Genomic DNA, 42,129 nt, shown 5'->3' on the forward strand with positions numbered 1-42,129 from the left:
CCCCCCGGGGCGGGCCGACCAACCCCTGGGGGGGGTTTGGCCCGCCCCGCGCGGGGGGGGCGCCGTCCCCAAACCATCATTCCCCCGGGGGGCGGGCCTACGCCGGGGGGGCGCGGAAGCGTCAATCCTGCTTGCCGAGGAATGACGGCCCTTCGCCGATGATCTTCTTGTCTTCCTTGCCGATGATTTCGAGATCGCGCCCCTCATAGGGCAGAGACGACAGGATGCGCCGCATGATCGCCAGCCGCGCGCGCCGCTTGTCATTGGCCCGTACGATGATCCACGGCGCGAATTCCTTGTGGGTGCGCTCGAACATTGTGTCGCGCACCTTGGTGTAGTCGTCCCACTTGGTGATGCCTGCAACGTCAATGGGCGAAAACTTCCAGCTCTTCAGCGGGCTGTAGCGGCGATCGTGGAAGCGCTCGAGTTGCGTTTCCCGGCCGATGTTCAGCCAGAATTTGAAGAAGTGGATCCCCTCGTTGGAGATCATCCGCTCGAAATGCGGCGTCTCGTCGAGAAACTGCTCGTGCTGCTGCGGTGTGCAGAAACCCATCACCGGCTCGACACCGGCGCGGTTATACCAGGAGCGGTCGAGGGTGACGAATTCGCCCGCTGTCGGGAAGTGGTCGACATAGCGCTGGTAGTACCATTGCCCCAGTTCGGTCGGGGTCGGCTTGGTCAGCGCCACGTTGCGTGCCGTGCGCGGATTGAGGTACTGGCGCACCACGAAGATCGTGCCGCCCTTGCCGGCAGCGTCGCGGCCCTCGAACAGCGCCATCACCCGTTTGCCGGTCGACTGCAGCCAGGCCTGCGCCTTGACCAGCTCGATCTGCAACTTCTCGAGCGTCTCGTCATACTCGTCGCTTTTCATCTTCTTGTCGTAGGGATAGCCGCCGGCGGTCAGCTTGTTGTCCTCGACCCAGTCGGGAAGCACGGGATTTTCGATGTCGAACTCCCTCTCCTTGCCGCCGATCCTGATCTTCAGCGGCCCCGAAGTTGGCGCGGCGGGACTTTCCTTGGCTTTTTTCATCGAGACGAACCCTTTCCAGCTTCCGGACTCATGCTATGGGGAGCCACTACAGCGCCGCGCGTCCGTTTGGATGCGCAAAGGACGCTGTAGCACTTTTAATTTGCGCATGATCCTTTCCGAAAATCGATTCCCGATTTTCGGGGTCATGCGGCAAGCGATCTGGTGGAAGTTTTCCGCCACCGTGCGACCGGGTGCGAAGACATTGGGGGGCAGGTCACGAGCGAATGGCTGACCTGGACACAGAGCAGAGAGGCGTCACGCAAACCATGGCCGCACGGCTGTGGAATAGCCGCTGGCTGCTTGCGGCCGGTATTGTTGCGGTTCTCGCTGTTTATGCCTTGGCCGGGATTTCAGACTATGTCGTCCCCGCGGCGCTGCTGTTGCTGCTTGCAGCGGCAATACTGCCGACCGCCGGCGCGCGCCAATCCACCGGCAGCGGCGCTGCCATCGAGGCCATCGGCCTGCAGCGGCTCTCGGGTGAATATCTTGCCGCCGCCGTCGCCGATCCGCTGATCATCTTCGACCGGGCTGCCACCATCGTGCATGCCAACGCCGCCGCCTTCGCCGCTTTCGGTGGCATCGCGCCAGGCATGTCGCTGTCGCTGAAATTCCGGGCACCGGAGATGCAGACCCTGCTGGATGGCGTACTATCTGGTGATATCGCCTCCGATGTCGTCGACTACATGGAGAAGCTGCCGGTCGAACGTGCCTACCGGGTGAGTGTGTCCTCGGTCGGTCACGCCACCGATCTCTATGTGCTGGTGTTCAAGGACCAGAGCGAAACGCGCAGGATCGACCGCATGCGCGCCGATTTCATTGCCAATGCCAGCCATGAACTGCGCACGCCGCTCGCCTCAATCGCCGGCTTTATCGAAACGCTGCGCGGGCCAGCCCGCAACGACGCGGCGGCGCGCGACCAGTTTCTGCAGATCATGCAGAGCCAGACCGGTCGCATGGCGCGTCTGATCGACGATTTGTTGTCGCTGTCGCGGCTCGAGATGAAACCCTATCTGAAGCCGGGAACCGAGGTGGACCTGCGGCAGACAGTCGACAGCGTCATCGATTCGCTCGGACCGCTGGCCAGCGAAAACGCCGTTGCCATCGAGCGGCACTACGCCGATGGGCCGCTTCATGTGCCTGGCGACCGAGATGAGCTTTTCCAGGTTTTCGAGAACCTCCTGGAAAACGCCTGCAAATACGGGCAGTCGGGTGGGCGCGTGGTTGTATCCATAGCGCATGGCGATGCCGGATCAGAGCCGGGCATCGACGTGACGATCAGAGACTTTGGCCCTGGTATTCCCGAGGAGCACATTCCGCGCATTACCGAGCGCTTCTACCGCGTCGACGTCGAGACCAGCCGGACCCAGAAGGGGACCGGCCTCGGCCTGTCGATCGTCAAGCATATCCTGACGCGCCACAACGCCCGGCTTTCGATCAAGTCCGAAGTCGGCAACGGCGCGGCATTCTCGGTTCATTTGCCGACGCACTGATATCGCCCTAATTCAAGGGGACTGTTTCTTTTTTCTGTCATCCGGCTAGCGTATCAGCGGGGATTCGAGGAAACGACTCAAAATCAAAACACCCCGTGGGAAGGCATTTTGCCATGCAGTCCGTGCACATCGTCAGCGCCTATGACGAGGAGTTGAAATATCTGTCGAAGCGCATCGCCGCGATGGGCGGCCATGCCGAGCGCATGGTCGAACAGGCGGTCGCCGCTCTCGTCAATGCCGACCCAGGCCTTGCCCAGAAGGTCATCCGCGACGATACCGTACTGGACGAGGGCCAGCGCGAAATCGACGACAAGGCCATCATCATCATTGCCAAGCGTCAGCCGATGGCGGGGGATTTGCGCGAGATCGTCGGGACCATTCGCATCTCCGCCGACCTCGAACGGGTTGGCGATCTCGCCAAGAACGTTGCCAAGCGGGTGGTCGCCGTCACCGACGGACGCCAGCCGACCAGCCTGTTCCGCGGCCTCGAGGCTCTGTCCAACCTGGCGTTGACCCAGCTCAAGGAAGTGCTCGACGTCTACGCGTCTCGCTCGGTGGAGAAAATCGGCTTCGTGCGCGATCGTGACGACCAGATCGACGCCATGTACACATCGCTGTTTCGCGAATTGCTGACCTACATGATGGAAGATCCGCGCAACATCACGCCCTGCACGCATCTGCTGTTTTGCGCCAAGAACATCGAGCGTATCGGTGATCACGCCACCAACATAGCCGAGACCATCTACTACATCGTCACCGGTGATCAGTTGCCGGCTGAGCGGCCCAAGGGCGACAAGACCGACAAAATCAGCCTTTCCGGGACGCAGCCGGTGAAGTGAACGCGCCTCTCGAACCGTAATCCGATTTACGCTAAGCTTTCCGGGCCTTGCTCTATCCTCGTCCGTGGATTTGCTCCGGGAGGTCGTGATGGAAAATGTTCGGAACCTGACCCCGGCGACTGGACCGATATCCGGCATTATCGCTTGCGGCGTCTACACGGCCGGGCGCCGCATCGCCGACATTCCCATCGAGGAAGCCGGCGAATGGGCAAAGAAATCCGGTCATGTCGTCTGGATCGGCCTGTTGGAGCCCGACCGTAACCTGTTGCTGCGCGTCCAGGCGCAGTTTCACCTGCATGAGCTGGCGATCGAGGATGCCGAGCACCCGCACCAGCGGCCGAAGATCGAGCAATATGGCGACGCCTTGTTCATCGTCGCTCGCACCGCGCAGCTGATCGACGGCCGGGTCACCTTCGGCGAGACCCATTTGTTTGTTGGCTCAGGCTACATCGTCAGCGTCAGGCACGGTCCTTCGACGTCCTATGCCGCCGTTCGTCAGCACTGGGAAAGCTGCCCGCATTCGCTGGCCAAGGGCGAGGATTTCGTCCTTTATGCCATTCTCGATTTCATCGTCGACAATTACATGCCGGTGCTCGAGCAGATCGAGGACGAGGTCGAGGCGATCGAGGACAAGGTTCTGCTGAAGCCGATGACCGCTCCCGACATCGAACGGCTCTACATGCTGCGCCGCGATCTCCTGCGCTTGCGCAATGCCGCGCTTCCGCTGGTCGAAGTCTGCCGACGGCTGACCAGCGCCGAGCTGCCGCAGATACACACCGCCATGCATCCGCTGTTCCGCGACGTCACCGATCACATCCGCACCGTCCAGGAGAAGATCGACAGCCTGCGCGAGGTGCTGGCGTTCGCTTTCGAGGCGAGCTTGCTGGTCGGCCAGAGTCAGGAAACCGCGAACACCAAGAAGCTCGCCTCTTGGGCCGCAATCCTGGCGGTGCCGACGGCGCTCGCCGGCATCTACGGCATGAATTTCAGCGACATGCCGGAACTGAAGATGGAATACGGCTATCCGGTTGTTCTGGGCGCCATCGTGCTGATCTGCACGTTTCTTTACTGGCGGTTCAGGAAGAACGGGTGGCTGTGAGGGTAGGCAGTAGGCAGTAGGCAGTAGGCAGTAGGGCAAGAAATTCAGAGCATATTGCCCCTACTGCCTAGTCCCTACTGCCCAATCCCTAACTATCGGCTCCGCCGCCGCTCCGATGCCGGCTGGAACGCCACGCGGGCGTGGTATTTGCAGTAGGGTCCGGTTTCGGCGGCATCGTTGCCGCAGAAATGGAAGTCCTCTGAAAGCGGGTCGCCGTTCGGCCATTTGCAGGTTCGCTCGGTCAGCTCGACCAGCTGCAGATGCCGCGAGATCGGCAGCACGACATTCTCAACCGGACGGATATAATGGCGCGCCACCGGTTCGGCGTCGAACTGTGTCTGCAAGGCCGTCGCGCCGATCGATGTCGTGACATGGCGTGCCGTGGTTGCAGCGCGTGATACCGATTTCTGGACGGTCGATCCTTGTGCCGCCTTCTTCTGGCGTGCCGGCGTGGCGGTCGAGCGACCGCGGCCCGACAGTTTCAGCCGATGCACCTTCCCGATGACCGCATTGCGGCTGACGCCTCCAAGCTGCGCAGCAATCTGGCTTGCGCTCAGACCCTCCGACCACAGTTTTCTCAAGAGTTCTACCCGCTCGTCAGTCCAGTTCATGAGACCGCGCTCCTCTAAGCGTGCGGCAATCGGAATCCTTCTCCCGACCCGGCAACATTTGCCGGGCAGACACCACATATATCTGGTGATTAGGTCCGCCGCACGAAATCTAGTTATTTCTCGACTACAACTACTCTATGCGCTGACTCGGTGACAAGAGTCCCAAGTGCAACACGAATCGGTTTTTTCGGTTTTCCCCAACTTGCCCGGTCGCTTATGAGCCGGCTTCCCGTCAGGGGGCTTGCCGCGCGCCACTACGCGACGTTTTCGTTGACTTCATGGCCGAAAAACAGGATAAGCCGCACAGGCCGCCGCTTTGGCGGCTTTTTTGATTTTCCGGTACCGGAGACGCATATAATGAGCGGTTCGGCGCTTTACGAGACCTTTGCTCGCGCACCCCTGGCCTTCGACCACGGGGAAGGCACTTGGCTGATTACCGACAAGGGCGAGCGATATCTCGACTTTGCCGGCGGCATCGCCGTCAATTCGCTGGGCCACAGTCATCCGCATCTGGTCGCCGCACTCACCGAGCAGGCCGCCAAGCTGTGGCATGTCTCCAACCTCTACGAGATCCCCGGGCAGAACCGGCTCGGCGAGCGGCTGGCCGACGCCACCTTCGCCGACAAGGTGTTCTTCACCAATTCCGGCGCCGAGGCGCTGGAATGCGCGATCAAGACGGCGCGCCGCTGCCAGTTCGTCAACGGACACCCCGAGCGCTTCCGCGTCATCACGTTCGAAGGCGCCTTCCATGGCCGCACGCTGGCGACCATCGCGGCCGGCGGCCAGTACAAATATCTCGAGGGCTTCGGCCCCAAGGTCGAAGGTTTCGATCAGGTCGGTTTCGACGACATCGACGCCGCCGAAAAGGCGATCACGCCGGAGACGGCCGCCATCCTGATCGAGCCGGTGCAGGGCGAGGGCGGTATCCGTCCGGTGCCGACGCAATCGCTGAAGCGGCTCAGGCAATTGTGCGAACAGCACGGCCTGCTGTTGATCTTCGACGAGGTCCAGTGCGGCATAGGCCGCACCGGCAAGCTGTTTGCGCATGAATGGTCAGGTGTAACGCCAGACATCATGGCGATCGCCAAGGGCATTGGCGGCGGCTTCCCGATGGGTGCCTGCCTTGCCACGGATGAAGCGGCCGTCGGCATGACCGCTGGTGTGCATGGCACCACGTTCGGCGGCAACCCGCTGGCCATGGCAGTCGGCAACGCCGTGCTCGACATCGTGCTGGAAGACGGCTTCCTCGAAGATGTCCAACGCAAGGCGCTGCTCATGAAGCAGGGGCTGGCGTCGGTCGCCGACGAGTTTCCCGAAATCATCGAGGACATCAGGGGTGCCGGGCTGATGCTCGGGCTCAAATGCGCCATGCCCAACACCAAGGTGAACATGGCCTTGCGCGACCAGCACCTGCTGGCGGTTCCGGCCGGCGACAACGTCATTCGCCTGTTGCCGCCGCTCACCGTCACCGACGCCGAGATCCATGACGCGCTCAACCGCATCCGCGCCGGCGCCAAGGGCCTGTCGGAGGCGATCGCCTCCGCCGCCGCGAAGTAATCCGGAAACATTCCTGATGTCAGTTCGCCATTTCACCGATCTTTCCGCCGTTTCAGAAGGCGATCTGCGCTTGATGCTGGACGATGCGGTGGTGCGAAAGGCGCGCCTCAAGGCCGGCGAGCGCACCAAACCGCTCGAAGGCAAGGTGCTGGCAATGATCTTCGACAAGCCGTCGACGCGCACGCGCGTCTCCTTCGACGTCGGCATGCGGCAGCTCGGCGGCGAGACCATCATGCTGACCGGCACCGAGATGCAGCTCGGCCGTTCCGAGACCATCGCCGACACCGCCAAGGTGCTGTCGCGCTATGTCGATGCGATCATGATCCGCACCACCTCGCATGAGCGGCTGCTGGAATTGACCGAGAACGCCACCGTGCCGGTGATCAACGGACTGACCGACGACACCCATCCCTGCCAGCTGATGGCTGATATCATGACCTTCGAGGAACACCGCGGTCCGGTCGCGGGCAAGACCATCGCCTGGACCGGCGACGGCAACAATGTGCTGCATTCCTTGCTCGAGGCCTCGGCCCGGTTCCGCTTCAACCTCAACGTCGCCGTTCCCGAAGGCAGCGAGCCGGCGCGGAAGCATATCGACTGGTCGCAGGCGCATGGCGGCAAGCTGCACTTCACCCGCTCGCCCGAGGAAGCCGTCGACCAGGCCGACTGCATCGTCACCGATTGCTGGGTGTCGATGGGCCAGGAGCATCGCGCCCGCGGCCACAATGTGTTCTCGCCCTACCAGGTCAATGCCAAGCTGATGGCCAGGGCCAAGCCGGACGCGCTGTTCATGCACTGCCTGCCGGCGCATCGCGGCGAGGAAGTGACAGACGAGGTCATCGACGGACCGCATTCGGTGGTCTTCGACGAGGCCGAGAACCGGCTCCATGCCCAGAAGGCCGTGCTCGCCTGGTGCCTCGGCGCTTGATCTCCGGAGGTGTGATGCCTATCTGCGGGCCATCACGCAAAAACAGCGCGTTTCGACGCATGCGCCCCGGAGGGCGGCATGGCCGCGCCCCGGAGCTTTGTCATGTTGGAAACCTATCAAGTGACTGAACATCACCCCAAACTCGGCGAATTCGGCTATGCCGGCGACGATCACGTCGTGCCGTTCGAGGTCGGCCCTCTCGATGTGCGGGGCCGCACGGTCCAACTCGGGCCGATGCTGGACGCCATCCTCAGCCGCCACGATTATCCCGAGCCGGTCGCCCGCCTGCTGGCGGAGGCCTGTGTGCTGACCGTGCTGCTCGGCACTTCGCTGAAGTTCGAGGGCAAGTTCATCCTGCAAACCCGCACCGACGGGCCTGTCGACATGCTGGTCGCGGATTTTTCCACGCCCTCGGCATTGCGCGCCTATGCGCGTTTCGATGCCGACCGGCTGGAAGCGCTGGTCGCGGCCGGCGAAACCTCGCAGCAGACGCTGCTCGGCAGCGGCGTGCTGGCGCTTACCATCGACCAGGGCGCTCATACGCAACGCTATCAGGGCATCGTCCAGCTCGATGGCGAGACGCTGGAAGACGCAGCGCGCACTTATTTTCGCCAGTCGGAGCAGATCCCGACGGATCTCAGGCTGTCGGTGGCCAAGCTTTTGACGCCCGGTCCCGGCGGCGCCCGCGAGCAGTGGCGCGCCGGTGGTATCCTGGCGCAGTTCCTGCCGCAGTCGCCCGAGCGCATGCGCGTCCCGGACCTGCCGGGCGGCGATGGCGATCCGCGCGAGGAGATCCACGACCCGGTCGACAATTCCTGGCAGGAGTTGCTGGCGCTGCTCGGCACGATCGAGCCGACCGAACTGATCGACCCCACGATCGGCGCCGAGCGGCTGCTCTACAGGCTGTTCCACGAGCATGGCGTGCGCGTCTTCGGCGGCGTCCCGGTCGCCGACCAGTGCTCGTGCTCCAGGGACAAGATCCGCGGCATCCTCGAGGGTTTTTCCGCCCAGGAGATCAAGGACAGCACCGAGGATGGCGGCATCCACGTCGCCTGCGAATTCTGCTCGAAGCAATATGACTTCGATCCGGCGGAATTTGCGGCCCAGTAGAGAGGTCCTTCCTTCTCCCCGTTCACGGGGAGGTGAGGAGTGGTCCGCGCAGCGGACGAAAAGCCAATTGCTTGGCTTTCGAACGACGAACGCCCGAAGGGCGGATGAGGGGCAGCGCAGACGGCGGCGAATGGCTGCGGGTGTCCACTCAGACGTTGCACGGAACATAATCTTCTGGGCCCGGCTCCGCCCCTCATTGCCCTGCCGGGCATTTCTCCCCGTATAGTGACGGGGAGAAAGACGCTAATTCACCGTCCGCCGCGTCCCCGGCAGGTCCAGCGAAAACGCCGGAATGGCGATGTCGAACGTCTCGCCCCGCTTGTTGCGCATCGTGTAGTGCCCGACCATGATGCCGGACGGTGTCGAGAGCGGGCAACCGGACGTGTACTGGTAGCTGTCGCCGGGATTGAGTTCGGGCTGGTCACCGACCACGCCGGGGCCGCGCACTTCCTCGACGCGGCCGGTGCCGTCGGTGATATGCCAATAGCGCGACAGAAGCTGCACGAAGTCGTCCGACTGATTGTCGATCGTTATCTGATAGCCCCAGACATAGCGGTTCTCCGAGGGATCCGAACGGTCCTCCAGATAGAACGGCCTGACCTGCACTTCGATGTTGCGCGTGACGGCGCTATACATAAGCGGCTCCAAAACAATCTAGAGCATGATCCTGAAAAGTGGGAACCGGTTTTCAGAAAAGATCATGCTCAAAGAAACAGAGATAGAGCCCCATCCCGGTTCAATCGGGATGGAACAGGCTCTAGGTCGAACTTTCGGCGCTCCACGCGGGCTGGTCAACGGTGCGCGTCCTGTCATTGCGGACCGAACCGCAGGTGGCGGCAAAGAATGTCATTTAAGTGACACATGACAATGATGGTGTGCGCCGACCAGTGCCGCGCGACTCGGGCGCTCTGTCGAACTGTTGAATCGGTCGTCATGCCAGCCAGATTGTTCTGGCGGACCGGTTTCCTGGAGTGACCGGATCTCGATGGAACTCACTCTCATAGCCGCCACGCTTTCAACTGCCCTCATTCTCTCAAATCTCGCCAGCATCGTGCTCGCCGCTTCGCGTCTGAAACGGCGCCGCACCATTGCGCCGCCGGCCGGCAAGCCGCGGCCGGTGTCGATCGTCGTGCCGTCGCGCGGCGTCGAGCCGTTCACGCAGGAGACGCTGGAGCGCGCCTTCTCGCTCGACTGGCCGCGCTACGAGTTGATTTTCTGCGTCGCCCATGCCGACGATCCGGTGGTCAAATTGATAAACAGGACGATCGTCCGGTTTTCGAAAGTGCCGGCCCGGCTGCTTGTCGGCGACGACCGCATCAGCGCCAATCCGAAACTCAACAATTGCGTCAAGGGCTGGGAGGCGGCGCGGCACGACTGGGTCGTCCTGGCCGATTCCAACGTGCTGATGCCGAGGGACTACGTCCAGCATCTGATGGCTGCCTGGCGGCCCGGCACCGGCCTTGTCTGCTCGACGCCGATTGGCTCGCGGCCGGCCGGCTTCTGGGCCGAGGTCGAATGCGCTTTCCTCAACACGCTGCAGGCGCGCTGGCAATACGCCGGCGATGCGCTCGGCCTTGGCTTTGCCCAGGGCAAGAGCATGCTCTGGAACAAGCCGATGCTCGACGCCAATGGCGGCATCCGCGCGCTGGCCGCCGAGATCGCGGAGGATGCCGCCGCGACCAAGCTGGTGAACGGTCTCGGCCTGCGCGTCAATCTCGTCGCCGCCCCCTTCGAGCAGCCGCTTGGCCGGCGCTCTTTTGACGAGATCTGGTCGCGTCAGGCCCGTTGGGCGCGCCTGCGCCGCGTCACTTTCCCGCTGTTCTTCGCACCCGAAATCCTGACCGGCGCCGTGGTGCCGCTGGTGCTTGCGCTGATTGCCGCGGCCAGTGCGGGCTTCAGCCTCTGGGCAACCGCCCTTGCAGTGCTGGTAGCCTTCTACCTTCCCGAGTGCGCGCTGGCCTGGTCCAAGGGCTGGTACCTGTCGCCACGCATGGTGGCCGCGATCATGATGCGCGACCTGATCCTGCCAGCGCTGTGGGCGCGCGGCTGGCTTGGCGGCGCCGTCGACTGGCGCGGCAACGCGATGACCATCGGCACCAAGACGGCCGAACTGGAGGAGACGCCGTCCGGCGCCTGAAGGTCCTACCTGGCCTTCAGCGCCTGCGCGATGTCCTCAAGCAGATCGTCGGTGTCTTCCAGCCCGACCGACAGCCGGAGCGTGCCCGGCCCGATGCCGAGCTCGGCGCGCGCCTCGTCGCTCAGATTCTTGTGCGTCGTCGTCGCCGGGTGGGTGATCAGGCTCTTGGCATCGCCGAGATTGTTGGAGATCAAGACGATGTCGAGCGCGTTCTGCAAGGCGAAGGCCGCCTGCTTGCCGCCCTTGACGTCGAGGCAGATCAGCGTCGAGCCGCCCGACATCTGCTTCTTGACGATATCGGCCTGCGGGTGGTCGGCGCGGCCGGGATAGATGACGCGGGCGATTTCCGGCCGTTCGGCCAGGAAATCCGCGATCCTGCCCGCGCTTTCCGTCTGCTGGCGCACGCGCAGCGGCAGTGTTTCCAGGCCTTTCAGCAGCGTCCAGGCGTTGAAGGGCGACAGGCTTGGGCCGGTATGGCGGAAATAATCGTGCAGGTTCTCGTCGATCCACTTCTTGTCCGACAGGATCACGCCGCCGAGACAGCGCCCCTGGCCGTCTATGTGCTTGGTCGCCGAATAGACGACGATATGGGCGCCGAGCTGCAAGGGCTTCTGCTGCAGGGGCGTGGCGAAGACATTGTCGACGATCAGCCTTGCGCCGATCGAATTGGCAAGCGAAGCGACAGCGGCGATATCGACCACTTCCAGCGTCGGATTGGTCGGGCTTTCCAGGAAGAACAGCTTGGTGTTCGGCTTGACCGCCTTTTCCCAATTGGCGATATCCGTGCCGTCGACCAGCGTCGCCTCGATGCCGTATCTCGGCGCCAGCGTCTCGACCACCCAGCGGCAGGATCCGAACAGCGCACGCGCCGCCACGATGTGGTCGCCGGCCTTGGCGCTGCACAGAAGGGCGGCCGTCACCGCGGCCATGCCGGAGGCGGTGGCGCGGGCATCTTCGGCGCCTTCGAGGGCGCACATGCGCTTCTCGAACATGTCGACGGTCGGATTGGCGTAGCGCGAATAGATGAAGCCTGGCTCCTCGCCCTTGAAACGGGCTTCGGCGGCCTGTGCCGTTTCGTAGACATAGCCCTGGGTCAGGTAAATCGCTTCCGACGTTTCGCCGAAACCGGAACGCAGCGTTCCGCTGTGCACGAGTGCCGTCTGAGGCTTCCAGTTGTGCTTCTTGGTGCTCATCGCTTTTCTTCCAGACACAAAAAAACCGGCCGCGAAAGTCGCAACCGGTCCATACGGCCTTGCGGCCCGACGGTCCTTTAGCGACTTGTTTAACGTGGCTGCAAGCCGACCGGCCAAATCACCACGGGATAACGACCCTTTAGACCCGCGCCGCGCTTGCGTCAATTGCCGGCTTCATTAAGAGGTTTGTACCAAGCAGGTTCCGCAAAAGTGTTCCACGGTTTTGCGACAAGAACCTGCGACAAGAAAAACGTCTGACCTAGGAGTGGAGCCTTGCGGCAGACAGGCATTCTTCCCGATCAGGACATTTCGGCGCTGTTCCAGTCCGGCGCGCTGAAGTCGGCGCGTGCGCTCGACGCCGACCAGATCCAGCCGGCCAGCCTTGATCTCAGGCTCGGCGACAAGGCCTGGCGGGTGCGGGCCTCCTTCCTGCCCGGCCCCAACCACAAGGTCTCGGAAAAACTCGACCGGCTGCAGCTGCACGAGATCAATCTTGCCGAGGGCGCGGTGCTGGAGACCGGCTGCGTCTATATCGTGCCCTTGCTTGAAAGCCTGGCGCTGCCGGCGGACATTTCGGCCTCGGCCAATCCGAAGAGCTCGACCGGGCGGCTCGACATCTTTACCCGGGTCATGACCGATCGCGGCCACGAGTTCGACAAGATCGCTGCCGGCTATCATGGCCCGCTCTTTCTGGAAGTCAGCCCCCGCACCTTCCCGATCGTCGTGCGCACCGGCTCGCGCCTGTCGCAGATACGCTTCCGCACCGGCAATGCGCTGCTCTCGGAAGCCGAGCTGCACGACCTGCATCGCGCGCAGACGCTGGTCGCCACCGAGCCGCCGAATATTTCCGGCGGCGGCATCGCGCTGTCGATTGACCTCAACGGCGACCAAAACGGTCTGGTCGGCTATCGCGGCAAGCATCACACCGGCCTCGTCGATGTCGACAAGCGCGCGGCCCAGGAAGTCGTCGACTTCTGGGAGCCGATCCACAAGAGCGGCGCCGGCGAACTGGTGCTCGACCCCGACGAGTTCTACATCCTCGTCAGCCAGGAGGCGGTGCATGTGCCGCCGCTCTACGCCGCCGAGATGACGCCCTTCGATCCGCTGGTCGGCGAGTTCCGCGTCCACTATGCCGGCTTCTTCGATCCGGGCTTTGGCCATTCCGCGTCTGGCGGCACGGGCAGCCGGGCGGTGCTGGAAGTGCGCAGTCATGAAGTGCCGTTCATTCTCGACCATGGCCAGATCGTCGGCCGGCTGGTCTACGAACACATGCTGAAGCGGCCGCAGGCCCTCTACGGCACCGATCTCGGCTCCAACTACCAGGCGCAGGGCCTGAAGCTGTCCAAGCATTTCCGCGCCGCGCGCTGACCTCATTGCCCCAAGGCAAAATACTTGCCTGTACCGGCGCGCCATGCTTGGCTGCCTTGCCGCCCGTCAAGATGCCGGCGTTCAAGGGGAACCAAGAAAATGCAGATTTCAAAATGGATCATATCGGCAGCAGGCGCTGCCATGCTGGTGATGGCGGCCGGCTCGCTTTCGCAGGCGCAGGAGAAAATCAAGATCGGCACCGAGGGCGCCTATCCGCCGTTCAACACCATTACCGCTGACGGCAAGGTCGAAGGCTTCGACATCGACATCGCCAATGCGCTGTGCGCGCAGATGAAGGTCGAATGCGAGATCGTCACGCAGGACTGGGACGGCATCATTCCCGCTTTGCAGGCGAAGAAATTCGACGCCATCATCGCCTCGATGAGCATCACCGAGGAGCGCAAGAAGCAGGTCGCCTTCACCAACAAATATTATACGACACCGCTCGCCCTGGTGGCGCCGAAGGACAGCGACCTGACCTCGACCGAACCGGCGGCCCTTGCCGGCAAGACGGTCGGCGCCCAGGCTTCGACCACGCAGGCCGACTATGCCCAGAATGAATATGGCAAGGCGGGCGCGGAGGCCAAACTCTATCCGACCCAGGAAGAGGCGATCACCGACTTGACCAACGGCCGCCTTGACGCCGTGATCTCGGACAAGTTCGTGCTGATGGACTGGCTGAAGAAGGCAAGCGACGGCTGCTGCAAGCTGGTCGGCGACGTCAAGGGCACCGAAACGCAAGCCGGCATTGCCGTGCGCCTGGAAGACACGGCCCTGCGCGACAAGCTCAACGCGGCCATCGACGCGATCGTCGCCGACGGCACCTACAAGAAGATTCAGGCCAAGTATTTCGACTTCGATATTTATTGAAACGTCGAAGAGCGTCTCTTCCTTCTCCCACAAGGGGAGAAGGGAGGGTGCTACCTCAAAGCGCCTTCACAGCCACCTTCACGGGCAGCTCGATCTCCAGCGGGTTGCGCAGCGGCAGGCCGAAGTCCCCAGCCTCGATCTCGAACACATCGCCGGCCTCGGTCTTGATGCCGTCGGCGAAGGACAGCGTCGCCGTACCGAACATATGCACATGCACGTCGCCCGGCTGGCGGAAGGCCGCGTATTTGAAATGGTGATGTTCGAGATTGGCGATGGTGTGCGACATGTTCGCTTCACCGGACAGGAACGGCTTTTCCCACAGCACCTCGCTGTCGCGCACGATGCGCGAGGTGCCGCGGATATCGGGCGGCAGGTCGCCGATCAGGATTTCCGGACCGAACGAGGCGTTGCGCAGCTTGGAATGGGCGAGGAACAGATAGTTCACGCGCTCGGTGACGTGGTCGGAAAACTCGTTCGACAGCGTGAAGCCGACGCGGAAAGGTGCGCCGTCGTCGCCGATGACATAGATGCCGGCCACCTCGGGCTCTTCGCCGGCGTCCTTGGCAAAGGCCGGTGACAGGAGTGCGGCACCTGGCGCCACCGCCATCGTGCCGTTGCCTTTGTAAAACCATTCCGGCTGCACGCCGATCTGGCCGTTCGCGGGCTTGCCGCCCTCCAGCCCCATGCGGAACATCTTCATGGAATCGGTGAGCTGCTCCTCGCCGTCGGCGCTCAGCTTCTTGTGCATGGAATCGCGCGTCGCCGCCGAGCCGAGATGCGTCAGCCCGGTGCCCGTCAGGTGCAGATGCGCCGGATCGGGGTGGTTGATCGGCGACAGCAGCCGCCCCTTCTTGTAAGCGGCCTCGAGATCGACCGTCTCGCCAAGTCCTTTGCGTTCGATCAGCGCGACGAGGCCGACGCCGGTGCGGGCGGCCTCCATCGCCAGCGAATAGACGCTGCGGGCGCCATTGATGATCCGGGTCTTGCCGCTATTGCGGGCAACGACGCGGATGGTCTCGGCGTCGTCAAGGATCTGGGAGATCAGCATGATGAATCCTCTCTCATTTGCCTTGGCAGGGCTGCCAAAACGGCAGACCTTGCTCGGCGCGGCCGGACCTCGTCCATGCCACGGTTTAAATTCTCAGTTCGGATTGCGCTCGCGGGCCTGGTCCCTCAGGGACTTCTGTTACCGGGTTGCCGGCAGCGCCGCGATCGTATGCCTCCTGCTTGCCTCGACTAGAGCAGTTCACCGTCTCACGGAAACGGCGAACCGCTCTAACTCATTGTGGTGCAATTCCGGGCGGAAAACCGTTTCACACTTTTCCTTGGAATTGCTCTTAAGCCCGTTCAGGCCTTGTTCTTGTTGTAGACGTCGAAGATCACGGCACCGAGCAGCACCAGGCCTTTGACCACCTGCTGCCAGTCGACATTGACGCCCATGATCGACATGCCGTTGTTCATCACGCCCATGATGAAGCCGCCAACGACCGCACCGATGACCTGACCGACGCCGCCCATGGCCGAGGCGCCGCCGATGAAGACGGCGGCGATGACGTCGAGCTCGCTGCCGAGGCCCGCGGCCGGCACCGCCTGTCCCAGTCGCGCCGCGATGATCAGGCCGCCGAGCGCCGACAGCACGCCCATATTGATGAACACCATCAGCGTCAGCCGCTCGGTGTTGATGCCCGACAGCTGCGCGGCCTTGGAATTGCCGCCCATGGCGTAGATACGGCGGCCGATGGTCATGCGCTTGGTGACGAAGACGAACAGCGAGATCAGCACGCCCATGACGAGCAGCACCACCGGCAGGCCCCTGTAGCTGGCGAACTGGTAGACCAGGAACAGGGCCAGCGCGCTGCCGACCAGCGTCTTGACGACGAACAGGGCAAAGGGCTCGGCCTCATAGCCATGGCGTTCGCGCTTGCGGCGCGTCCTCACCCCGAAATAGGCATAGGCCAGCACGGCGATCAGGCCCAGCACGATCGTCGTCATGTGCAGCGTCAGGCCGCTGCCCATGATGGTCTTGCCGGCCGCGTTCACCGTCGGCGGGATAAGCGTCAGTGGCCCGATGACATCCGGAATGAAGCCGGAGCTGAGCGCCTTGAAGCCATCGGGTAGCGGCCCCACCGAGGATCCGCCGCCCAGCAGGGCCTGGCAGATGCCGCGGAAGATCAGCATGCCGGCCAGCGTTACGATGAAGCTCGGTATTCGGTGATAGGCGATCCAGTAGCCTTGCGCGGCGCCGATCGCGCCGCCCACGATCAGGCAGATGATCGACACCACCAGCGGATTGCTGAACGGGCCGAGCGGCCAGATGACCATCATCATCGCCGCCAGCGCGCCGATGAAACCGGCGACCGATCCGACGCTGAGGTCGATATGGCCGGAGACGATCACCAGCAGCATGCCCAGCGCCATCACGATGATGAACGAGTTCTGCTGCACCAGATTGCTCAGGTTCACCGGCTTGAACAGCGTTCCGTTCGTGGTGAACTGGAAGAACACCATGATGGCGATCAGCGCCAGGATCAGGCCGTACTCGCGCAGGTTCGTCGCCAGCGCCGAGACGGCGATGCGTGGACCCTGCTGCACGTCTTCGGCGACTTTGCTCTGCGGGGCGGGGGCGCTTTCGGTGCTCATGCTGCTTTTCCTTCTCCCCGAACGATGGCGCGCATTATTTTTTCCTGGCTTGCTTCCGCGGCGGGCATTTCGCCCACGATGCGCCCTTCGTTCATGACGTAGATGCGGTCGGTGATGCCGAGCAATTCTGGCATTTCCGACGAGATGACGACGATCGCCTTACCCTCAGCCGCGAGGCGGGCGATGATCGTGTAGATTTCGTACTTGGCGCCGACATCGATGCCGCGCGTCGGCTCGTCGAGGATCAGCACGTCCGGGTCGGCGAACAGCCATTTCGACAGCACCACCTTCTGCTGGTTGCCGCCGGAGAGATTGCCGGTCATCTGATAGACGCTGGACGCGCGGATATTGGTCTTCTTGCGATAGTCGTTGGCAACGGCGAGCTCGCGCATGTCGTCGATCACGCTGTGGCGCGAGACGCCGCCAAGATTGGCCAGCGTGATGTTGTGCTTGATATGGTCGATGAGGTTGAGACCGTAGGTCTTGCGGTCCTCTGTGACGTAGGCGATGCCGTGTTGGACCGCCTTGCTCACCGAGGATACGTCGACCGGCTTGCCCTTGAGCAGCACCTCGCCGGAGATGCGGCGGCCGTAGGAGCGGCCGAACAGGCTCATGGCGAATTCGGTGCGGCCAGCGCCCATCAGCCCGGCAATACCCACCACTTCGCCCTTGCGCACGTTGATGTCGATACCCTTGATCACCTGCCGCTCGGCATGGATCGGGTGATAGACCGACCAGTTCTTCACTTCGAACACGACCTCGCCGATATCAGGCTCGCGCGGCGGATAGCGGTCGTCGAGTGAGCGGCCGACCATCGAAGTGATGATGCGGTCTTCCGAGATGTCTTTCTTGGCCAGCGTCTCGATGGTGCGCCCGTCACGGATCACCGTCACCTTGTCGGCGACCCGGTTCACCTCGTTGAGCTTGTGCGAGATCAGGATCGAGGTCATGCCTTGCCGCTTGAACTCGAGCAGAAGGTCGAGCAGCGCCTGGCTGTCCTTCTCGCTCAGCGAAGCCGTCGGCTCGTCCAGGATCAGCAGCTTGACTTCCTTGCTCAGCGCCTTGGCGATTTCGACCAGCTGCTGCTTGCCGACGCCGATATTGGTGATCAGCGTCTTGGGGTCCTCCTTGAGGCCCACCTTCTTCAACAGCGCGCTGGTGCGCGCCTCGTTGGCATCCCAGTCGATGACGCCGAATTTGGCGTGTTCGTTGCCGAGGAAGATGTTTTCCGCGATCGACAGCATCGGCACCAGCGCAAGCTCCTGGTGGATGATGACGATGCCCTTGTGTTCGCTGTCATGGATGCCTTTGAACTGGCATTCCTGGCCTTGGAAGATGATCTGGCCGTCATAGGTGCCGGAGGGATAGACGCCCGACAGCACCTTCATCAGCGTCGACTTGCCGGCGCCGTTTTCGCCGACCACGGCATGGATCTCGCCTTCCTCGACGCTGAGATTGACGTTCGACAGCGCCTTCACGCCGGGAAACGTCTTGGTGATGTCGCGCATCTCCAAAATCGTCGAGGCCATGGGGACTACCGCTCCTTGAGAGCTCGGCAAACATTGCCGGCGAGGTCGGTGACAATACCGGGCTCGCTGGTGAACGAAAAGGGGCCCTGCGTTGCGCAGGACCCCCTGACTTTGTAACCGGGATTACTTCAGTTCGTCGGCCTTGATGTAGCCGGAGTCGACGACCAGCGCCTGGTAGTTCGACTTGTCGACCTCATGCGGCGTCAGCAGGATCGAAGGAACGACCTTGACGTCGTTGTTGTAGGTCTTTTCATCGAGGCCGTCCGGCTTGCCGCCCGAGAGCACCTTGTCGACGAGTTCGACGGTGGCCTTGGCCAGTTCGCGGGTGTCCTTGAACACGGTCGAGTACTGCTCGCCCGAGATGATCAGCTTGACCGAAGCGGTTTCGGCGTCCTGGCCGGTCACAACAGGCCACGGCTGAGCCTCGGTGCCGTAACCGACGGCGCGCAGCGAGGCGGTGATGCCGCGCGACAGGCCGTCATAGGGCGACAGAACGCCATCGACGCGGCTGCCGTCCGAATAGTTGGCCGACAGCAGGTTGTCCATGCGCGCCTGGGCGGTGGCGGCGAGCCAACGCAGCGTGCCGACCTTGTCCATGCCGGTCTGGCCGGACTTGATCTTGATCGAGCCGTCGTCGATCAGCGGCTGCAGGACGGAGATGGCGCCATTGTAGAAGAAGAAGGCGTTGTTGTCGTCGGGCGAGCCGCCGAACAGTTCGACGTTCCACGGCTTGGTGTTCGGGAAGCGCTCCTTGAGGCCCTTGACCAGCGAATTCGCCTGGATCACGCCGACGCCGAAATTGTCGAAGGTGGTGTAGTAGTCGACATTGGCGGTCTTCTTGATCAGGCGGTCATAGGCGACGACGACGACGCCCGCGTCAGCGGCCTTCTGCAGAGCATCCGACAGGGTGGTGCCGTCGATCGAAGCGATGATCAGCGCCTTCGGGCCTTTGGTGATTTCGTTTTCCAGCTGGCTGAGCTGGTTGGGGATGTCGTCCTGCGCGTATTGCAGGTCGACGGTGTAGCCGAGAGCCTCGAGCTGGGACTTGACGGCATCGCCGTCATTGATCCAGCGCTGCGAGGTCTTGGTCGGCATCAGCACGCCGACAAGACCCTTGTCGGCTGCGTGCGCCGAGTAGGTCATGGCAGCGATGCCAAGGGCCGCGACGGCGGCCAGTGTCTTGATGATTTTCACTTCAACTCTCCCTGTTTGATGGACGCGGCACCCCGGGGGTCGCGGGCCGCGCAATCGTGCAGAAGCGCCAAGGCACTGCTGCCGTCATATCGATCTCCGGTATCCTCCCATGGCCCCGAGACGCTGATTCAATCGATACGATTTTTCTCGTCAGCGACCGTCACGTCTTGGAACGCGCGGAGGGTGTGGGTCTTTGCCATAACTGTCAAATGCGATCTTTGATGGTTGCTATATCATGGTTGGTATATGTATTGGGACGTGACGGGCTGACTCCAAGGTCGGCCTCACACGAGCAGAAGGCAGGGAAAAGCGATGGCGCGGCCCGGGAATCTGGCAACAGCTTCAAATGGTTACAGAGAAGCACCGGGCGATGGCGAAACCCTGCTGCGCAGCGGTCTCAGTCTGCGTCACATGCGCATGATCGTCGCGCTCGACGACCATGGCCGGGTCAGCGCGGCAGCCCAGGTTCTGAACATTTCGCAGCCGGCGGCCTCGCGCATGATCGCGGAGATGGAGGCGGTGCTGGAGGTCAAGCTGTGCGAGAGGCTGCCGCGCGGTATCACCTTGACGCCATACGGCAAGGCTTTGGCCAGGCGCGCGCGCTCGATCCTGCTGGAGATGCGCGAGGTGGACCGCGAGATTTCCGAGCTCAAGGCGGGCAAGGGTGGTTCGGTTTTCCTGGGTGCCGTGACCGCGCCGGCTATCGAGCTGGCGGTGCCGGCAATTCGTGAGATCCGCCGCATCTATCCGCGCATCGAGATCACCATGCAGGTCGAGACCTCCAATGTGCTGGCACGCGAGCTGATCGCCACGCGCCATGACTTCATCATCGCGCGCATCCCCGACGATCTCAATCCGCGGCTGTTCGAGTCGCGCGTCATCGGCGTCGAGAAGGCCTGCCTGATCGTGCGCCGAGGCCATCCGCTCACCAAGGGCGAGGCGGTGCGGCTGGAAGAGACCGCCGCCTATGACTGGGTCTTCCAGTCTGGCGGCTCGCCCTTGCGCCAGGCGATGGAGAGCAACTTCCTCAACCGCAACATCGCTCTGCCGGACCGCATCCTGAACACCAGTTCGCTGCTCCTGACCCTGGTCATGGTCGCGCAATCCGATGCCATCGCACCGGTCTCTGTCCAGGTGGCGAAATTCATCCAGAACCCTGACGGGCTGGCCGGCGCCATCGACGTCGTCCAGACCGAATTCGACATCGAGGTCAGGCCCTACAGCCTGATCACGGTCAGGAATCGCGCACTGTCGCCGGCCGCCAAGATGCTGCACGACTTCATTCTGAGAGAAGTGGGATGATGGCTCGCTCGGGTAAGGTTGTCCGGCGAAAGCACCGCCAGGCCGAGGCTAGAGCAGTTCACCGTTTCACGGAAACGGCGACCCGCTCTGACTCCTTGTTTTGACGCAATTCCGGACGGAAAACCGTTTCACACTTTTCCTGGAATTGCTCTAGCGAAAGCGAACCTGGGAACATTGTTTCCCGCCGATGCGTTCATGATCTTGCAAGGGACGATTTCTCTGGAGGCTGAACATGCGCAGCTTCGAAATCATCGATCTGCTTTGCGTGATCGAGGCCTGCAAGCACGATCGATCGGTCGGGAATTTCGTTTCCATGGCTGAAGGCGTGGAAGAATTGCGGGTGTTGACCGGCGATTTCGTTTCATCGGATGACGTGGCAGCAAACGCCCTCGCAACGGTGGCGCTTGCGCGAGGCTGCTCGGTTGTGTTCGACGAACAGGCAGGCGCTGAAATGGTTCTGACGCCTTAGACTGGAGCGGGTAGAGGGAATCGAACCCTCGCGTTCAGCTTGGGAAGCTGACAAGCTACCATTACATCATACCCGCGTGTGCCCTCGTTACCATGAGGGTTAGCCTTCGGGCAATCGCAAAGCGGTCTGTTCTCACGACGGTCGTGCTGCGGATCACGGCGCGCCCGCCGCCGTGAATTGCCGTTTTGCCTCCGCGACCTTGTTGCTGGTGGCGAAGCTTGGCCAGTATTTCGAGATGGCCAGCGTCGCGCCGGCGGAAGAGAAGTGGCCATAGTCGAAGTAGAGAAATTCATTGGTCGTGGCATCGGCGTATGAACAACCTGCCGAGTCGCACAGATATGTCAGCGGATCTATGAAATCGGCTCCTTTGGTGAACGGCAAAACCCGTGCGTTGATGTCCGGATCCATAGCCATCGGCCAGGATGTGGTTCCGGTATGCTCCCGTTTCACCAAGAAAGCGATCTTCTGGACGTCGGCAATGAATTCCGGAGACTGGCCGACGGTATAGACCTTGACCCCCATCTCGCGAAGCCGATCGATCGTCTTCTGCAGGCCGTCGAAGCCCCTGGCCTGGTAGTCGGTCCATCGACCGCTCAGGATCACCGCCTGAATGTTGGCGTCGCGAATGATCGACAAGGCCCGTTCGTTGAAGCGGGTGCAGGCGGGCCGAGCATAGGAAAAATAGGTCAGGTCGGGCGGACAGCCGGCATAGGTGTATTGGATGACATTGGCCTGGATTTTCTGGGCGTTGGGCTCAAGTCCCGGAACATAATGGGCAGCGAAAGAATCGCCCCACAGCAGCACATTGGTGGCAAAGCCCGTTGTACGGGTGCAGTCGGCGTGGTTCCAGTCTTCGATGCGGGTCCCGTTTTCGTTGAAACAGATGCCGTTGCGCCAGTCGCCGACCCGGATACGTTCGGTCGAGAAATCCGGAAACCGTTGCGGGAAACCGTTGCCCAGTGCACCGGCCAACCCACCGGCGCACAGCAGCACGATTGCCGTCGCCGAAAAGGCGAAGATAGGCAGGGGGGCGGTATAGGCGCGTTTGTGGCGGAAGGGTTGCTCGACATATTTCCAGGAGAATGCCGCCAAGGCGAAACTGGCCACCGTCATCGCGATAATCGTTGGCACACCGACAGTCTTCAGGGAGAGATAATGGACGAACGAGTTGATCGGCCAGTGGACGAGGTAAAGCGAATAGGAAATGAGGCCGACCCAGACCAGCGGCGCCAACCGAAGCACGCGAGTGGCGACAGATGCCGGCCTGCCGGCGCTATCCTGGCCAGCATAGATCAGCAGAGCAGTTCCGATGCAGGGGAATAGGGCGTTGTAGCCGGGAAACGGATCGCTGTCCGAAATCATCACAAAGCCAAACGCAATCAGGGCAAAGCCGGCGAGGCCGATCAGGTCCGCCGCGAGCCGACTGGCTAGGACCGGAGGCTTCCGCAACATCAGCATGGCACCCAGCGCCAGCTCCCATATGCGCGTCGGCAAGAGATAGAAGCCGGCCGTCGGTGCCAGCGAGGTTGATATGACTGCCAGGGCAAAGCTGCCGATGGCCATCGGCAGAAGTACCGTCAGCCAGCGCTTCGAGACGTATCGGTGGATCAGATAAAGGAGGATCGGCGCGAAGATGTAATACTGCTCCTCCACCGAAAGCGACCATGTGTGCAGGAGCGGCCGCAGTTCGGCGTCGATGGAGAAATAGTTCGTCGTTTTCCAGAAATAGATGTTCGACCAGAAGGTCGAGGCGGCGATCACACTAAGGCTGAATTCGTGGAGATCCGAAGGCAGAAGGATGAACCAGGCGGCAATGCTCGCGAGCAGGATGACGAAGGTTAGCGCCGGCACGATGCGCCGTGCGCGGCGCCAGTAGAAGCGGCCGATCGAGAACTGGCCCCGCTCAAGGTCATCGAGCAGGCTGCCGCTGATCAGATAGCCCGATATGACGAAGAAGATGTCGACGCCGGTGAAGCCGCCAGGAATGGCGGACACGCCGAAATGGAAGAGCACGACGGGTAGCACCGCAACGGCCCGCAGGCCGTCGATGTCGCGCCGGTAGTTCATCCGGCCGGCTCGCACACGGCCACCAGGATCCGTGCGGCCGCACCCGCCACGCTCATTCGGCGATGCCTCAGGTCGTGCTGAAAATCCCGGCTCATCGATCTCACAGGCTTATCCCCAAGCAGTAATTTGCTGCGCTGCAACATACGTGTCAAGGCATATATTGGCCGTCGCGAAATTCGCCAGCAACGCACCAGGATCAGGCGCCAGGCAGATAGATCACTGCATGGTCGTCCGCATAGGCCCGCTTCCAGCCCAACTGGTCGAAAAAGGGGATGCGGGCGTCGTCAGCCGACAGCAGCGCCCAGCCTATTGCGTATTTCTTCAACCGGGCTTCGAGGAGTGGCTTGCCGTTGCTGTGACCCGTCTCGTCATCGGCTTTTGTGAAACCTCCCAGGAACAGCTGGTCCGTCCGTCCGTCGATATAGGTCTTGAACCCGTGGAAAATCAGCGTGCCGCCGAAATTGTAGGAATTCAGCACGTTGCCGGATAGATGATGGCTTTGCGCGAATGCCAGCGCCCCGCTGGCCGATGTCTTCGGACTTGGCGCTACCTGATAGACGCTGCCGAGCACAGTGACCCCGCCAATCAGCAGAACGGCTGCCGTGCCGCAGATGGCGTAGAACCGCCTGGCGAAGAATCTCTCCAGTCCGTCGCGCTTTTCGGCCAGCCATGCGGTGGCCGAAAGCGAGGGATATTGCTGGGCGACCTCGGCCGCCATCACCAGCGGAATCAGCAGGAAGAACAGATACATGAAGCGCACATGGGCGAGATAGACATGCAAGGTGAAGACGACGAACAAGGCCTTGGCCCAGCCAATTCGCAATCGGGACACCAGTAGCCCGAAAAGCGCCAGCAGCATCGCCGCTTCCTGGACGGGACTGTCCGGCTGATTGAACGGTTTCCATTCCATGATCAGCGACACCGCCTCATTGCCGTAGGCCACGGCGAGCGTCGCCAGGATGGCCTGGACGCCGTAGGGGTGGATCAGGCTGACCAGCGGGCAAAGCAGACCGAACGCGATCCACTTCGCCAGCAGGGACGGTTTCGACAGGCCCGTGCGCGCCAGCAGATCGAGACCGGCAAAAGCCGCGATGACGAAGCTCAAGGTGAAGGTGGCGTGCAGGTTCGCCCATAACACGACCAGCACAAGCAGCCACCAGGGCGGCGCCCGTTCTTCCCTCGCCGCACCGAAGAGCACCGCCGTCCAGATGACGATGATCGGGAAGGTGAAGACATGCGGACGCGCCGTGAAGATCGGGTTGATCAGGAACACCGCCGCGAAGGCCAGTGTAATCGCCAGGATCGGTTTCAGCCATGCGCTGAGAAACCACCCCATGAGGAAAACCGTCAGGGAGATCGAGGCGATGATCGCGGTGACGACCCCGTTCCAGCCGCCCGCCCGGTAGGCAAGAGCCAGCAGGACCTGTCCCAGCCATTCCTTGGCAATCCAGGGCTGGCCGGCAAACGTGTAGGAATAGGGATCGACGGTCGGAAATGTCCGGTTAGTCAGGAAATCCAGACCGACCTTCACTTGCCACCAGCTGTCGGGATCCTGCAGGGTGGCGCCTGCCTGGGCACCCAACGCACCGGCCATCGCCAAGGCCGCGAACAGGCAGAAGATCAGCCTGTTCCGCTCGTTGTATGTCGCGGCCTCCGCACTGGCCTGAGCGTCGTTCATGCTGCGCCGCCTCTGATCGGTTCCGGTGACAGTTGGGTTCAAGGTGTTGGATTGGCGGGGTGCTGCCGAGGCTTGTCGGCCACCCGAACTGTGCGGTCGGTGCTGTCGTCCCCGCGCCCCACAAACACGAAGCGAGCCGAGCCAAGATAGAAAACAACCGAATAGACGCAGATTCCCGCGAGGTGGACCAGCGGGTTTTCGACGATGCCTGCTGAACGGGCGGCGATCACGACGGCCAGATTGACGCTGTAGGCGACCAGAAAGACACCCCCGTAGCGCAGCGCGGTTCCGGGCTGGAAACCATCGGCTCTGCTGAAGGTCCATTGGCGGTTGAGGAAGAAGCCGAGGACAAGGCCGGCGGCATAACCCGTGGCGTTGGCAAGGATGTCGCCCAGACCCAGCGCAAGCCCGGCCAGGATGACAGCGTATCCCAGCGCCGTGTTCAACAGACCGACGGCGCCAAATCGCAGCATCCTCGGGAAGTCAAACGGCAGGCTTGACCACATGCGCAAAATATTGGGCTCCGACAGGTACCTTGGTGAGGAAGCGCTCGAACGGCCTCAGTCTCGCAAGCATCCGAGGAAAGAAAATCCGGTAGACGATCCTCGTATTGGCAAGGCCCGCCTCGGCCATGCGCCTGCGCATCTCGCGCGAATTTATCAAAACCGCGTTTTCATCGAAGGCACAGTTTCTCACCGCGTGCGTGGTCAGCGGGTTCCAGGGATTGTGTTCGAAGACGAAGAAGCTGCCGCCATCGGCCAGCACCCTGCCGATCTCGGCGAACAGTCCGATCTGCAGGTCCTCGGGAATATGGTGGAATACACAGGCCGCGAAGGCCAGGTCGAAGCTGCCGTCGGCAAAAGGAATTGTCTTGCCGTCGAAATGCGTGAAGGCGGCCTGGCCGGGAAAGCGCTTGCTGGCGATGTCGAGCGATTCCCGCGAAGGATCGAGCAAGGTGATCTCCGCGTCGGGAAACGCGTTGCGCATATGGCCGAGCGAATTGCCGACGCCGGCGCCGAAATCCAGTACTCGTCGGGGTTTGACACCGGCCCGCCGCAGCGTCGCGGCGACGTCGTCGATCTTGTACCTGGCGAAGAAATCCGGGTTTTCGCCGCTCAGCCTTATGCTTGCGGCATGCTGCTCCTGATATTCCCGCGCAAACTGGTCGAACTCCGCCTCAAGCACGTGCGGCCCTCTTTGCCATCTCCTGCAGGCGATGGACCGGCAATTCGCCGTCCTCCACCGCCTGGCTGCGCGAAACGATCTCGTTGACGAAGTAGAGCGGCCGCCGCTTTGTCTCCATGTACATGCGCCCGAGATACTCGCCGAAGATTCCGAGCACCATAAGCTGGACGCTGCCGAGGATCAGCACGATCGCGGCAAGGCTGGTCCAGCCGGGCAACACGTTTCCGACCGACCATTCGAACAGCGTGTAGCCGAGCACGACCAGCCCCAGAAGCCCGAACATCATTCCGAGCAGCGAAGCGAAGCGCAAGGGCACGATGGAGAAGCTGGTCATCGCGTCGACCGCCAGAAGAAGCATTTTCTTCAGCGGATAATGGGTGGTGCCGGCAAAGCGGCGGTGCCGCTCATAGGGGAAAGCCACCTGTTTCAGCCCGATCCAGCTAACCATGCCGCGAATGAACCTGTAACGTTCTGGCATCGCGTTCAGATGGTCGAGCGCACGACGGTTCATCAGCCGGAAATCACCGGTATTCGGGGCTATGTCGACGTCGACCATCCGGCGCAGCAAGCGATAGAACATGGACGCGGAGGCGAGCTTGAACCAGCTTTCGCCATCGCGCGTCAGCCTCTGGCCGTAGACCACATCGAAGCCTTCGTTCATCTTCGTCATCATCGCGCCGAGCAGTTCAGGTGGATCCTGCAGGTCGGCATCGAGAATGAGAATGCGCTGGCCGCGACAGAATTCGAGCCCGGCGCTCAACGCGATCTGGTGGCCGTAATTGCGGGCGAGGTCGATGGCGACGACATGTTCGTCCTTTTCGGCCAGTTGTAGAATGGCCTCGCGCGTACCGTCGGTCGCGCCATCGATGACAAGGACGATCTCGTAGGAAGGGCCTTGTTCAAGGCATGCGGCCGTGACCCGCCGGTGCAGTTCGGCCACGCCATCCAGCTCGTTGTAGCATGGGATGACCACCGACAGCATGACGCCGCGTCGCGCGGTGTTTCTCTCCGTCTCCACCAAAGCCTTGCTCCCGCTATTCGATTGGGAATAGCGGCAATTGGTTAGAAAACAGATAAGCCAGCGGGATCGCTGCGGCAGTAGCCGGCAGTCTGCCATGCGCCTGGGCTCGGCTTGCGGCCACACTATGCTCGGTGTCTCGCTATCCCGCAGAACTCCCGGCTTGAAGCGGACAAGCCAAGTGCGTATGTCTGGCTGACGCCCTCTAGCCAGGGTACCTCAATCTGGAGACGGGCCTTGTCCGCATTGACGCGCTTCCTTGGCGACTCGCCGCTCAAGGTGATCCTGAAACTGCTGGTGGTGTCTTTCCTCGTCGGCCTGGTCATGAATGCCTTCGGCTGGTCGCCGATGGATGTGCTCTACGGCATCCGGAAGTTCTTCATGGACCTGTGGAATCTCGGCTTCCACGCCATCGACCGCTTCCTCGGCTATATCTTGCTGGGCGCGGCTATCGTCGTGCCGGCGTTCATCCTGTTAAGGCTCGCCAACTACCGGAAGTAGAGCATGATCCCGAAAAGTGGGAACCGGTTTTCCGACAAGACCGTGCTTGAAAAGGACTATCAGGCGTAGCCCGCGGCGACCTCGAACAGGATGGCGTGGCGCGCCGCGAGTGCGGGCACATCCGTTGAATAGCCACCTCCGATGACGCCGCACACCGGAACGCCCTGCGCGCGAAAATGGCTGATCACCATTTCGTCGCGGGCGCGCAGGCCGTCATCCGATAGCGACAGCCTGCCAAGCCGGTCCTCGGCATGGACGTCGACGCCGGCATTGTAGAACACGATGTCCCAATGGGCCTGGGCGGACAGTTCCGGCAGGATGTCGGCGAGCCTCTCGAGATAGGCAGCGTCACCCGTGCCGTCGGGCAGCGCGACATCGAGGTCGGAGGCGATCTTGCGCACGGGGTAGTTGCGGTCGCCATGCATGGAAAAGGTGAACACGTGCGGATCATCGGCGAGAATATCCGCGGTGCCGTCGCCCTGGTGCACGTCGAGATCGACGACCAGGATGTTTTGTGCCGCGCCTTCGGCGAGCAGCACCAGCGCGGCGACGGCGACATCGTTGAAGGTGCAGAAGCCCGCGCCTTGCGCGCGCCGTGCATGGTGGCTGCCGCCGGCGGTGTTGCAGGCGATACCGTGGCGCAAGGCCAGCCGCGCCGCCAGCACGGTGCCGCCGGTGGCAAGCTGCGCGCGCAGCGAGACGCGGGGTCCGATTGGAAAACCGATCTCGCGCTCGATCTTCTCGGGCACGCAGCAGTTGACGACCTGGTCGACATAGTCCGCCGCATGGGCAAGCTCCAGCCATGACGCCGGTGCCGGTTCGGCGGTGCTGAGCGCGTCGGGGCCGGCGAGGCCGCGCGTACGCAGCGCCTCCATCAGCAACGGATATTTGCTCATCGGAAAGCGATGGTTGACGGCGAAGCCGGCGTCGTAGTCGGGATGATGGACGATCTGCAGAGGCATGAAATCGTATCCGGCTGGCTCACGCCAGACCGGGATTTCGGTTGGCCGTCAGGGATAGGTGATTGCGCGGTGGCCGGAAAATGGGGCACATCGACGGTTCTATCAAGCCGCAATCAGCAAGGCAGCAATCCTTGGACAAAGGTGCAACACCAGCCGACGCCGGATCCCCTATCCACGCGGGATCCCCGATTCACCCCGGATCATTTGTAGTCACCAACCGCTCCGTGCTCGCCATCGCCGTGCCGATGACGCTTGCCTATCTGACGACGCCGATGCTCGGCCTGGTCGACACGGCTGTCATCGGCCAGTTCGGCGATGCCGCCTTGCTTGGCGGCCTGGCGGCCGGCGCATTGATCTTCGACGTCGTCTTCACCTCTTTCAATTTCCTGCGCTCGGGCACCACCGGCCTTGTCGCACAGGCGTTTGGGCGTGGCGATGCCCTGGAGGAACAGGCGGTGTTCTGGCGCGCCGTGCTGATCGCGGTCGTCGCCGGCATCCTGCTCGCTGCCCTTGCGCCGCTGGTCGCCATCACCGGGCAGAAATTCATGGGCGCCGAACCGCGCGTCAGCGAGGCGATGGGCGTCTACATCAGGATCAGACTGCTCGCGGCGCCGTTCTCGCTGATCAACTACGCCATCCTCGGCTATGTGCTGGGGCGCGGCGAGGGCGGGCTCGGGCTGATGCTGCAATTGGTGCTGAACGGCATCAACATCGCGCTCTGCTTCCTGCTTGGGTTGGAACTTGGCTGGGGTGTCGCCGGCGTTGCCTGGGCGACCGTCACCGGCGAGTTCCTGGCCATGCTGCTCGGCCTGGCGATCGTCATCCGCCGGTTCCGGTCGGCCCCGCCCTTGCCGCGCCACCGCCTGCTCGACATGGCCGCCTTCCTGCGCATGCTGTCGCTCAACCGCGACATCATGATCCGCTCGTTCTCGCTGCTCGCCGCCTTCGCATTGTTCACCCGCCAGGGCGCACAGTTCGGCACGGTGACGCTGGCCGCCAACGCCGTGCTGATGAATTTCTTTCTCGTCGCCGGCTATTTCCTCGACGGCTTTGCCACCGCCGCCGAACAGCTGGCGGGCCGTGCAGCCGGCGCGCGCGCCGCCGCACCGTTCCGCCAGGCCGTCCGGCTGACGCTGTTCTGGGGTTTCGGACTGGCGGGAGCCGCGACGCTGGTAATGCTGTCTGGGGGCGCCAATCTGGTCGCACTCGTGACGACATCGGAGGAAGTCCGTTCGGTGGCCGACATCTACCTGCCGTGGGCGGCATTCACGGCGCTGAGCGGTGTGCTGGCGTTCCAGATGGATGGCGTCTTCATCGGCGCGACCTGGTCCCGCGACATGCGCAACATGATGCTGCTGTCGTTCCTGGTTTTCGCGGCCGCGCTGCTGACCCTTGCGCCCGCCTTCGGCAACAATGGACTGTGGGCGGCGCTGCACGTCTTCCTGCTGGTGCGAGGCTTCAGCCTGCTGACGATCCTGCGGCTCAGGGTGCGGACGGCGTTTTAGACGATGTCACCTGAAGGCCATGCGCCGTCCATGGCACCGAACGGCTTTCCGCGATAGGAATTTTTTCTTGACTGGGTGCTCTCAGCTATGGTACATATTTGTTTATGGTGCTGATTTGCGCCGGTGACCCGCCGCACAGGCGGGTTTTTCGTTTGATGCTCCGTCAGCCAACGCCCCGGCGAGGCACCGAAGGAACCCGTTAACCCGAGTTCGTTGCCCTGCTGTGCGGTCGGATGCACTTGCACTTCCAGTCGATTTCCAACAGACTTGATGCACCAATCGTTCCAGGGCGAGCTTATGCGAAGCTACCTGCCATATGTCTTGGGCGCGGCGCTGGGATTGCTCGCTGCGTTCATTCTCTCCGCGGCTTCTGGCATCGGCGGAACCGCGCAATTGCTTCTCTTCGGCGTGTTGCCTGCCGTCGGCGGCACCATTTGCGAGCGGGCCGTCAGTCGCAATCTACGCTCCTGAGAGCAGTTCAGAGTTGCCTGGACGCCCACAAGTCGAGGCGGCTGTCGCGCAACTCGCAAATCGACTTCAGCCGTTCTTTTTCGACGAAACGGACCATTCCGGAAAGAATACGGCCTGGCAGTGAAGGCCCGGCATAGATCATGCCGGTGTAGAGCTGGACCAGATCAGCACCCGCACGGATCTTGTCCAGCGCCGTATCGGCGGAATCGACGCCGCCGACGCCGATGATGGCGCGGTCCGGTCCGAGCAGTTTGCGCATCTTCGCCAGCACGATGGTCGAACGCTCGAACAGCGGCTTGCCGGAGAGTCCCCCGGTCTCGCGCGCGGTGTCGCCGCTGCGCAGCGGCGGCCGGGAGATGGTGGTGTTGGAGACGATGACGCCGTCGATCCGCTTCTCGGTGACCTCGGCGGCGATGTCCTCCAGCTCGGCCTCGACCAGATCCGGCGCGATCTTCAGGAACACCGGCGGCTGCGCCGTTCCCGTGGCGCGCGCGGCCATGACCCGCGACAAGAGTTCGCCGAGCTGCTCGCGCGCCTGCATGTTGCGCAGGCCCGGCGTGTTGGGCGAGGAGATGTTGACGGTGAGATAGCTGGCGTATTGCGCAAACCGGGCGACACCGCGCTCATAGTCACTGACGCGGTCGCTGCTGTCCTTGTTGGCGCCGATGTTGACGCCGACGATGCCGGAGCGGCCCTTACGTGCGGCAAGGCGCTTTTCGGCCGCTGCATGGCCTTCATTGTTGAAGCCCAGCCGGTTGATCACCGCATCGTCGGCCGTCAGCCGGAAGATACGCGGCTTCGGATTGCCGGCCTGCGGCAGCGGCGTGATGGTACCGACCTCGGCGAAACCGAAGCCCAGGCCAAGCAACGCGTCGGGCACCTCGGCGTTCTTGTCGTAGCCGGCCGCCATGCCGAGCGGATTGGGGAAATCGAGGCCGCAGACGCTGACCTTCAGCCTGTCGTCGCGGACCGCCGGTGCACCAACCGGAACGCCGCATCGCAAGGCGGCGATTGACAGGCCATGCGCCGTTTCCGGATCGAAGGCGAACAGCAGCTTCTGGCCGAGCCGGTCGAGCACGCTCATTGCCCCTCCAGTGCCGGGAACTGGTGCACACCATCGGCGCCAAGCGGCAGTGGTCGGACCCACAGCACTGCTTTCAGGTCCAGAACGTCGTAGAGATGTGGAAACAGTTCGCCGCCGCGCGAGACCTCGTATCTCAGCGCAGTGCCCAGGCCGGCGCCGTCGACGGCGACCAGCAAAAGGTCTGTCTGGCCGGCAAAGTGCTTTGCCGCCGTTTCCCTGACCTGTGCTGCCGTGGAGAAGTGGATGAAGCCGTCGGCGACATCGATCGGCGCGCCGGTGAAGCGGCCATGCGTTTCGGCCTCGCGCCATGGCGCTTGCGGGGTTATCTTGTAGATAATCTGAGACATGGTTGCGCTATAGAGCAGTTCCAGGAAAAGTGTGAAACGGTTTTCCCGGGGAAAGCGCATAGCGCTTTCCCTTGGGAATTGCGTCAAGAAGATTCCGAACCAGCCATTCGGGAAAGGCCACGCCAAGGGTCTTCCCCATTTCCGGCGCAAACATGCGATATTCCAGACCTTGGCCATGGAGGACAACATGCGTCTGCAGCACATCTTGATCCCCGCCGCGCTCGTTTCGCTGGTCGCGGCTTCAGCTTATTCGGAAGAAACCGACCGCTACCGGCTGGAAAAGTCTGACAACGGCTTTGTCCGTATCGACACGCAGACCGGCGCCATGTCGATTTGCGAGGAGCGTTCGGGCCAGCTCGTCTGCAAGATGGCGGCCGACGAACGCGCTGCTTTCCAGGACGAGGTCGACCGCCTGCAAACCTCGATGAAGGTGATGGACGAGCGCGTCACCAAGCTCGAGAATTCGCTCTCCGCCCGCCTCGAATCGAAACTGCCGAGCGAGGAGGATTTCAACAAGACGATGAGCTACATGGAGCGCTTCCTTCGCGGCTTCATGGGCATCGTCAGGGATATGAACAAGGACAACGGCGCCCAGCCCAATTCGCAGAAGACCTGAGCGTTTCAACCACGGGAGGCGGCGCGCTGGCTTTGCCGCTTGAAAACAGCGCGCAGCCCCTCATAATCGTCCAATTGAACCCGAAAAGCCAAAAATCATCGGGGATTTGGGGAGGGACATTTGCCGGCAGGCTATTCTTTCGTCATCGCCGACGATCACCCGCTGTTTCGCGGTGCGCTGCGCGAAGCACTCGCCGGCATCGGCAATGTCGCCGCCATCCATGAAGCCGGCGATTTCGAGAGCGCCAAGGCGCTGGTCGTGGCCAACGAGGACGTCGATCTGGTTCTGCTCGATCTGTCGATGCCCGGCGCCAGCGGCCTCTCCGGCCTGGTCTCGCTGCGCGGCATCCATCCGGCGGTGCCGCTGGTCGTGGTGTCGGCGCATGACGATCCGGCGACCATCAGGCGGGCGCTCGATCTCGGCGCTTCCGGCTTCATCTCCAAATCGGCCAGCATGGAAGAGATCCGCAGCGCCGTGCAATCGGTGCTTGCCGGCGACATCGCAGCACCAGCCGGCGTCGATCTCGGCATCGAGCGCGATCCCGAAATATCGGACCTTATCAAGCGGCTGCAGGCTTTGACGCCGCAGCAGACACGGGTGCTGGGCATGCTGGCCGAGGGCCTGCTCAACAAGCAGATCGCCTATGAACTCGGTGTATCGGAGGCTACCATCAAGGCGCATGTCTCCGCCATCCTGCAGAAGCTCGGCGTCGACAGCCGCACCCAGGCGGTGATCCTTCTGTCCAAGATCGGCAGCGACCCGCTGCAGCCGGCGAGCTGATCGCCAGGGCGCCTGTTCAATCAGAATAGTGTTCAATCAGGACACTGAACCTCCGCCCGCCGCATCGGCCGCGCGTTGAAGCTCGCGAAACTGATGGCGGCCATGATCCAGACGCCGATCGCGCCATAAAGCATGACCCAGCCAAAGCCGTTGCGCAGCGCATCCTGGGCGACGGAAGCGGCGAGCCCGGAGATGGGATTTCCGGCAGCGATAGCTTCGGCGAGAAGACGCAATTGGGCAGCGTCGAGGTCGGGCAGCGCATGCCCCAGATGCGCCAGCACACCGCTGGCCAGGATGAAGCCCATCACCGCTATGTTCACCGCCAGCGAGACCATGCGGGCGCTCATGTCAATGCCGGAGGCCATGCCGGCGCGGTCGCTCGAAACGGAACCCGTCGTCGTGTTAGTGACAGGGGTGTTGGTTATGCCGAGACCAGTCCCGGCAATCAGGCAGCCGGGTAGCATCGTCAGCCAATCCGGCTGCGCGGCAGCGCTGCCGAACTTCATCAGGATGAACCCGACGCCGATGATGACGAGGCCTGCCGGAATGATGATGCCGGGCTGGTAACGCAACGAAAACCGCTCGGCCAAGGGCGGCAGCACAAGCGTCGGCAGCGTGTAGGAAAGCAGGGCAAGGCCGGTGGAGACGGTGTCATAGCCGAGCCCGGCGTGGAACCAGATCGGCAGGTAGATCATGAAAGGCCAATAGCTGAGGTTCATCGCCGCCGAGCCGACGATGGCGCCGGAAAAGGGTCGGATCCGGAAGACTGAGAAGTCGAACATCGGCCGCTGGCTGACCTTCTCGGCAATGAGGAAGGCGATGAAGCTCGCTATCGAGATACCGAGGATCGCCAGCGCGGCAGGGCTGGAGAAACCCAGATCCGGCCCCTGGATGATGTAGAAAACGAGGCAGAAAACCGACGGCGACAGCGTCAGGATGCCTGCTACGTCGAGCTTGCCCGCCTGTGGATCCTTCGATTCGTGGACGCCCATCAGAGCGAGGGCGAACGCCAGCGCCGCAACCGGCACGTGGACAAGAAACACCCATTGCCAGTTCAGGACCGCAACGATGCCGCCGCCGATGATGGGGCCGAAGCCGAGGCCGATGCCGAAGATGACGCCCCACCAGCCCCATGCGACGGCGCGTTCGCGTCCTTCCCTGAATTCATGCGACAGCACGGCAAGCTGGCAGATCAGCATGGCACCGCCGCTCAGGCCCTGCAAAAACCGGGCGACGATGAGCGTGGAGACGCTTTCAGCGACGCCGCAGATCAGTGATGTCAGGCCGAAGGCGGCGATCGAGACCAGAAAGATACGCTTGCGCCCGTAACGATCGGCGATCGTGCCGACCGCCATCAGCACCGTCGTGACCGCGATCGTATAGGCGTTCATCACCCATTGCAGTTGCTTGAAGTCGGCGTGCAGCATCTGCTCCAGTGTCGGCAGGATCGTGGGAACGCTTGAAATCTCCAGGCCGAACATCAGGCACGCCAGGCAGGCGGCAAACAGAACGATGATGCCTCGGCGGGTCAATACAGTGGGCATGATTCAACCTTTCGAACGTATTTGTCGGCAATCGGCGAATCCATTGCAGCTCGCCCAGCGCGCGTACGGCCCAGGGTAGGCGAAGCTTGATCATTTTAGAATTGCATGGTTGGCTATTTCAGAGACAACAAGTGCGGATAGCTGACATGACGCTGGACGTAGACGCGGTGAAAACATTCGTCGCCATCGCCGATCTTCAGAGCTTTACGCGTGCGGCCGAGGCTCTTGGCAGCACGCAAGGGGCGATCAGCGTGAAGCTGAAGCGGCTGGAAGAGCGCGTCGGCCAGAAATTGATCGAGCGTACGCCTCGGCTGGTTCGCTTGTCGGCGCAGGGCGTGGTGTTTCTCCAGCCCGCACGCGACTTCCTCGCGGCACACGATCGCGCCATTGCCAGCCTGTCTTCGGTGCGCCGCCGCTTCACACTGGGCATCGCCACCCATGTCGGAGGCGCGGAAGTCCCGACATTGCTGGCGCGGCTCAATGCGCATGACCCGGCGCTCACCATCGAAGTGCGGCTCGATGATTCACACGACCTGCTGGACGCTTTCGATCGCGGTGAGATCGACGCGGCGATCATCCGCCGGGAGGACGACCGGCGCGATGGTGAAGTGCTGGCGCCCGAACATTTCGGCTGGTACGCCGCGCCCGACTTCATCCACCGGGCCGACGAGCCGCTGCGCCTGGCGGCATCCTCGCCATCATGCGGTATCCGCAACATCACGACCCGCGCGCTCGACGCTGTCGGAATACCGTGGACGGAGGTGTTCCTCGGCTGCGGCTCCTTCGCCGTTGCCGAAGCTGTCTCGGCCGGCCTCGCAGCCTCGGTATTTTCCTGCCGGCTTGCCCCATCCGGCACCATCGAGGTCAGCCGGAAATTCGGGCTTCCGGCGCTGCCGCCTTCCGAGATCGTGCTGCTTTCGACGCTGACGGACGCCAAGTCCCGCGAGGCGCTGAGGACGCTTGCAATGGCCTTTCGCGAGCATCGTCCGCCTGTGGCGGGCAAGGCCGGACGGCCCCGGTTCCGCAGTTCCCAGATGGTCGACGGCCTGGCCTAGAGCAATTCTAGGAAAAGTGTGAAGCGGTTTTCCGTCTAGAATTGGGTTAAAACAAAGAGTTAGAGCAGAACGCCGTTTCCATGAAACGGTGAAATGCTCTAGGACACCACCCTCGGACACCAGGGCTGAGACCGGCCGCCCTTGATGCTATTCGGCCGCCGGTGCTAGCGGCCTGACCCTGGCCATCATCGAGCGCAGTACCGCTGGTTTGAGCGGTTTGTTGATCACCGCAATCTCGAGCCCGCCGGCGGCCGTGCGCACCTCGTTGGAGCGGTCGGCGGTGACCAGCACGGCCGGCAGGTTGTCGCCATGGGTCGCGCGCAGCCTGACGACGAGTTCGAGACCGGTTTCGCCGTCGAGATGGTAGTCGGCAAGAACGATGTCCGGGCGGTGTATCTTCGCGGTCTCCAGATCCTTTGAACCGGACACGGTGTCGACGTTGCAACCCCAGCCTTCGAGCAGGAGCCGCATGCCTTCGAGGATGCGGGCGTCGTTGTCGATGCACAGCACGTGCAGCCCGGCCAGCGAAGCCGTCGCGCGGGCAGGAACCCTGGCGTCGATTTCGCGTCGCGGTTCCTGCACGGCCGCGACGGGCAGGATGACGGAGAAGCGCGTGCCTTTGCCTGGGTTGGAAAAGATCCGGATCTCCAGGCGCAGCACCCGGGCGATGCGGTCGACGATGGAGAGGCCGAGACCGAGGCCTTCGGCCTCGCGCGCGCCCTCGTCGAGCCGGGTGAATTCGCGAAAGACGGTGTTCAGCTTGTCGCCGGCGATGCCGATGCCGGTGTCGATCACCTGGATCTCGGCCAGTTCGCTGCGCCGCCTGACGCCAACCAGCACGCGGCCGTGGCGCGTGTATTTGATGGCGTTGGAGACGAGATTCTGGATCAGGCGGCGCAGCAGATTGCGGTCCGTCGTCACTGTCAGCGATGACGGCATGATGGTCAGCGCGAGCTTCTTTTCGGCGGCGAGCGGCCGGAAGTCGTTGCCGATCTGGCGCAGCAATCCGTCGAGGTTGAAGGCGGTATCGTCCGGCTTCATTGCGCCGGCATCGAGGCGGGAGATGTCGAGCACGGCGCCGAGAATCGTCTCGACCGATTCCAGCGAGGATTCGATGTTGACGGCCGCCTTGCCGGCAGGCCCCTTGCCGGCCTTCTCGATCAGCGAGGAGCAATAGAGCCGGGCGGCGTTCAGCGGCTGCAGGATGTCGTGGCCGGCGGCGGCGAGGAAGCGCGTCTTGCCGAGATTGGCCTCCTCGGCCAGCATCTGCGCCTGCGCCAGCTCCTCATTGACCCGGGTCAGTTCGATGGTGCGGGTCTTGACGCGCTGTTCCAGCGATTCATTGGCACGCTTCAGCGCCAGATCCTGTTCCACGCGCCCGGAAATGTCGGCATAGGTGGCGACGATGCCGCCGTCCGGCATCGGGTTGGAGCGCAGTTCCAGGATGCGGCCCGAGGTTTTCAGCTCCATCTGCCATGGGCTGACGAAACTGGTCAGCCGGTTGAGCATGGCCACACGCTGATCGGCGGGGATGTCGCCGCGTTCGGCGAGATGGCGCAGGATGCGGTCGAGCGAGACGCCGACCTGGCCCATCTCGTCGGGCAGGTCGAACAGCGCCCGGTATTGGCGGTTCCAGCAGATCAGGCGGAAATCGCGATCGAAGACGGTGATGCCCTGTTCCATCTGGTCGAGCGCGATCTGCAACAGGTCGCGGTTGTGCTGCAGCGCCTCGGTGGCGTCGTCGAGCAAGCGGAAAGCATCCCTGGATTCGCGGTCGTGGCGCCGAAACAGCAGCGACAGGATCAGCCGCGCCGAGGAGGAACCGACGGCGCTGGCGAGCAATTGCTCGGAGAAGCGGATGACGTCCATGCTCGCCTGCTCGTTGCCGTGCAGCGAGGCTCCGTTGGTCTTTTCGAACGACTGGAAAGAGCGCTCGGTGCGCTCGACGCCGAGATAGCGCCCGATCGTGTCCTTCAGGTCGTTGACGGTGATGGCGGTGCGGAAGCGGCGCAGGCTTGGCATCGGGCCGGCATCGCGCGGCACGAAGATCGACGCCTGGATGCGTTCCAGCGGCACCGATGCGCGCGACAGCGAGCCGAGCACGAAGAACACCGCGTTGAGCGACAGGCTCCACAGCACGCCGTGGTTCAGCGGTTCGGCGACGGTGCCGAACAATGCCTGCGGCCGCAGCGCCTCGAAGCCGAACAGCCCGTGCACGATGATGCCGGTATCAGGGGCGGCAAGCGATGGAAACAGCAGCGTGTAGCCCCAGACGAGGATGCCGGCGACCATGCCAAGTGCCGCACCCCGGCCATTGGCGCCGCGCCAGATCAGCCCGCCGATCAGGGCGGGCGCGAACTGCGCGATGGCCGCGAACGACATCAGGCCGATCGACGACAGCCGCGCGCTGTCGGTGCTCTCGCGATAATAGAGGAAGGCGATGAACAAGAGGATGAAAATCGCCCCGCGCCGCACATTGAGGATCAGCGTCGACCAGTCCTCGGTCTCGGAAGTCGAGGTCTTGAGCAGGCGGCGCACGAACAATGGAATGACGAGGTCGTTGGAGATCATGATCGACAGCGCCACGCTTTCGACGATCACCATCGCCGTCGCCGCCGACAGGCCACCGATGAAAGCCGCCATCGCCAGCACATCATGACCGCTGAACAGGGGCAGCGACAGCACGTAGAGATCGCTGCTGGTTCCGGTGCCGACCAGCGAAAGACCGGCGAAGGCGATCGGCAGCACGAACAGGTTGATCGCCACGAGGTAGAGCGGAAACACCCATGTCGCGGTGCGCAATTCGGCCTCGCCACGGTTCTCGACAATGGTGACGTAGAACTGCCGCGGCAGCATGATGATGGCAAAGCCGCTCAGGTAAGTCAGCACCAGCCAGGTGGCGAGCGAGGTGTTGTAGCTCATCGCCTGTCGGACCTGGGCGTTCTCAGCGAGCTTGTCGAACATGTCGCCCGGGCCGCCGAAGATCAGGAAGGTGACCATCAGGCCGATCGCCAGGAAGGCGGCGAGCTTGACGACGGTTTCGACCGCCACCGCCAGCACCAGCCCATCCTGGTGTTCGGTGGCGTCGGCGTGACGGGTTCCAAACAGCACCGCGAACAGCGCCAGGAGCATGGCGACGACCAGAGAGATGTCGCTGACGAAGGGATCGAACGAAGGCGGCGATCCCGTATAGTGCTCGACCATCAGGCTGACCGAACCGGAGATCGCCTTCAACTGCAGTGCGATATAGGGCACCGCGCCGATGGTGGCGATCAGCGTGGCGATCGCCGCGACGGTGAAACTCTTGCCGTAGCGCGCGCCGAGGAAATCCGCGATCGAGGTGATCTTCTCGGTCTTGGCCAGCCGCACGATGCGGTTGAGCAGCGGGAAGCCGAACACGAAGACGAGCACCGGGCCCGTATAGATGCCGAGGAATTCGAGGCCGCGTTCGGAAGAAAGACCGACCGAGCCGAAGAAAGTCCAGGACGTACAGTAGATCGCGAGGCTAAGCGCGTAGATGAAAGGCCGCCCCCGGCTCGGCTCGGAGATGGCCGAGCGGCGGTCGCCGATGCTGGCGATGGCAAACAGCAGCGTCACATAGGCGATCGCGATGATGACGATGAACAAGCCCTGCACGCTTGGACTTTCCTCCTCTGCCGTCTTTCTATCCGGCTTGCCCGGACGCAATCACAGCTTGGCGTCCGAGTCCATTGCGGCTTTGGAAGCATGATCGCGACCGCGATATTCAGACAGTACAAGCAAGGTGCCGTCAGGTAAGAAGAAAGCGGTTGTTTTCTCCCTTTTATCGATGTTGCAACCGGAGGTTTTTGTTATGTTGCCTCAGGTCGATGCCGCAAGGACGGAAACGGCAGCTTGGCCAGTCACGACAAGGAGGGTCGAATGCTGAAAGAATTCCAGGAATTCATTTCCAAGGGCAATGTGATGGACCTTGCGGTCGGCGTCATCATCGGCGCGGCCTTCGGCAAGATCGTCGATTCCCTTGTCAACGACATCATCATGCCGATCGTCGGTGCGATTTTCGGCGGATTGGACTTCAACAACTATTTCTTCGGATTGTCCTCAGCCGTCAACGCGACCTCGCTGGCCGATGCCAAGAAGCAGGGCGCGGTCTTTGCCTATGGCAGCTTCATCACCGTGGCGCTGAACTTCCTCATTCTCGCGTTCATCATCTTCCTGATGGTCAAGGCGGTGAACAACATGCGCAGGCGGCTTGAGCGCGAGAAGCCCGCTGCTCCGGCCGCTCCGCCGCCCGCCGATGTCGCTCTGCTCACCGAAATTCGCGATCTGCTCGCCAGGCGCTGACCGCGGCTGGCATTTGCTGGACCAAAACCCCGGTCGTTCGCGGCCGGGGTTTTCTGTTTTCGCATCTGGTATGGACCGCTGACGAAAACCGCAGACCAAAACGGACCCGCCAATGACCCTGATCGACAGCTTGCGCCCTGAGGCCCGTGCGGCACCCGAAAGCGGCATTGTCGCCGTCGTCAATTACGGCCGCCTGCGCGAAGGCATGATTCCGCTCTGGGCCGGCGAGGGCGACCTGCCGACGCCAGCCTTCATCACCGATGCCGCGTCGAAGGCGATGGCCGGCGGCGAGACATTCTACACCTGGCAAAGGGGCATCCCCGATCTCAGGCAGGCGCTCTCCCGCTACTATGCCAGGCATTTCGGCAAGACCTTCCCGGAGGAAGAATTCATCGTCACCGGCTCCGGCATGCATGCCATCCAGCTGGCGCTCGACGCGCTCGCCGGCGCCGGCGACGAGGTGGTTTATCTGTCGCCGGCCTGGCCGAATTTCGATGCCGCAGCAGCGATAGCGGGAGCCATTCCCGTCGCGGTCACGCTCGATCATTCCGGCAATGGCTGGTCCTGCGACGTCGAGAAGATCGCGGCTTCGATCACGCCGCGCACAAAGGCGCTGTTCATCAACACGCCGTCGAATCCGACCGGCTGGACCGCCGATCATGAGACCTTGCAGGCCATCCTCGATCTAGCGCGCGCGAAAAACCTCTGGATCATCGCCGACGAGATCTATTCGCTTTTCCACTATGGCCACGGCCGCGCGCCGTCCTTCCTCGACATCGCGTCGGCGGAAGACCGCATCCTGTACGTCAATTCCTTCTCCAAGAACTGGGCGATGACCGGCTGGCGCGTCGGCTGGATCAAGACGCATCCGAGCTTGCAGCAGGTGTTCGAGAACCTGATCCAGTATTCGAACTCCGGCGTCGCCCAGTTCATGCAGCGCGGCGCGGCCGCCGCCCTTGATGGGGGCGACGCCTTCGTTGCCGAACAGGTGGAGCGGGCGCGCAAGGCGCGTGACCTTGTCTGCGGCATTCTCGGCGCCACCGGCCGCGCCCGGTTCACGGTGCCGCAGGGCGCGTTCTACCTGTTTTTCACTGTCGACGGCATCACCGATTCACGCACCGCTGCCTTCGACATTGTCGACAAGGCCAATGTCGGCCTGGCGCCAGGCACCGCTTTCGGCCCCGGTGGCGAGGCGTTTTTGCGGTTGTGTTTCCACCGCCGCCTCGACCAGGTCGAGGAAGCGGCACACCGGCTGGCAAATTGGATGAAGGCTATTTGAGGATTGGGCTGGACAGGAAAGCCGCGCGTTTGAAGATTCTGGACCGCCTCACTCTTCGGCCGCAGTAACGGCATGGATCCTAGGGTCTGCGCCGCGTCGCTTCGCTCCTTGCTCCGCCCTAGGATGACGAAGAGAAAGATGCCTCGGCCAACCTCGAAGGTCGGCCATTGCTACGATGCCAAACTCCATCTCTGTGACTAGCCAGAAGCCCCCACGCTTCGTCATCCTAGGGCGTAGCAGTCGCGAAGCGACGCCGCGGAGACCCTAGAGCCTTTCACGTTTTGACGGAAGCGTATCCGGCGTTTTCGAAGTAGTTCTTGCATTCGGCTGCCTCGATTGTTTCGACGA

Annotated in this window: 37 protein-coding genes, 1 tRNA gene and 1 riboswitch; of the genes, 19 read left to right on the forward strand and 19 right to left on the reverse strand. The window is 62.6% G+C overall.

Annotation, left to right across the window (positions count from 1 at the left end):
• Nucleotides 1-121: 121 nt before the first annotated feature.
• The gene (gene ppk2, locus NKJ04_RS31470; protein ID WP_352679596.1) at nucleotides 122-1,030 is read right to left on the reverse strand and encodes a polyphosphate kinase 2; all 909 of its coding nucleotides are present in this window, start codon (nucleotides 1,028-1,030) and stop codon (nucleotides 122-124) included.
• Nucleotides 1,031-1,254: 224 nt separating this feature from the next.
• Here ppk2 and NKJ04_RS31475 point away from each other — a divergent pair, with 224 nt between their 5' ends.
• The 3 genes from NKJ04_RS31475 (at nucleotide 1,255) to NKJ04_RS31485 (ending at nucleotide 4,458) form a co-directional block, all read left to right on the forward strand.
• Nucleotides 1,255-2,520 (forward strand): ATP-binding protein, encoded by a 1,266-nt coding sequence (locus NKJ04_RS31475; protein WP_352679599.1) that lies wholly within the window; start codon nucleotides 1,255-1,257, stop codon nucleotides 2,518-2,520.
• A gap of 113 nt (nucleotides 2,521-2,633) precedes the next feature.
• Nucleotides 2,634-3,359 (forward strand): phosphate signaling complex protein PhoU, encoded by a 726-nt coding sequence (phoU, locus tag NKJ04_RS31480; RefSeq protein ID WP_128304364.1) that lies wholly within the window; start codon nucleotides 2,634-2,636, stop codon nucleotides 3,357-3,359.
• A gap of 88 nt (nucleotides 3,360-3,447) precedes the next feature.
• A complete protein-coding gene (locus tag NKJ04_RS31485) occupies nucleotides 3,448-4,458 on the forward strand; it encodes a magnesium and cobalt transport protein CorA (RefSeq protein WP_128304365.1) in 1,011 nt (336 codons plus the stop codon).
• A gap of 92 nt (nucleotides 4,459-4,550) precedes the next feature.
• Here the strand turns inward: NKJ04_RS31485 and NKJ04_RS31490 are convergent, their stop codons facing one another.
• Nucleotides 4,551-5,069, reverse strand: coding sequence for a GcrA family cell cycle regulator (locus tag NKJ04_RS31490; protein ID WP_023811342.1), 519 nt, complete (start codon nucleotides 5,067-5,069; stop codon nucleotides 4,551-4,553).
• Nucleotides 5,070-5,426: 357 nt separating this feature from the next.
• Here NKJ04_RS31490 and NKJ04_RS31495 point away from each other — a divergent pair, with 357 nt between their 5' ends.
• The 3 genes from NKJ04_RS31495 to NKJ04_RS31505 all read left to right on the forward strand — a co-directional run bounded on the left by NKJ04_RS31495 (nucleotide 5,427) and on the right by NKJ04_RS31505 (nucleotide 8,664).
• Nucleotides 5,427-6,626 (forward strand): aspartate aminotransferase family protein, encoded by a 1,200-nt coding sequence (locus NKJ04_RS31495; protein WP_352679604.1) that lies wholly within the window; start codon nucleotides 5,427-5,429, stop codon nucleotides 6,624-6,626.
• Nucleotides 6,627-6,642: 16 nt separating this feature from the next.
• Nucleotides 6,643-7,554 (forward strand): ornithine carbamoyltransferase, encoded by a 912-nt coding sequence (argF, locus tag NKJ04_RS31500; RefSeq protein ID WP_127295324.1) that lies wholly within the window; start codon nucleotides 6,643-6,645, stop codon nucleotides 7,552-7,554.
• Between the two features lie 78 nt (nucleotides 7,555-7,632).
• On the forward strand, nucleotides 7,633-8,664 hold the full coding sequence (locus NKJ04_RS31505) for an Hsp33 family molecular chaperone (RefSeq protein ID WP_027039513.1): 1,032 nt from the start codon (nucleotides 7,633-7,635) through the stop codon (nucleotides 8,662-8,664).
• Nucleotides 8,665-8,907: 243 nt separating this feature from the next.
• Here the strand turns inward: NKJ04_RS31505 and apaG are convergent, their stop codons facing one another.
• The gene (gene apaG, locus NKJ04_RS31510; protein WP_013533640.1) at nucleotides 8,908-9,300 is read right to left on the reverse strand and encodes a Co2+/Mg2+ efflux facilitator ApaG/CorD; all 393 of its coding nucleotides are present in this window, start codon (nucleotides 9,298-9,300) and stop codon (nucleotides 8,908-8,910) included.
• A 349-nt stretch (nucleotides 9,301-9,649) separates the two neighbouring features.
• On the opposite strand from apaG, the gene NKJ04_RS31515 reads away from it, so the two are divergent.
• Nucleotides 9,650-10,801 carry a ceramide glucosyltransferase gene (locus NKJ04_RS31515; RefSeq protein ID WP_352679607.1) on the forward strand — a complete coding sequence of 384 codons (1,152 nt, stop codon included), beginning with the start codon at nucleotides 9,650-9,652 and terminating at the stop codon, nucleotides 10,799-10,801.
• A 5-nt stretch (nucleotides 10,802-10,806) separates the two neighbouring features.
• Here NKJ04_RS31515 and NKJ04_RS31520 read toward each other — a convergent pair whose 3' ends face one another.
• The gene (locus tag NKJ04_RS31520; protein ID WP_023811337.1) at nucleotides 10,807-11,994 is read right to left on the reverse strand and encodes an O-succinylhomoserine sulfhydrylase; all 1,188 of its coding nucleotides are present in this window, start codon (nucleotides 11,992-11,994) and stop codon (nucleotides 10,807-10,809) included.
• A 57-nt stretch (nucleotides 11,995-12,051) separates the two neighbouring features.
• Nucleotides 12,052-12,129: riboswitch (SAM riboswitch) on the reverse strand.
• A 138-nt stretch (nucleotides 12,130-12,267) separates the two neighbouring features.
• Between NKJ04_RS31520 and NKJ04_RS31525 the strand changes: the two genes are divergently transcribed.
• Nucleotides 12,268-13,362: a 2'-deoxycytidine 5'-triphosphate deaminase gene (locus NKJ04_RS31525; protein ID WP_352443181.1), complete on the forward strand. Its 1,095-nt coding sequence runs from the start codon at nucleotides 12,268-12,270 to the stop codon at nucleotides 13,360-13,362.
• Nucleotides 13,363-13,461: 99 nt separating this feature from the next.
• Nucleotides 13,462-14,232: an ABC transporter substrate-binding protein gene (locus NKJ04_RS31530; protein ID WP_352554073.1), complete on the forward strand. Its 771-nt coding sequence runs from the start codon at nucleotides 13,462-13,464 to the stop codon at nucleotides 14,230-14,232.
• A gap of 55 nt (nucleotides 14,233-14,287) precedes the next feature.
• Here the strand turns inward: NKJ04_RS31530 and araD1 are convergent, their stop codons facing one another.
• From araD1 to chvE, 4 genes are all read right to left on the reverse strand, one after another.
• Nucleotides 14,288-15,280 (reverse strand): AraD1 family protein, encoded by a 993-nt coding sequence (gene araD1 / locus NKJ04_RS31535; protein ID WP_352613082.1) that lies wholly within the window; start codon nucleotides 15,278-15,280, stop codon nucleotides 14,288-14,290.
• Nucleotides 15,281-15,579: 299 nt separating this feature from the next.
• On the reverse strand, nucleotides 15,580-16,872 hold the full coding sequence (gene mmsB / locus NKJ04_RS31540; protein ID WP_023813876.1) for a multiple monosaccharide ABC transporter permease: 1,293 nt from the start codon (nucleotides 16,870-16,872) through the stop codon (nucleotides 15,580-15,582).
• Nucleotides 16,869-18,401, reverse strand: a complete 1,533-nt coding sequence (gene mmsA / locus NKJ04_RS31545; protein ID WP_023813877.1) for a multiple monosaccharide ABC transporter ATP-binding protein — start codon at nucleotides 18,399-18,401, stop codon at nucleotides 16,869-16,871. Before mmsA ends, mmsB begins: the two co-directional genes overlap by 4 nt.
• 123 nt (nucleotides 18,402-18,524) lie before the next feature.
• Nucleotides 18,525-19,595 carry a multiple monosaccharide ABC transporter substrate-binding protein gene (chvE, locus tag NKJ04_RS31550; protein WP_023813878.1) on the reverse strand — a complete coding sequence of 357 codons (1,071 nt, stop codon included), beginning with the start codon at nucleotides 19,593-19,595 and terminating at the stop codon, nucleotides 18,525-18,527.
• A gap of 312 nt (nucleotides 19,596-19,907) precedes the next feature.
• Between chvE and NKJ04_RS31555 the strand changes: the two genes are divergently transcribed.
• Nucleotides 19,908-20,897, forward strand: coding sequence for a LysR family transcriptional regulator (locus NKJ04_RS31555; RefSeq protein WP_352679613.1), 990 nt, complete (start codon nucleotides 19,908-19,910; stop codon nucleotides 20,895-20,897).
• Between the two features lie 232 nt (nucleotides 20,898-21,129).
• Entirely contained in the window at nucleotides 21,130-21,366 is a 237-nt protein-coding gene (locus tag NKJ04_RS31560; protein WP_127266711.1) for a hypothetical protein, read from the forward strand.
• A gap of 2 nt (nucleotides 21,367-21,368) precedes the next feature.
• Here the strand turns inward: NKJ04_RS31560 and NKJ04_RS31565 are convergent.
• The 6 genes from NKJ04_RS31565 to NKJ04_RS31590 all read right to left on the reverse strand — a co-directional run bounded on the left by NKJ04_RS31565 (nucleotide 21,369) and on the right by NKJ04_RS31590 (nucleotide 27,278).
• Nucleotides 21,369-21,442 (reverse strand) — tRNA-Gly (locus NKJ04_RS31565).
• Between the two features lie 77 nt (nucleotides 21,443-21,519).
• Complete coding sequence (locus tag NKJ04_RS31570; protein ID WP_352679616.1) at nucleotides 21,520-23,433, reverse strand: acyltransferase family protein; 1,914 nt, start codon at nucleotides 23,431-23,433, stop codon at nucleotides 21,520-21,522.
• A gap of 196 nt (nucleotides 23,434-23,629) precedes the next feature.
• Nucleotides 23,630-25,111 (reverse strand): hypothetical protein, encoded by a 1,482-nt coding sequence (locus tag NKJ04_RS31575; RefSeq protein ID WP_352441475.1) that lies wholly within the window; start codon nucleotides 25,109-25,111, stop codon nucleotides 23,630-23,632.
• A 38-nt stretch (nucleotides 25,112-25,149) separates the two neighbouring features.
• Nucleotides 25,150-25,617 carry a GtrA family protein gene (locus tag NKJ04_RS31580; RefSeq protein ID WP_031213781.1) on the reverse strand — a complete coding sequence of 156 codons (468 nt, stop codon included), beginning with the start codon at nucleotides 25,615-25,617 and terminating at the stop codon, nucleotides 25,150-25,152.
• On the reverse strand, nucleotides 25,595-26,296 hold the full coding sequence (locus NKJ04_RS31585) for a class I SAM-dependent methyltransferase (protein ID WP_023813884.1): 702 nt from the start codon (nucleotides 26,294-26,296) through the stop codon (nucleotides 25,595-25,597). The genes NKJ04_RS31580 and NKJ04_RS31585 overlap by 23 nt, the downstream gene beginning before the upstream one ends.
• Nucleotides 26,289-27,278, reverse strand: coding sequence for a glycosyltransferase family 2 protein (locus NKJ04_RS31590; protein ID WP_196815360.1), 990 nt, complete (start codon nucleotides 27,276-27,278; stop codon nucleotides 26,289-26,291). The genes NKJ04_RS31585 and NKJ04_RS31590 overlap by 8 nt, the downstream gene beginning before the upstream one ends.
• 273 nt (nucleotides 27,279-27,551) lie before the next feature.
• On the opposite strand from NKJ04_RS31590, the gene NKJ04_RS31595 reads away from it, so the two are divergent.
• On the forward strand, nucleotides 27,552-27,815 hold the full coding sequence (locus NKJ04_RS31595) for a DUF6460 domain-containing protein (protein ID WP_013533620.1): 264 nt from the start codon (nucleotides 27,552-27,554) through the stop codon (nucleotides 27,813-27,815).
• 59 nt (nucleotides 27,816-27,874) lie between these two features.
• Here the strand turns inward: NKJ04_RS31595 and NKJ04_RS31600 are convergent, their stop codons facing one another.
• A complete protein-coding gene (locus tag NKJ04_RS31600; protein ID WP_352679620.1) occupies nucleotides 27,875-28,777 on the reverse strand; it encodes a histone deacetylase family protein in 903 nt (300 codons plus the stop codon).
• Between the two features lie 131 nt (nucleotides 28,778-28,908).
• Between NKJ04_RS31600 and NKJ04_RS31605 the strand changes: the two genes are divergently transcribed.
• Together NKJ04_RS31605 and NKJ04_RS31610 are read left to right on the forward strand one after the other, a co-directional pair.
• Nucleotides 28,909-30,282 (forward strand): MATE family efflux transporter, encoded by a 1,374-nt coding sequence (locus NKJ04_RS31605; RefSeq protein WP_502897997.1) that lies wholly within the window; start codon nucleotides 28,909-28,911, stop codon nucleotides 30,280-30,282.
• Nucleotides 30,283-30,579: 297 nt separating this feature from the next.
• A complete protein-coding gene (locus NKJ04_RS31610; protein ID WP_352679623.1) occupies nucleotides 30,580-30,753 on the forward strand; it encodes a hypothetical protein in 174 nt (57 codons plus the stop codon).
• A gap of 7 nt (nucleotides 30,754-30,760) precedes the next feature.
• Here NKJ04_RS31610 and NKJ04_RS31615 read toward each other — a convergent pair whose 3' ends face one another.
• Both NKJ04_RS31615 and NKJ04_RS31620 read right to left on the reverse strand, forming a co-directional pair.
• A complete protein-coding gene (locus tag NKJ04_RS31615) occupies nucleotides 30,761-31,837 on the reverse strand; it encodes a quinone-dependent dihydroorotate dehydrogenase (RefSeq protein WP_352679626.1) in 1,077 nt (358 codons plus the stop codon).
• Nucleotides 31,834-32,184, reverse strand: coding sequence for a DUF952 domain-containing protein (locus NKJ04_RS31620; protein WP_352679646.1), 351 nt, complete (start codon nucleotides 32,182-32,184; stop codon nucleotides 31,834-31,836). The genes NKJ04_RS31615 and NKJ04_RS31620 overlap by 4 nt, the downstream gene beginning before the upstream one ends.
• Nucleotides 32,185-32,371: 187 nt before the next feature.
• Between NKJ04_RS31620 and NKJ04_RS31625 the strand changes: the two genes are divergently transcribed.
• Together NKJ04_RS31625 and NKJ04_RS31630 are read left to right on the forward strand one after the other, a co-directional pair.
• Nucleotides 32,372-32,800 carry a hypothetical protein gene (locus tag NKJ04_RS31625; RefSeq protein WP_352679629.1) on the forward strand — a complete coding sequence of 143 codons (429 nt, stop codon included), beginning with the start codon at nucleotides 32,372-32,374 and terminating at the stop codon, nucleotides 32,798-32,800.
• A 120-nt stretch (nucleotides 32,801-32,920) separates the two neighbouring features.
• Nucleotides 32,921-33,580 carry a response regulator transcription factor gene (locus tag NKJ04_RS31630; protein WP_292655149.1) on the forward strand — a complete coding sequence of 220 codons (660 nt, stop codon included), beginning with the start codon at nucleotides 32,921-32,923 and terminating at the stop codon, nucleotides 33,578-33,580.
• Between the two features lie 32 nt (nucleotides 33,581-33,612).
• On the opposite strand, the gene NKJ04_RS31635 is transcribed toward NKJ04_RS31630, so the two are convergent.
• Complete coding sequence (locus NKJ04_RS31635) at nucleotides 33,613-35,124, reverse strand: MFS transporter (RefSeq protein WP_352679632.1); 1,512 nt, start codon at nucleotides 35,122-35,124, stop codon at nucleotides 33,613-33,615.
• A gap of 146 nt (nucleotides 35,125-35,270) precedes the next feature.
• On the opposite strand from NKJ04_RS31635, the gene NKJ04_RS31640 reads away from it, so the two are divergent.
• Nucleotides 35,271-36,179 (forward strand): LysR family transcriptional regulator, encoded by a 909-nt coding sequence (locus NKJ04_RS31640; protein ID WP_352679635.1) that lies wholly within the window; start codon nucleotides 35,271-35,273, stop codon nucleotides 36,177-36,179.
• A gap of 147 nt (nucleotides 36,180-36,326) precedes the next feature.
• Here NKJ04_RS31640 and NKJ04_RS31645 read toward each other — a convergent pair whose 3' ends face one another.
• Nucleotides 36,327-39,815, reverse strand: a complete 3,489-nt coding sequence (locus NKJ04_RS31645) for a PAS domain-containing hybrid sensor histidine kinase/response regulator (protein ID WP_352679637.1) — start codon at nucleotides 39,813-39,815, stop codon at nucleotides 36,327-36,329.
• Nucleotides 39,816-40,079: 264 nt separating this feature from the next.
• Here NKJ04_RS31645 and mscL point away from each other — a divergent pair, with 264 nt between their 5' ends.
• Complete coding sequence (gene mscL, locus NKJ04_RS31650) at nucleotides 40,080-40,502, forward strand: large conductance mechanosensitive channel protein MscL (protein ID WP_023813897.1); 423 nt, start codon at nucleotides 40,080-40,082, stop codon at nucleotides 40,500-40,502.
• 112 nt (nucleotides 40,503-40,614) lie between these two features.
• Entirely contained in the window at nucleotides 40,615-41,781 is a 1,167-nt protein-coding gene (locus tag NKJ04_RS31655; RefSeq protein ID WP_352679640.1) for a pyridoxal phosphate-dependent aminotransferase, read from the forward strand.
• Nucleotides 41,782-42,129 lie beyond the last annotated feature (348 nt).

It is taken from the genome of Mesorhizobium sp. M0618, assembly GCF_040320765.1.
Taxonomy (GTDB): Bacteria; Pseudomonadota; Alphaproteobacteria; order Rhizobiales; family Rhizobiaceae; genus Mesorhizobium.

Excerpts from the sequence above, each read along its gene's own strand:
- ppk2 (WP_352679596.1), bottom strand. The coding sequence starts at position 1,030 with ATGAAAAAAGCCAAGGAAAGTCCCGCCGCGCCAACTTCGGGGCCGCTG.
- NKJ04_RS31475 (WP_352679599.1), top strand. The coding sequence starts at position 1,255 with ATGGCTGACCTGGACACAGAGCAGAGAGGCGTCACGCAAACCATGGCC.
- phoU (WP_128304364.1), top strand. The coding sequence starts at position 2,634 with ATGCAGTCCGTGCACATCGTCAGCGCCTATGACGAGGAGTTGAAATAT.
- NKJ04_RS31485 (WP_128304365.1), top strand. The coding sequence starts at position 3,448 with ATGGAAAATGTTCGGAACCTGACCCCGGCGACTGGACCGATATCCGGC.
- NKJ04_RS31490 (WP_023811342.1), bottom strand. The coding sequence starts at position 5,069 with ATGAACTGGACTGACGAGCGGGTAGAACTCTTGAGAAAACTGTGGTCG.
- NKJ04_RS31495 (WP_352679604.1), top strand. The coding sequence starts at position 5,427 with ATGAGCGGTTCGGCGCTTTACGAGACCTTTGCTCGCGCACCCCTGGCC.
- argF (WP_127295324.1), top strand. The coding sequence starts at position 6,643 with ATGTCAGTTCGCCATTTCACCGATCTTTCCGCCGTTTCAGAAGGCGAT.
- NKJ04_RS31505 (WP_027039513.1), top strand. The coding sequence starts at position 7,633 with ATGGCCGCGCCCCGGAGCTTTGTCATGTTGGAAACCTATCAAGTGACT.
- apaG (WP_013533640.1), bottom strand. The coding sequence starts at position 9,300 with ATGTATAGCGCCGTCACGCGCAACATCGAAGTGCAGGTCAGGCCGTTC.
- NKJ04_RS31515 (WP_352679607.1), top strand. The coding sequence starts at position 9,650 with ATGGAACTCACTCTCATAGCCGCCACGCTTTCAACTGCCCTCATTCTC.
- NKJ04_RS31520 (WP_023811337.1), bottom strand. The coding sequence starts at position 11,994 with ATGAGCACCAAGAAGCACAACTGGAAGCCTCAGACGGCACTCGTGCAC.
- NKJ04_RS31530 (WP_352554073.1), top strand. The coding sequence starts at position 13,462 with ATGCAGATTTCAAAATGGATCATATCGGCAGCAGGCGCTGCCATGCTG.
- araD1 (WP_352613082.1), bottom strand. The coding sequence starts at position 15,280 with ATGCTGATCTCCCAGATCCTTGACGACGCCGAGACCATCCGCGTCGTT.
- mmsB (WP_023813876.1), bottom strand. The coding sequence starts at position 16,872 with ATGAGCACCGAAAGCGCCCCCGCCCCGCAGAGCAAAGTCGCCGAAGAC.
- mmsA (WP_023813877.1), bottom strand. The coding sequence starts at position 18,401 with ATGGCCTCGACGATTTTGGAGATGCGCGACATCACCAAGACGTTTCCC.
- NKJ04_RS31555 (WP_352679613.1), top strand. The coding sequence starts at position 19,908 with ATGGCGCGGCCCGGGAATCTGGCAACAGCTTCAAATGGTTACAGAGAA.
- NKJ04_RS31560 (WP_127266711.1), top strand. The coding sequence starts at position 21,130 with ATGCGCAGCTTCGAAATCATCGATCTGCTTTGCGTGATCGAGGCCTGC.
- NKJ04_RS31570 (WP_352679616.1), bottom strand. The coding sequence starts at position 23,433 with ATGAACTACCGGCGCGACATCGACGGCCTGCGGGCCGTTGCGGTGCTA.
- NKJ04_RS31575 (WP_352441475.1), bottom strand. The coding sequence starts at position 25,111 with ATGAACGACGCTCAGGCCAGTGCGGAGGCCGCGACATACAACGAGCGG.
- NKJ04_RS31580 (WP_031213781.1), bottom strand. The coding sequence starts at position 25,617 with ATGTGGTCAAGCCTGCCGTTTGACTTCCCGAGGATGCTGCGATTTGGC.
- NKJ04_RS31590 (WP_196815360.1), bottom strand. The coding sequence starts at position 27,278 with ATGCTGTCGGTGGTCATCCCATGCTACAACGAGCTGGATGGCGTGGCC.
- NKJ04_RS31600 (WP_352679620.1), bottom strand. The coding sequence starts at position 28,777 with ATGCCTCTGCAGATCGTCCATCATCCCGACTACGACGCCGGCTTCGCC.
- NKJ04_RS31610 (WP_352679623.1), top strand. The coding sequence starts at position 30,580 with ATGCGAAGCTACCTGCCATATGTCTTGGGCGCGGCGCTGGGATTGCTC.
- NKJ04_RS31615 (WP_352679626.1), bottom strand. The coding sequence starts at position 31,837 with ATGAGCGTGCTCGACCGGCTCGGCCAGAAGCTGCTGTTCGCCTTCGAT.
- NKJ04_RS31620 (WP_352679646.1), bottom strand. The coding sequence starts at position 32,184 with ATGTCTCAGATTATCTACAAGATAACCCCGCAAGCGCCATGGCGCGAG.
- NKJ04_RS31625 (WP_352679629.1), top strand. The coding sequence starts at position 32,372 with ATGCGTCTGCAGCACATCTTGATCCCCGCCGCGCTCGTTTCGCTGGTC.
- NKJ04_RS31635 (WP_352679632.1), bottom strand. The coding sequence starts at position 35,124 with ATGCCCACTGTATTGACCCGCCGAGGCATCATCGTTCTGTTTGCCGCC.
- NKJ04_RS31640 (WP_352679635.1), top strand. The coding sequence starts at position 35,271 with ATGACGCTGGACGTAGACGCGGTGAAAACATTCGTCGCCATCGCCGAT.
- mscL (WP_023813897.1), top strand. The coding sequence starts at position 40,080 with ATGCTGAAAGAATTCCAGGAATTCATTTCCAAGGGCAATGTGATGGAC.
- NKJ04_RS31655 (WP_352679640.1), top strand. The coding sequence starts at position 40,615 with ATGACCCTGATCGACAGCTTGCGCCCTGAGGCCCGTGCGGCACCCGAA.